The organism is Paraburkholderia sp. JPY419 (genome assembly GCF_050435705.1).
Classification (GTDB): Bacteria; Pseudomonadota; Gammaproteobacteria; order Burkholderiales; family Burkholderiaceae; genus Paraburkholderia; species Paraburkholderia youngii.
In genome coordinates this window covers 1,835,315-1,892,985 of sequence record NZ_JBNDKV010000002.1, presented here as the reverse complement: position 1 = coordinate 1,892,985, position 57,671 = coordinate 1,835,315, and the positions used below count along the sequence as shown (strand labels likewise).

The following is a 57,671-nucleotide window of genomic DNA, read 5'->3' as shown; positions in this document are numbered from 1 at the left end:
CGGGACTGATGTGCTGAACACCAGCACCGACCTGAAGTCCGGTTAGTTGAGCTTGGCCATGAGGCGAACGCAGGTACATGAGTAAGACTTCGGGCGACAGATTTTTGTCACCTAAACAGGGATTTAAGCGTAGTGCGAGACAACTCTGCGACAGAATGATTGGTTGGCGCTGCGCAGACGTCCCCATCAACGCAACCCGTCCGACTGAACCCTTGATGGTAATGACAATGTCTCCGGGCTGTACCAAAGCCGACGTTTTCGGCGCCGCTTTCAGATAGACGGTTTTCTCAATATCGTGATTGACTGGCCGCCATTGGCGCATATCAGGCAATCCGACCTCTGCGACTTCATAAGGGGTAGTTTCTTTCGCTGATGCAGGTGGTCTGACTGCTTCGCAGATGTCGCCAAGTTTGACGGCAGCATCCCTTAAATCTGCGATACGCTGTAAATAGCGTGACGGCGCGAAACTGAATTCGTTCTCTTCAATTTCATCGTAGCCTACGTGGCGAGCCTTATCCGATTCGAGCAAGCCAAGTGCAATTTCCCGGCCGGCCGACACAATGTCACCGGCCTCAACAAGTGCGCGTCGACCATGCCCGAGGTCGGCCATGTAAACAGTGTCTGGAGCGGCATCGTTGCTCATCACAGTAATAGCGCCTGCGATACCACTAGACCCAAACACGCCCGGCGGCAGTGTGACAACCGCTTTTACCCGACTGCCTTTTCCATCCCGGTGAAGTAGAGTTTCTCGCAAACGTTGCTCTTGACCTTTGTTAAACAAGACACCCTGAGGGGTGAGGAAAACAGCTCGCTTGTCGATTCGGTTAGCAAACTCGGACAACGCCCAAGACTCGCTGCGTGCATATTGCTCATGGGTACGTGTTTTCATGATGTCCCATGTCAACACATGTTGGTCCCTAATCCGCATACCGACTGGCGGTACGATAAGCGCATAGTCTGCTCGCAGCACCGGTCGGCCAACCTCATCTCGGTCGACTTCGGTACGGACGCGCGAAGGGCGGCACTGACCGGTTTCAATCATCAGCAAAAGCTGTCGGCTAACTTGCGAGACGGTTAGCGGAGAGGCTGAAAGCACGCGCCACCCACGACGTAATGTCTCTACGGTCAGCTGTCCCTTACCGTCGAATGGAATCCAGACCTCACTGTCTGCCGGCGCATCAACCATATCCATTAATAACGCAGCCAGTTCCGGCACTACAGTCCCATCTGCGGCATCTCTGCGGCTACCCGCGTCAGTAATGCATGGCAAAATGTCCCAAGGATGTTGACCCAGCTCCATCGCCAATTCAGAGACGATAGCTGCCGCAGCATCCCGCCGTCCTCCATTATGAGCAACGGCCTGCGACTGTTGCGTCGCAATTGCGTCGTACAGTTCCTTCGGGAAGTCCGCGCTCAATAACAAGCGCCATGCATTCGGCTCAGCAAGCTGGTCAATCGTTGAGATGCCATTGACTTGTTCTGTAACGACCATCCGGCCGGCGGCGAGCCAGGTCAGCGCAAAGAGCTGCGCATCGTAAATTCCGCCAAGTCGCGCCAGGTTGGTCAGTTTCCAGTATGCCCGGGCGGCGGGTGATTCGATTTGTTCCATGGCGTCTTCTTAATTGTGACGATGCCCCACCGTGATGACTGTCTGGTCGTCAGCGCTAACGACGACGTAGACTCCGGCGAGAGCTTCTACCTGTTTCGTGCGACCCACCGCCCGGCGCAGAGAGTCAAGCGCATCCGCAGTCATGAGATAGCGGATGCCTCCGCGCCCGTCGAACTCGCGCTGGCCATACGCCAGTAGTAGCGGTAGCGCGACCTTGTCGATTCCTCGCTGTTGTGCGCGCTTGTCTGCGTGTCGAGACATCGCTGCACGACGGTCACGTGCAGATTCAAACCCAAGATTGTTATCGCTCATCACGACCTCATCTTTGCCATGGATTGAATCGTAGCACGCTACGAAACACATTGGAAGAACTTTCTTGCACTCGTTCCACGCGTAACTCGGGCAGGGAACGGGAGCACATTCCCGCATTCATTCGCCCAGCTTGAAAGTTCTTTCTCTCTTGACTACGGTAAACAGGCGTCGGTGCAATGCCGACGAGCAGTTTTGAGAATGGCCCTGCGAACGCAATGCCGACCCGCCAATGCGGATGCGCCCCTATTTATGAGAGGGTACGAAACGTCGGAGCGAGCGATGAGGCGGGTCACTTTCGATGGTGTGCGGCGGGACCTAGTCCTGCGGATGGTGAAGAAAAATGGTTGCATGCTCTTCACCATATTGGGTGTGCGTGAGATTGCCATCCTAGGTCGGGACACCGCCCCTGTGTCCTCGCACCACCAGGCGTTTTTCCCGCTGCGTGCGAGCCGAAAAGCATGCTTGGCGTACCTATGCCACGCCAAATCACACTACTCAACTCATTGTTTTAATTCAAATAAGTATTGGGTCTGTAACGTTTCCACTACAGACTTGTCACGTCGGCGTTACGGGCCTATAACGCCTGTCGCACAAGCCTGTAACGCGAAAAAAAATTTCGCGGGACTCTTCCTCGGCGGGGCAAGACTTTGCTCGTGTAACGTCTGTCGCGCCGGCCGTTTGGCCGATAAATTTCCCGAAAATCGTGTCGTTAGCACTGCAGTTACCCATTCGTTGAACTGCATCGTGTACGACCGAAATCACCTCTTCACATCCCCAGACCGGCTCCGCCTGGTCGGCATGGCTGCGCGCATCACCGCCCCGCGCACATCCTTGGCCACGCTGTTTCTGACGGCAGGAGGTGCGCGATGAGCCGCGTCGCCTACACTTACGGCCGCCGCGGACGTCTGAATTCCGCGAACAGCGGCATTCGAGAAACCGCACCGACGTACGGCAAGTCGCGCAACAGCTCCTTCAGTGAGAAGGCTGGCGGGCACTTCAAGGTCGAGCTCAATAACGAGCGACTGATTGCGCATTTGCTCATCATCGACCCACGTGTCGAAGCGTTTCAGCCACAGCCGTTCACTGTGGACCTCATTGAGCAACGCATGCTTTTCACGCGGGCTGCGGTTCAGGAAGCCTTGCACAAGCATCGTGAAATTCCTGGCCCGAAGTTCTACACGCCGGACTTCAGCGTCGACTGGACGGATGGCTTGCATCACGCCATTGAGGTCAAAGGCGAAGGCAATGAGGGTGACGACGTCTACTGGGACAAAATCGCACGTGCGCGCCCCATTCTGGCGGCCAATGGCTATCCGTTGCGCAGTGTTGTCGTGCCCAAAAACGGCAGGCATCCGCTCCGAATGAATCCCGGCGTACTCAAGCAGGCCATGCATCGGCTCGATGTCTGGCTGACCGATGAACTCGTTGCGCGCGTCACGCGCCGCTGCGAAAGCGGCCCCGTATCGGTCGGTGCATTGTGCGCGGAGGTCCAGCTTCTGCCGGGTGTGATTCCTGTGCTGCTCGTCGGCGGCGTCATCTCGGCCGACATCGCGCATCACCTCATCTGCGCAACGCTCGAAGTCAGCCTGGCATACGGCGACCTCTCGCACCTGTATCTCCTCGAAGAAATGGAAACCGCTCCGGGGATAAACGGATGATTACCACGTTACAGCTGCGCGACCGGCTCGCCCCATCGGGAAATCACGATGCCTTCCTGGAGGTCCTGGACCCGCATCCCCACGGCGGATGCATCAAAGTATTCGATTCCACAGAAAGACAGGACCGGTACATCCCAATCGCGGAAATTCATGACGAAATTTATCGCGGGAAGATAACTGTGCTGCGCGCAGGCAAGCCGCGTTACAGCCTTGCTGCGCAAGCTGATGATGCCGTGCTGCACGAGAGCAATCAGTTCGCCCGCAAAATCATGGGGAGAATCAAGGAGATTCAGAAACAGCGCGGCGTAAGCTTCCGGCATGCCTATCAGTTGATGGCCGATGAGTATCAGAAGAACGCCTCACAGGATTCACGCCCGCTGCCCAGGCAGGCAACGATGTACCGGTATCGCGAACGCGACCTGGCCGGCGAACCTATGCTGCGGGGTAAGGCGAATCAGGGAAACCGGTCGTTGCGGCACCCCATCGAAGTCGTCAACGCAATTTGCGCCGTTGCCGAGCAGTTCTACCTGGTCGCCCACTCGCGGTGGACCCTGGTGGAAGTTCTGAACGAAGTGAACATGCGGGTGCATGGCGAGCTTCACCCGAAAGTCGCACGCCCAGTCAGTCTCAAGTTTGTTCAGAAGACCATTCAGCGCTATTTGTCCGCCGACCCTGAGCACGACCGTATGCTTCCCGAGGACGCGATTGCGGGCAAATCCATCGCAGCGAAGCGTATCATCGCTGACCTGCCGTTCCAGCGCGTAGAACAGGATGCCGTGCATCTACCGTTCCATGTCGCGACGGGAAATGGGGTCACCAGCGACCTCTGGCTGATACATGCCATTGACTGTGCGACAAGCTACCCACTTGGCTGGCGCCTGGTTGTAGGGTCGCCGACCGAACGCGATTCGCTCGCATGCATCGAAATGTACATGGCACCGCTCAAGCTGAAGCAGCTCAAAGAGCTCGGTGTCGACCATGAGATGAACATCTGCGGGACACCCGGTCTCCTGGTTTTCGACAACGGTCCAGAAAACAAATCGGCGCGTATCGATAGCCTCGAGAAACTTGGAACGGAGATTCGATATTGCCGCGGCCGGGCTGGGCAGGAAAAGCCTTTCATTGAACGCCTGAATCTCTCGCTGAAGAAAGCCATCGGCAAGCTTATCGGCAGCACGAGATTTGACGATGAGGACGGGACGCGCGACCCGGTGAAGCTCGGGGACCACTTCAAGACGAAGGAAGAGCTCGAACGCTGGATTGTCCGCTGGTACTACGAGAAATGGATTCACAAGCCGCTCGAACGCCTGGAATGGGGTGTGGTGTTGTCTGAAACGCTCGAAGGCGATACGCCTTACGAGCGCTGGAAGCATTTTGAATCTTCCTGCTACGCGATTTCGTTACCGCCGTCGCGTGCCGAATGGCTCGCCGCACTTTATTCACACGCTGAACGCAGACTGAGTCGCAAGACCGGCATCACGATTGACGGGTTCCATTTCAAGGGCGAGAACCTGCCTGGTCTGATTGACAAGCATGGTGAACAGCGCCACCTGCATGTGCTCTACAACCGCGACGATTTCCGCCAGGTTTACATCTACGAAGGCGATGACGTTCCGCTCATCGAGCTCAAGAACGAGCTCGCGACAGCGGAGATGCCTGCGTACTCGTTTGCAGAGGCCAGGGACAAGCTCAAGAAGCACAGGGCAGGTTTTAAACCAGCTCCCCAGGCTGAAAAGTTCGACCGTGACCTTCACCAGGAGATTGTGTCGGACGCACTGGCACCGAAGCGCAAGCGACCGAGCCGGCGTGAGCAAAATCTGGAAACAAAGGCTCGCACCAGGGAAGCCGAAGCTGTCAAACGCGCAAGCAGACGGCCAACGCCGCCGCCTCATCCGTCAGCGTCTGCATCGCACACCGCGCCATCTGCAGCACCGTCGGCTACCGCGTCGTTTGCCGACATACCCCCACTTGCCATGCTGAACCGCAACAGCGGGGAGGAGTTGATTTGACACCCGCACAAAAACTGCTCGTCGCCATCGAGACGTGCGAGCTTCCGCATCCGCACTTCATGGAGCATTTTCAACCGCTGAAGCAGCGTATCGAAAATGCGCTGGCCGGCCGTGCAAGTCGCATCGAGCGAATCATGGGCCCTTCGCGAGTGGGCAAGAGCATGCTCATCAACGCGCTGGTGCGCGAATTTGGCGAAACGAAGATTGATGGGCGACGTCGAGTCCCGGTACTCGTCGTTCCAGTCCCCACTCCCGCAACAACGCTGGAGTTACCGAAGAGCGTGGTGGCTGCACTTGGCCTGCCTGTTCAACGCAATATCACGTCCGGTGCCATGGGCACCCGCATGCTCGAGCAGTTGAAGCTGGTCGGTACGCGGGTGATTATCTTCGAAGAGGCCAGCCACCTCGTAGAAGAAGGTTCGCGCTTTCCGGTACGAGCAGCCGCTGACTGGTTCAAGGCGTTGGCCGATTCCCCTAACCTGAATCCGACTCTGTTCCTGTTTGGTGTGCCGCGTCTAAAAATCCTGTTCGATAACAACGAACAGTTGCGTCTGCGCGCATCCGCCCCGCGTCTTCTTCTGCCTTACGACTCCCGTGTTGCCGATGACATGCGGGCATTTCACTCTTGCGTTGCCGCTTTCGCCAATCTCTTCGCTGAACATGGATTTCCCATTGCGTTATCAGCCGCCGCACTCACGTACCAGTGCTATTTGCTGAGCGGCGGGCTGATAGGCATCGTGAGTCGATTCATGCAGGAACTCGCAGACAGGATGGCTGCCGAGGCCCCGCACCCGCTGACGTTTGCTGATTGCCACGAGGCCCTCAAGGGAGTCACCGCAACCGGTTCTCCAAATTTTCCGGCATTCGAAAGTCCAGATACAGTTGAAAACGCAGTCGCTCCCGCGGCGCTGCACCAGGCATTTTTGCATGTGATGCGCGACAACGACCTTGCTGTGCCCATCATCAACAACCAACCGGAAACCGTGCAATGAGCCTCGCGGTCACCTACCCACCGAAAGACGACGAATCCGGACTCGGCTACTACCGCCGGCTCGTCGCGGACAATGTCCTGTCGAACTGGCGCGAACTTGCAGGGCTTGCTGGCGTACAACGCAATCGCAGTGCACTGCTCGGGCATGCCGATTTCGTTGCATCACGGCTCGGCCTCGAAAGCACGTGGACGCATTTCGCAAGCCATCAGGATGCCGCGTGCCGCAGCTGGGGACGCTTGCATCGTGCCCAGGCTGATGCGGTCTGCCCAGTCTGCTTGTCCGAAGGCCGCTACCTGCGGCACTACTGGGAGCACACGTACGTCACAGCTTGTCCAAGGCACGGAATCCAACTGGTCGACCAGTGCCACGAATGCGGGGAATACCTTTCGCCGCATCGTTACCACATCGACCAGTGCGACTGCGGCGCAGACTTGTGCCGGCTTCCGCGAGTTGCGTCGACGCCGGCCCAGCATTGGCTTTCGACGCTGATTGGTAGCTCCGGCGAACAGTCCGGCGGTGTTGCGCCTGGGGTGCATCACGTGGACATCGCCAGTCTGGCCAAGCTGGTTCGAACACTGTGCCTGTATGCAGACCCCACGGCTCCTGCGGCGCATCTCGGTGCGGCGCTTCCGAAATCCGTCACCGAAGCAATTGATTTCCTCGCGCCGTTGGAAACGCTTTTGCACGACTGGCCGGACGGATTCCAGAAACACGCGGAGCAACGCATCGCTGCTGGAAAGCAGGATGCCCGCACACTTAACTCGCTACTCGGCCCCTGGTACGCCAGCCTGCGCCTGCTTTGTGTAGACACTGCACTCGAGCCGTTTATTCAGGTGGTCGTTGAAGTCGCTGCGGAGAAGTTCGACGGTGTGCTTGGGATGGATGCGACGAGGTCAATTGCCGAAGATGCGACGGACTATGTCCGATTGCCGGATGCAGCCAGGGCTATCGGCGTCAGCGCATCTCGTCTGCGCAAGTCGATGGAAATCGGGGAGTGTAGTTTCCGCACTCGCCGACTCGGAACCCGAGGGCAGATTTACGAAATCCCTCGTGTGGAAGTTGCTCGTATTCAGCAGCGACGCGCGCAGTGGATTTCGAATGAGCACGCATGCGAACTGGCGGCCGTACCTCAGTCGGTACTTGCCCACATGATGGCAGCGAAGGTCATCCTGTCGGATGTGCGCTGGCGAGAAGACCTGTTCAAGGCTGGCCAGGTCGAGCGACAGTCCGTACTGGATTTGTGTGCGTGCGTGAGCCAGGCAGCGGAACCGGCAGCTATCGCGGAGGACGCGAAACTTTCGTGGTCAGAGCTGACGAGTCGGAGGATGGGCGACAAGCAGGCCATTCAGTCTCTGATGCAGGCCATCGCAGCGGGTCACGTGAAAGCTGTCGCGCGTGGCCGAGCATTGGGCGACATGGCATTCCGGCGTTCCGATGTTGCCGAATACTTTGGCACGCCGCTGCTCGAATCCGGGATGTCCATCCAGCAGCTGACCAAAGCCACGGGTTGGAAATGGGAAAGCATCGCGCACTGGATTGGCGAAGGCCTGCTCGAGTCCGAGTCGATTCTGCTTCGCGGGCAGCCGTGCCGTGTCGTATTGCCGAATCAACTACTCGCGTTTCGGCAAACCTACGTGCCACTGGCTGACCTCGCTCGCGCGATGGGCACGAAGTCATCCGCGTTGTCGCGGCTGCTGCCTGGCATTGAATTGGTCGGAGCGCAGCGCCTACCTGACGGCGCCGCTCGAGGCGGGCTGGTTCGTATTGCTGACCTCGGCCGACTCGCCGTGCTTGGCGCGAGGGCGGGTCGGGACCTGTTCGTGCCTGCCGCGTAACTTCTTTGCATCGGAGGCCATGATGTCCATCTGGAGTCCACGCCCCACGTCGGAGTTGCCGAGAATCCCGCTATCGCAGTGGCACATTTTCGAGCTGCCAGACGGAAGCCGACACTTTGTCGGCGTGGATATGTTTGACCGCTCGGGCCGCGTCAGTTCGCCGATAGTTGCGTTCGACGCGGCGACGATGCAGGGGACGACTCATACGGGGCGTATCTATGAGCTGGTCGGCCAACAAGGCTGGTCGATTCAAGCGGAGTACGTCTGGAAAAGGTGGTGCGACCTATACGATGTGACATCGTATACAGACGTCACTGAACGGTTTGTTCGGGGAAGCTGACGATGACAAAGGACCATGAAATTCCCGCCGATTACCTATGCGGGCTTGGCAGGACAATTTGCCGGCCGGCCAGTCGCCGAGCGAGACTGAACCGGATAACCAGTAGTTTCGTGGCAAGGTCGCCTGCTGGCACGGAGTTCGAGTTCGCTGACGGAACGATGAAACGTTTAACTTCGGTATGCAGGACCTCAGCGCCGCTCAAATGAAGGCGGTCTATACCATCCCGAGTCGGGTGAACTCACAGATAACTACGAGGACTGGGTCTTCCCGACCTTCATACCATCCTCTTTGGCGAAGGAAATCCAGGCAAATGAGCGAAATCAAGCATGTGGTGCCGAACGAGGATTCAGCCATGACAGACCGGGCACCTCCGGTGGCAGCTTGCACGAAGTGAGCAGGTTTTAGTACTGTACTTCTCGCACGAGTCTCTGCTTTGCACCGCGACCGAACGCGACCGTCTTCAACTTGAACCCGAGATAACGATGGCAGCTCCGACCTATCTGCTTGAAAAGATTGCCCGGCATGGCGCCGCCGCGCAACGTTTGCGACAAGAACTCGACAGCGGCTCGGGAGAATTCAGTCAGTCCGACGAAGCGCATGCCATTGCATTCGATGCTGCCGATTTTGTTTGGACCTATCTATCGCTCTACGCCGGCGACGAAGCGCAGGACTCGCGCTTCGTGAGAAACCAGGTCGCCGAACGCATTCTGGACGTCTTACAGGCGCTGCCGTGGTTGCAAGATTCAACCCGTGCGTGAATTTCGTGTCATCTGGCTGGGCGGCTGAACTTAAATTGGCGACAATAATGGCAATCGACAAACGATTCGCACTTCTGGCTGACAATGGCGATGTCCTGTATCCGTATCAGAAACGGCAACAGTCGACGGGCCGATATGGCTTTGCTGCGACGACGCCTGAGCACGGGCACGACCGGCACTCCGGCGGGCATTACACGACCGATATTCGCGAAGTGATTCGGGGAGTCCTCTTCCAAGGATGGGGCATTCGCGCCAAGTCCGAGGCTGCTGGGTCTCGGGCTCGTGATGGAACATTCAAGCTGGGCGAGCGGGCTGTGCCGGGGTATTGGATTGCTCCGGAATTCCGTCACCTTGCTGTCGGTGCGGCACTCCAACCGCGAGCGACACTAACGGAAATCAATGCGCCATCTGGCGGCCGCGCGCAGGAAAAGGCGTCCAGACGGGCCAGCGCTCTCACGGCTGAGGACTTTGTCGCGGCCTTCGAAGCGGTGTCGCCGCGTGCGACGGACCGTCAGTTGATGATGCTTTTCGGGCATGCAGCTGCGAAAGACGCAATGCTGTCAATGCTAGGCATCGCGACGCTAGGCGAATACGACGACTATTCGGCGGCGAACATTCAGTACGGCAAGTTGGGCCGGCTCTTTGCCGACCACTTGCACATCGGCGACCTGGACAATTTCACTGAGGTTCTCGCCGAACCCGGCAACCCGGATGCAAATGGACACTGGCAGTGGAAGCTCAGACCTGCGCTGGTGGCTGCACTCCATGAATTGGGTCATGTCGACAGTCCATGCACCGGACCCGGCTTAGCCGAAGCGATGGCGGAAGTGGCTGCCGACCCGCAGTCGCAGGGTATTTCCGAAACGACCCGCACGGCGTTGGTCAATGCCCGTATTGGCCAAGGCGGATACCGCAAGCGGCTCCTTCGGCTATGGGGCGGTCAATGCGCGGTCTCCGCCTGCTCCATCCCGTCGGTACTGGTCGCCTCGCACGCCAAATCTTGGGCATCGTCGTCAAACGCCGAGCGCCTCGACGTCTACAACGGACTTGTACTTGCGGCGTCGATTGACCGGCTTTTCGATGCTGGCCTGATTGCTTTTGGCGACGATGGCCAGCTACTTCACAAGGCTCTCCCTTGCCCGGAACTGCGGGCGGTTGGCCTCGGAGACGATTCGAGATTGAGGTTTATACACGAGCCGCATAAAGCTTACCTGTCGGCGCACCGGCGGCAACACGGATATGAGTGAACGTTGGCCGTCTGTCCGGGGCATCTGAACCGCGAGCGCATGGGCACTGCAATTCGCCTTCAATTGTCGGGGCCTCCCGCACCAAATAAATTGAATCCGATTATCGAAAAAGCCTAAACGGAGAAAATTTTGAGATTCATCCATGCGGCAGACATACACCTCGACAGTCCGCTCGTCGGCCTCAGCTCCTATCGGGACGCCCCAGCAGCCCTGCTGCGAGGCGCAACGCGCGCCGCGTTTACCAATCTGGTCAGTGAGGCCATTGAGCTACAAGTCGACTTCATGATTATTGCAGGCGACTTATACGATGGCCCGTGGAAAGACCACAACACAGGCATTTACTTTTCCAAGGAAATGGGACGCCTGAAAAAAGCGAACATTCCGGTGTATCTCCTCTTCGGCAATCACGACGCCGAAAGCGAGATGACCAAGCAACTGCAGCTACCGGACAACGTCTACGGATTCGGGACCAGGAAGTGTTCGACATTCCACATCGAGCATCTTAAGGTGGCGTTGCACGGTCGAAGCTTCAAAGACGCGGCGACGTATGAAAACCTGGTCACAACCTATCCGGCGCCCGAACGCGGCATGTTTAACATTGGGGTGCTGCATACGGCACTTGAAGGCAATGCAGCGCACGCCCCCTATGCTCCGTGCAGTTTGGACGAGTTGCATGCAACGGGCTACGACTACTGGGCCCTAGGTCACGTGCACGAGCATCGGGTCTGGGAGGGACCTTCGACTATCGTGTTTCCAGGCAATCTCCAGGGGCGGCACATTCGGGAAACAGGAGCCAAGGGCGCTGTTCTGGTGAGCGTGGATAGCACGGGCCAGCGAACGCTTGAACGCCTGTATGTTGACGTTTTACGGTGGCACGACCTGGTCGTGGAAGTCTCCGCATGCGAATCGCTGGTCGCGGCCATCCGAACTGTCGAACGCGAGCTGGCCCAATTTCTGGATAGCGCCAGCGGCAGCCTAACCTATGCCATGAGGGTGACGTTGGTTGGAAAATCGGCGGCGCACGGAGACCTGTTCGGGGAGGAGGCTCAACTACGCCAGGAAGTGCTGGCAGTCGCTGCATCGCTGGCACCCGAACGGTTGTGGATTGAAAAGGTGCGGGTTCGGACCGCCATGAAAGATGACGGGGAGACCATTAAGGCGCGACACGACGCATTGTCCGACCTCAGTGAATTGCTGGCGACAGCCGAGGGCGACGAAGATTTCTTGAAAGCGCTTCAGGCGGACCTGCTCGGCCTCGTGGCCAAGGCACCGTCTGAGCTGCAACAGACGATTGCTTACTTTCCCGAAATCAAATCAGGGAATCTGAGCGCACTGGTGAATGAGGCGCGTGCTGGTCTGCTGGCCCATCTTGAGAAGACGGAGTAACGGCTATGCGCTTCCAACGACTCGACCTGCTCAAGTTCGGCAAGTTCTCTGAACGGTCTCTTGAGTTCCGCGGCTCGGCGACTGACTTTCATCTTATCGTCGGTCCGAACGAGGCCGGCAAATCGACGCTGAGAGCAGCGATTCTCGACCTACTCTTTGGCATTCCAGTGCGCTCACCGCACGGGTTCTTACATCCGTTGAACGAACTCAAGTTGGGCGCTTCTGTTAGCAATGGCAAAACGTCACTGGACTTCGTCCGAATCAAGGCCCAACGGCAGACGCTCAGAACCCCAGCGGACGGTGTGCTGCCTGATTTGGCACTCGAGCCGTTTTTGGGCGGTATCGACAGAGACTTCTTTGACCGCATGTTCGGTCTGGACCACTTCAGACTGGTTCAGGGCGGCAATGACATCCTGAATGCTGAGAGTGACATCGGCCGAATCCTGTTCCAGTCTGCTGCGGGGGTGGCGAGCCTGGGAACAGTGCGAGACCAACTGGCCGCAGAAGCCGACAAGCTTTGGGCGCCCCGAAAATCGGCCGAGCGCACTTACTATGCGGCGGCTGACCAACTTGAGCAGGCGAACAGCGCTCTCAAGAAAGCCTCGGTTCGCACGAAGGTGTGGGCCGAAGCAAACAGCGCCGTCGAGACGTTACGAGAATCTCTGGAGGCAGCACGGACTCGTTGGCGCGAACTCGATATGCGTCGCGCGCGGCTCGAACGAGTGCGTCGACTGGCACCACTTATTGAGGCGCTTGGTCAAAACGATTCTGCCCTGGAACTCCTTAAAGAAGCGACCGACCTGCCGGAAGATGCGGCTCGAGCGCTGAGCCAGGCAGAACGCGACATCGCTCGCGCGGAAGCCGTGCTGAAAATCCGCAAGGGCGAGGTGACCGCCGCCAGGGAATCGCTGTCGGCGATTTCCGTGGATGAATTCCTGCTGAGCGCCGAGCAGCGCATTGCCGCACTGGAGGCGCGACGTGTCCGGTACGAGCCATACGCAAGGGACATCGAGCGACGAAAAAGCGAAATTCAGGCGCTTCAGGGGCAGCTCCGCCGTGCCTGTCTCCAATTGAAATGGGCCTACGAATCCGAAGAAGCCTTGCTGCTCAAGCTGCCGTCGTTGTTGATTCGTCGCAAGCTAGGAGACCTTGCGAGGAAAGCTAGCGGGATTGAACAATCCCTCAAGGCGGCAGACTCTTCTGAGCGTACAAAGAAGGCCGATATTGAGTCGCTTGAAGCCCAGTTGGACGGTTTGGCCGAGGTCAAGGTAACAGCTGGCCTACGGGCGGCTTTGCGCAGGGCGCAATCCTTGGGCGACCCCGCGCAGGTTCGGGAAAAGCAACGTGTCCAAGTCGAAAAAGCTGAGACCGGGCTTGAGACGGCCTTGCGAGCGCTGGGCGTTTGGCGCATGGACATCGAGGGCCTGTCAAAGCTTCAGTTCCCATCCGGAGAGGCTATCGCACACCGACTACGTGAACGGCAGAATCTCGACGTTCAGGTCAAGTCGCTTTCCGAGGACCTGTCCGCACAAATTTCTGCTGTCGGAGAAGCAGAGCTTCGGGTCAGTCAATTCACGGAACTGAGACATCCGACCACCTATGCGATGGTGGAACAAGCGCGCGCTGAGCGCGATGAGAAATGGGGGACCGTCAAACAACGGACAGACAATTTTGAGATTGATGTCGAACAGTTCGAATCGGCGATGCATGATGCAGATGCGCTGGCGGACACGCATTTGAGTAATGTCGAAGATGTAACGGAGCTTCAATCGCATAAAGATGAGCTCGAAAGACAGCAACACGCCCAAACCCGCCTTGAGCACCAGTTAGAAGCAGCCAGAGGACAGCTGGACACTTTCTCTTCCGAATGGGGTGCGCTAACTGCGGCAGCGGGCCTCGGCGGTCTGGCGCTCGATGATGCTTTAGACTGGATTCGCAAGAAGGACGTCGCGCTCGAGCGCGGCCAAGCGCTTCTCGAAGCCCAGAAGGAGTCTCAGTCCACGTTGAATGCCCTGGCGGACGCGACTCAGGAGCTGCTCACGGTCCTTGAGGAGAACGGGGTTGCTCCGGTGAGCGCGGAGAACTTGAACGCGCTGTGCATCCAAGCCGAGCATCTTATTTCCGAAGCGGATGGCGTCAAAGGGCGTCGGGACGCGTTGAATGGTCAATTGGCCACGGCCCGCCAAATCTACCTGGCGCTCCAAGATGACTTGGTCGCGGCCAGAAAGGAGGCGGCCTCGTGGGCTGACGATTGGGCGTCCACGCTGTCGAATGCTGGACTGGACGCTGCCTACGATACCGGGACTGTCGAAGGCGCTCTGGAACTGATTGGCGAAATCGAGGAAAAGGCACGCAAGGTTTGCCAGATTCAGGCAGAGCGCATCGATACGATGAAGGCCGACCTCGCGTTGTTTGCCGAGGATGTTGAAGCGTTGTGCGGCGCTATTGCCGTGCCCCTGGACGGCCAGGAGCCTGCGGAGGCGGTGCAACAACTTGTCATCAAGGTGCGGCAGGCCAATGAAGTGCGAGGTGAACGAGAGCGGCTAACCGCTGCGCTGAGAGCGGCGGAGCAGCACGTCGCCGAGTTGGAAACCGCCAAGCAAGAGGCAGAGGCCGTTATTGAGCCTTTGAAGGCGCGGGCCGGCGTATCTACGCGCGAGGCGTTGGCTGAATGCATCGCTCAATCCGATGAAAAGCGTCGATTGCTGGAGGAAGCTTCCCGACTAAGGCGCGACCTGATGGCGGGCGGAGATGGCCAATCGAGACAAGACGTTGAGGCTGAGATTGCAGCGGCCAACTTGCCGGAGATTGCCACGGAGATTGCCGCGCTGTCCGGCGACCTCAAGACTATCGTCGAGCGCCAGGGAGTGCTATCGGCAGAACTGGCGACCGCAGAGTCCACATTGACGGCGATTGGCGGCTCGGACGCGGCGGCGGAGGCAGAGGGTCAGCGGCAAGAAGCCTTGTCGAAGATGGCCGATGCGGCCGAGCGCTACGTGAAGGTGTTCACTGCTGCCCGGTTGTTGCGCTGGTCCATTGACCGCTATCGTCAGGATAAGCAAGGCCCGATGCTGGCCAAGGCCAGCACAATATTTGCAGAACTGACCCAGGGTTCCTTTGAGCGCTTGGTCGTGGACTTCGACAAGCAACCCATGGTGCTGGAGGGGCGCCGTCCCGACGGCAAGCATGTCGGTATCTCGGGCATGAGCGACGGCACCCGAGACCAGCTATTCCTGGCACTACGCTTGGCCGCTTTAGAAATTCGCCTGGAACAGGCGTCCAAGCTGCCCTTCATAGCAGACGACCTGTTCATCAACTATGACGATGCGCGGTCGGCTGCGGGCCTACGGTCATTGGCGTCCCTTGCCAAACAGACCCAGGTGATTTTTTTGACCCACCACCATCACATGGAAGCGCTCGCTCGAGACACATTGGGCGATGCCATCAATGTCGTACACCTGTAATCAACGAACTATCATCGGCCAACGGAACCAGCGGACCTTGCAATGTCGAAAATCACATTGGATGAACAGCGTTCGCAAATCATCGCTGCTGCAGAAAAGTGGCAACACGTTAGTTATGCAAACTATGGTTAAATTCCCGCAGTGACGGCATATACCGTAAGCTTGGATTTCCAGTCGTTCGTGAAATTGCTGGCGCACAGTAAGCCGACCGCCCTGTATTCAAGACATCCCCTCGATTTCCCAGTGTGGTGACGGTCGGCACCTCGTCAACGCCTGTCGCAACAATGCCACCGCCGAAGCTCAACAATTGATGGGGCGGCCCAATGTTCCGGCCAGACACGCGCATGTCATGACGTAAAAAATGGTGCCCGCAAACCTGCGATGCACATACGAAACCGTGCTAACACAATCGATTCAAGAAGGAGCGGCGAAGCTCAGGCTAGCGCTCAACAAAGGCCTTCGCGGCCTTTTTGACATCGTCCACCATCCCTTCGGCGAGCGCTTCGAGCGGCGTGCGCGGCCCGAGCGACCCCTTGGGCTGAGTGAAGAATTGCCACTTGCTCCAGCCCGGCAGAGTCCCAAGTGCCTGCGTCACCTTCTGAAGCTCCTTCCGGTCGACTTCCAGGTCGAGATAGAACGCCGGGTAGTACGTCGCAGGCCCGACATCCAGACTGAACATCCGCCCAGACTTGACCGCTTTGCTCAGCGCCTGCTTGGTAACACCTAGGCCCCGGAGGAAAGTGGCCGGCTTCATCAGACGTCCCTCACGCACTAACGCCTCTCGTCTCCGGAGGACTTCGTCCGAGTCGACGATTGCTTCGAAGCCCGGTCGGCCCTGGTTGTCCTTGTGCGAGGCAGCCTGCATCAGACAAGACTTGAAGTGATGCTCGAGTTCATCATCGGACAACATGCTCAATGCATTGGCTTCGTCCTCATCCAGCCTGTGGACGAGCACGGCGAGACGGCTGAGCGCCGCTTCGCGCGCAGTGACAACAGTGGGTACAGGGTCGGCGAATTTCGGTTTGGCGCCAGTCATGAGTGACTCCAATTGTGGTGCCATACCAGTCTAGCTCAAAGCTGGCGCAGGTCAACCGAGTCAACCGCAATTGGTAAGGGGTCGAATCCCGCGCTCCCGCGCCTCAGGCAGCCGTTAGCGAGCGACGGGCGACCTCAAACGAGGGGCGATTATCGAGCATGTTGGTCTCTCACCGTTAAAGCTCGTGCCCCATAGCCTCCAGCTTGCGAACGACAAGTGCGAAAATCGTAGAGGTCGACGCCTCGCGACATTCGCGACCGGTGTTCGGAACAGCAGGTATCACGAAGTATCATCGGTTTTGATACTTCTTGCAGGGCTACGCTGCAAACAGGAATGAGTCGTTCGCTACCGGTCCGCACACGCCGCAGGCTACGCGACTACCAGTGCCCATGCACCGGCAACTGATGCGCAGTCACGTGCGCCTGGCGCCAACATAGAGCCACACATCTGGGAGCACTGCAGTCATGGAATCAAGAATTAACGCAAGAGGTCAGACTACTGTCCCCGCCCAAGTTCGTAAGGCTTTCGGCGTCGGACCAGGCGCACGATTGACATGGGTGCTCACGCCCGACGGAGATGTCTTCGTGCGCGCGAAATCGAGGTCCATCCGTGAGTTCGCTGGCGTGCTAGAGGCCGACCGGCATGTCAGCATCGGAGACATGAATCCGTGGGAGGACTGATGACCGTATCTACGCGTCGGGTGCATCGTTGGCAGTGGCAGCCCATTCGGAGCGAACAACGTAAATCCTCTCGCCGTCTTTCGAAAAAAAGTACTTCGCTACGTGACAGCACGTTGGCGTCCTAGGGTCCTTGAGCTTTTCAAGCGCACGAATGAGGCTTGTCCGGAAATTGCGCATGTGAGACTCGTAGCCAGAAAGGCGGTACAGCGTCAAAATAGGCAACCACAGCGGACCGGCGTGTCCCGCGTAGAAGTTTGCCAGCCAGCCCTTCAACCCGTCATACCCCGCTACCTCGTTATCAACAGCGGTCCAGCTTCCCGGCCCGAATAGTTCCGCGATGGATGTCGTCACGCGCAGCAGAAGCACATCACTTCCCTTGAAATCCTCAGAAAGCCCGCCGTCCTCAAATGTCACGGACAAAAGCTTTGGTACTTCGATATTCAGCCGGTTGTAGCGCATTCGCATCTGCGCAAGACTCAGACGAAGCAGGCTGGCGCGGATGGCTCGATGTGCCTTGACGCTATATTCATTGCCGATGCGACGCACGAACTCATAAAAGGTCGTCCGCACGTGGCGTGTGCTCTCTTCGGGACACAGCGGCACCTCTCGGAAATAGTCCAGACACGTTGCGTAGACGATGCGGTCGAACTGACAGAGTTCGTACCCGGAAAAAACCAAGGTCATGTTCTTGAACGAGGCAATTTCCTTTCCGGCCACCAGGAGAGTCGGGTCGCCTGACAGCACCCCTGCGTTGTCGGCCTGCACAGTGCGACCGGCAGAGAACAAGGCTGAGCGAAGAAACGCATTCGGCAGCGCCCTGGCCATCGTGGACCAACTCGGGAGGTATACTTCCGTACCCCGACGTGCCGCCTGCCGGCGCCGCGCTTGCTGAACCTCTTCCACCGTCGCATTTGACGGCAGTTCAAGAACCGCTGGTCCAGTCAGCTCATTATTTGCGCGACGTTCGAGGCCGTCGGCGAAGCGACCAAGTTGCTCCGCCGCTTCCAGCACCGTCACTTGCTGACCCGGAGCGGCGGAAAGGGCGGCCTCCGCAGTGAGATTTGCGAGCGCGCGAAGCTCAGCGACCTTGTTCACGGCATTCGTTGACGTCTGCGAGCTCATCATGCTGATGCCCCGTGCGCAGGACGGCGCGATTCATCGCGATGGCATCGCAGGGTGACCGAAGCCTGCTGAAGTGAATCTCGAAAGCCGGCGCCATGAAGCGCTCTGATGGCTCGCGCGGAAAGCTGTGCGATGCCGGCAGCGCGGCGAGTCGACATTGGCGGTCTGGTCATTGCAAACACATGCAGGTGGAGATGTATCTGTATACGTGAGCAAGACGGGCATGAAATAAAAAATATTGCCTATCTGAAAAGTCGTAGCAAACGCAACAGATATTTAGCTTGGCAAATGACTGTTCCACTTGTACTCTGCATCGCTCCCGCTTGTACTCCGCATCGCCTTGACTTGTACGCTGCATCGCTTTAGCTTGTACTCTGCATCGCTCCTCCCAGTGACGCGGCGAATAATGACCTGCGGCGCGCGGATTTATTGCTGGTCGATGCGTTCCATAGTATTTGTAGACTCTGTAATCGGGATAGGCGAGCCAGCATGACCCAGAGCTGGCGAACCGCTCCGTAGTGTGAGCTTTGGGTCCCGGCGAGTTCGCCGATAACCGGCCACCGGGCTCCTTTGCATTTGGTCGTGAGACGGACAGACGACCATCGAAGAGCGTTGCGTGGCTCATTGCCGTGGAGATGTTGCGGCCGCAATCGTCGACCTTGGTCAGCGCGGTGGCTCGGCACTCGGAGATAGTACCGTCACCACCGAATTGCCCCGTCCTGGTGACGCGGGAGCGATGTCAGAAATAGCGTGGCGCCGTTTCAGGGTTGAATTCCGATTTCGCTCTGGATGACAGAGCGGCACGAAACACGAGTCCGATTTCGCTCCTTGCCTGGACGGTATGCATCGTTGCGAGCCCCTCGGTGTCGCACAAGGCGAAGGCAGCTTCGAACGGCCTCGGCACAAGTCACCGATGAGGCCGGCCAATTCCTTGACAAAGTGGACTAAGCGGATTAGCTAAAAAAAGCGGCTGGCCAGGACGAGAGTTGGCGGCGTGCTCGTCCGTCAGCTGCACTGGTCTCGCGCCGCACCGCCGGTCAGGCAAACTAAATGACCCGCCCACGGTCATCTCATCCTGGTTGCCCGCTATTCACGTCCTTTGTTTTGCGCCTTCGTTGCCCAAAACTCGGTCGACGACTACTTTCGCGAGCACGAGGCCATCAAGGTCGATGCCTCGACGCCCGGCTTGCCGGTCAAGTAGGTGTTTGAACGGTTATCGCCGAGAGACCATTGAGCATGAGCAGGCAGGTGCGCCCTCGGCCGATTGCAGCTCAAACGCCAGCCGATTGCATACGGAATATGTCCAGCCACTATGTCAGGAATCGGCTAGACGACCGCGCTGAATTGCTGCTGGTCGAGAGAAATCGTTGCGATGATGGACTCGAACTCCGCCATCAAGTCCGGATGGCGTTGGGCAACGTATTGTCGTGCGGATTCGTTTTCGAGAAGCTTGGCGAGATACCCTTTCGCAAGCACTAAATTCAGCACGTCCTGACCGTAGGTCTGCTCCACGAGCTTGTACTGTCCCTGCAGGTTGCTCATTTCCCGCTCCATTTTCGTCATTTGTTCCGGGCTAACGCCCGTCAATTTGCGTGGTTTCTTGCCCTCTACAAGCAGCGCTGCAGGCGTGGCCACCAACAATGCTTCGGCGTATGAGACTGTCACGTTGTTCGCGGCCACCATCAGCTCAACGCATTCCACCTGCCGCGTCGGCTTCATTTTACGAATTGCGCGAACAAGTTCCGGCGAGAACTGCCGGTCGCCGAGGAGTTCGGCTGCCTCTGGGCACACACCGTCGAGGAGCGACATCTTCTTTATAATCAGCGACACGTCCACGGAAAGCGCTTTCGCCAGTCGTTCAGGTGATACGCCTCTGTCGATTACGCGCCGTATCATATAGTGCTCCTGGATTGTCGAAAGGCGATTGACACGGTTGTTATACGTGTAGCTCTCGTCATCGGTCGCAACGAGACAGGCAACGGTCTCGTGCCTCAGGTCCTGGATGGCGAGTAAGCGCAGATGACCATCCAGCAGAACGTGTTGACCGGAGGTCTGGTCCACAGCTGTTACAGAGAGCGGTTCGATGAGACCGACCTCCTCAATGGAGGTCCTTATCTGCTTGTATTTCCGCGATTCGACCACGGGCGCCGGTATTCTGCGTGATGGCAAGATGTTGCCGACTGGCACCGACAGAGGCTCGGGGATGAATCCAAGGGTGACGCCAGTCATGTAACGCTCCCGCTTGGCCAGACGCGTTCGGCAAGATATTTCGGGAGGCTGGCCAGTCCTTCCGCACGCAGGAGGTTGACGAAGTTCTCATCGGCAAACAGTTGCCTCAATGCGCCGACGACGAACAGCAAACGCTGTTGTGTGAATTCGGCCTTCCTGACCATCGATTTCTGACGTTCCACTTCGCGCTCGTACGTGCGCACGAGACTCGAAGTCGTGACAGCAGCAGCCTTGCTGGTCATATTGCGAGCAGTGCTTCTTCCGAGCGCTTTTCTGCGTTCGATGACGCGGCGAGCGTTCATCAACTGTTTGCCCCGCAATTTGCCCGACTCGTAGGCTTCCTGAAGTGCAGCCTGAATTTCAGCGTCGTCTTCGCCGGCGCCCACAATGGTGAGGGCCGCATTCAAGGGAACGAGACCTTTCTCCACGGCAACGACGAGTCTCTCTTCTCCCTGATGCAGCAGCGTGAGGATACCGTGGACGTAGGTCTGCGTCAGACCCGTCTTTTCGGCAATGACTTTCGGCGTATATCCCTGCTCCTGCAATTGCCGGATGCCGGCAAGCCGTTCGATGGGACGACACTGTCTGCGCGCGATGTTTTCGGTGAGACTCATGACGAACGCGTCCTCATCACTGACGCTAACCACGAGCGCGGGAATAGTCGCTTCACCGAGCGTGCGAAACGCCTTCAGTCGCCCCTCGCCGCACACGAGCAGATATTTTTCCACGCCGCTAGCCGTCGCTCGCGGCGTGACCACGATAGGCTTTTTGAGACCGATGGCCTTGATGTTGTCGACGATTTCCTTGAAGACCCGACCATTCCGTTCTCGCGGATTGATAACTTCAATCTGTGACACAGGGACCATCCGGATTTCTCCGGGGTGCTGGCGCGTATTCACGCTACTCTCCTGAGACGGGCGCGTTCGGCCATGCCATAGAGATAGTCCAGCGTGTCGAAGCGATAGCTCTCAAACTCGATGGAATTCTGGTCTGCGAGATGAATGCGGGGTTGGCAAAAATCCAGGCGTGGCAACAGGTAGTAGTCCAGCGTCGATTCATTCGTCTGGTCGAGCCGTACGGCAACCGTGATGTCCGGCAGAAGGCTGGTATCAAAGCGCACCTTCCAGTGATTGCGGCCATTGTCATGCGCCTGACAGCGCGCGAGCACGATGCACGCGGTGAACTCGTCGTTGACTGTCAGCAGGTCGGTTGCCGGGTCGCGCATCACCGTGCCACCCAAATCCGCGATTTTCGTCTCCGTTTGCGCGACGATTTCTGGATGCAGTTGCCGCAAGAAGCGGTTTGTTTCGATGTAACGATAGTCCCGGCCAGGTGTGAAGCCGACTGTCTGGTACGCGCGAATCAAACTGCCAAACCGGTACACGTAGACTGACGTCGAAGGCATGCCGTCGGTTTCATCAATCACTACACCGGACAGAAAGCCGCGACTGCGATACAGATTGCGCAGGCGCTCGATGAGCTCCTCATTTGAATAGCGACGCGCTCGCGCTCTCATGATGCCTTGAGCGGTATAGAACGTCTCGCTCGGCACGATGGCCTGAAATGCGCCCTCCTTTCGAATCCACATGTCGGGCGTGTTGGTCACCCGCATTTTCTTCAGCTTGAACGACACACGGTTGTACACGTTGTTGCCGATGTATTTCTCGTTGGTCAATACTTCCCTGACTGTGGCTCGAGTCCATTCCCGGTCAAGGTCGGTCCGCACGCGCATGCCGTTCAGACGCGCGGCAATTTCGTATTCATCGAGTGACCCGTCGATAAACCAGTCGTAGATGAGGTTGACCGTTCGCACTTCGCTTTCCGGTCCTGGCATGAGAATTACCCGGTCTGTCTGCAGACTTTTATGTTCACCGCGGCGCAATTCTGCCTTCATGAGACCGTGGTCGTCGACCAGCACGCGGCGCAGTCCGTAGCCAGCCGGCCCTCCTTGCCGGAAGCCCATCTCAATCAAACGGCACTGGCCGGCGAACACCTTCGTCGACAGCTCCCGGCTGTATTCGCCGGCCATGGCCCGCTTTACCCCTTTGACAATAGTCGAGACAGGTGACCCATCGTTCTCGAACTGCTCGGCGCAGTACGCAACCTGAATACCAGCGCGGCGGCAGATGTACTCGTAATACGCGCTCTCGTCGGCGTCCTGGAATCGCCCCCATCGACTCACGTCATAGACGAGGATGACGCAGAAGTCGGCATTGCCGTTGACGACATCGGAAATGAGATTTTGAAGTGCCTGCCGGCCGTCAATTCGAAGACCGCTTTTACCCTCATCGGCATATGTGCGGACGATTTGGAATCCGCGGCGGGCAGCGTAGTCTCGAATCCGGTCGCGCTGATTCTCGGTCGAATACTGCTGATGTTCGGTCGACATGCGGACGTACTCCGCTGCGCGCCCGGCAGATGAACTGGCGACGACCGGTGCATCCGCGTTATTGAATGACATGCTCCACCCCGCAACTCAGACACGGACACGCGGCAGGCACCGGGCGCAAGTGAGCGTCGGATGCGAGCGTCGCGGCTTCATATCAGAAGGTCACGTTCGAAAGCGAACGGTGACAAGGCAAAGGTAGCAGGCCCGACACCAATGCGTATCAGGTCATCTCTTTGCAATCACGTCGGCGGCGCTGTCGGCGCAGACAGCACGGCTATGTGAACGGTCCACGCGTTCATTTTTGCAACGCCGGCACCATCCGCGTGAGACAGCAGGTAGAAGCCAGAGCACAACGGCCGGGGGAGGCTGATGACATCCATTTTTGCAATTGGCCTGGAGCTCCGTCGCGCATTGCGCAACCGCTGCATACTGCGGTTGCGCTCGCGATACGCCGGATGAGCAGCTCGATATTCGCGCCAGTAGCTCGAGTGGCTTGCGCGCCATTTCGCCTGCGCCCGGGCCTGATTGTCGCGATAGTCGCTGTCGACACGGAGCCGGTCCCGCTGCCAATCGCGTCGACGGGCGCGCTGGCACGCCTCCGAGGAGCAATATCGCTGACGGGGAACATGCAGCAGCGGCACGAACGCATTGCCGCAGGCAGGACAAAGGCGGGTCGATTTCATGGGCCCCTCCGTGTCGGGTCGAGACGGGCGCCCGCGACCGGCTGACCCACCAGCGAAATCGCTGGCCTGAGAGGGGTAGTGAAGGGTCGTCGGCGCACATCCAGCAGATTCCCATCACCCGCGAAAATCGCTAGAATTTCCTTACTTCAAGCGCAGTTTTTCGAAAACGGCGCGCGTGCGCGACCGCCGTCCGCTGACGGGAGAGCTCTTTTCTGGGGCTTCGACCGCGCCGCATTTGACGTGGCCCTGGTCGGAAATTCTCGGCTTATGCGTCCGTTTTTCTCAGGTTATGCATCCGCCCCGGCTGGGGAGCCTTATCTGGCAAGGGTCAGTTTCTCGGGATATGCGACCGTCTACATGGACGATTGGCCGGGCCGATGATTTAACCGGCGATCGGTGGTTGTCCGGGCCTGCAAGTTGGAAGACTTGCAGGCCCTTTCTTTTTTGCCGCTATCGCATGCCTAAGGGAGAGGCGCTACTCGTCAACCCGTTCGGCTTCTACACCGCCTCGTCCGGGTCGACGGAAGACGGTGCTCATGATGAGCAGGTGATCGAACAGTGGTTCGGACTGGAAGATGAGCACGGAAAGCCGGCGAACGGGTGCAAATACGACCTGCTCCAAGACGGCGTCGCTACAAAAAATGACGTTGGGTTAACCTCCAACTTATCCACATCGCCCACTGGACAACTCTTGTAAAAGCCGCCGAACACGTTGTGGGCGAAATCTTGATAAAGCCTCAGCGTTTACGGGTCGATAAAAAATTTTCCCTGGCTCCGTTAACCTGTCCGCGCGCGCTCCCAAGGGTTATCGGTTCCGCAGCGCGTTGATCCGTAAACGAACTTCCAGGTTATCCAGTCGAGCCTGATCAATTCGGAGAGCCTTGCGTGGCAGAGCTTTGAGGCCGAATTGGTGTTGTGAGATTTGCAGGATCCTGGCACATTAACGTGAGAATCCTGCATTTTTCGACGAGGTGCGAATGGGTCCGAAGACGCCTGTGACGGAGGGAGATTTTTTCCGCCAGCCGCTGCGCGAACAGATCAACCTGAAGCATCCGTTGATACGTTTGGCCGACCTGATCAACTGGGAGCGACTGGGCGCATCAATGAGCGAAAGCTTTGTATCGCGCAAGGGACGACCGGCGACATCGCCGAGGCTGATCGCCGGGTTGCTGTATTTGCAGCACGCGTTCGACCTGTCCGACGAAGAGGTCGTCTGGCAATGGGTAGAGAACCCGTACTGGCAGGTGTTCACCGGCGAGACCTACTTGCAGACCGAACCTCCGATCGACCCATCGAGCCTGACGCGTTGGCGCAAGCGAATGGGCGAAGCCGGCGTTGAAGAGTTGCTGGCCGAAACGATCGAAGCAGCAAAACGCGCTGGCGTGATCAAGGCTTCGAGCGTCAAGCGCGTGATTGTTGATACGACCGTCATGGAGAAGGCGATCGCCCACCCAACCGATTCGCGCCTGCTCGAACGGTGTCGCGAACATCTGGTGAAAGCCGCGGCACGGCACGGTCTGAAACTGAGGCAGAACTACAACCGCGAGGCGCCGCATCTGGCGCTGCAGATTGGCCGCTACGCTCACGCGAAACAGTACAAACGCATGAGGAAAGCGCTGCGCACGCTGCGCTCGCGCGTTGGACGGGTGATGCGCGATGTGGAGCGGCAGGTCAACCAGGTGGCCGACCTAGGCTGCGCTGAATTAACGGAACTGATCGCCCGCACGAGACGCATTCTGGCGCAGAAGCCGAAGGACAAGAACAAGCTTTATGCGCTGCATGCACCGGAAGTCGAGTGCCTGGCCAAGGGCAAGGCGCGCAAGCCGTACGAGTTCGGGGTGAAAGTTTCGATCGCGACGACCCACAAGGAAGGACTGGTGGTTGGCATGCGCTCGATGCCAGGCAATCCGTACGACGGGCACACCCTGGCTGAAGCGCTGGAGCAGGCGGCAATCCTGTGCGACGCCACGCCGGAGGTCGCCATCGTCGACCGTGGCTACAAGGGTGTCGCCGTCGATGGTGTGAAGATCTACCACCCGGGCTTGCGGCGGGGCATTACACGCGGACTACGCGCGATGATCAGACGGCGCAGCGCAATCGAGCCAGCAATCGGTCACATGAAGACAGACGGAAAACTCGATCGCAACTGGCTCAAGGGTGCGCTCGGCGACGCGATGCACGCGGTGATGTGCGGCGCAGGACACAATCTACGGATGATCCTCAGGAAGCTGCGGCTTCTTTGCGCCTTCATTCTGACCGCCTTGTTCAACCACCGACTTGCTCGGCTTCAATCCCCGTAACTACGGTGCTCGGCAAAACGAATTGTTCAGGACGGACTATCCACAGCCGAACGCATCATTTGTTAACTATTACTACGTATACATATACAAACTCTATAAAACAGAGAAGCAAGCCGGAATCCGCGCACCGTATGCGCACACAACGGCAGCAACATCCCAGCCACGCGCCCCTCACGCCAACGGCAAACAAATCTCCGTAACCAACTCCGCCGGCGCCGTCTCCTTGGGACTATTCAAATACTCCTCAAACACCGGCGCATCTGCTGCCTCTCGTCCAGACTGCACGAGCCAGGTCCCATATATCCACTCATAAGCCGCCCGCATATCGCTATACGGCCCAACATGCCGCAACACCGCATACTCCCCACCGCGTATACGCGTGACAGAAACCGCCCCACCCATCCCAACAGCCGGTGCCGCCTCAGCCATCACCGGCCCCGGCAACAACACCCCCGCCTTCGACCGCAAGGCAGCTTCCTCGACCACCCCCGGATCATCGAAGTAAACTCCGATCATCCGCATCTGCCCCGCAAGCAGATTATGTTTCCCAAGCCACCCAAACAACGCATCAAAAGCCTTGCCGATCTGCATATAAGGCCCGACATGATCGACCGACAGAATCTCCATCGGCTCCACATAACGAATCACGACCTCACGAATCGTCGTCATCTGATCGTCTCCTGAAAGCGCCGGCCGAAACCGGCTATGAGTGCCTTCCCTTCGATACTCCGCCGGCGGCACGCCAAACACCGCGCGAAACGTCCGCGTAAACGATTGCAAACTGCTATACCCCGCACGCTCGGCGATCTGAGCAATCGGCATGGAACTATTCGCAAGAAACCCCGCTGCGTGCTGCAACCGTAAGCGCCGCACGGTGGTCGCGACCGTCTCGCCATACATCGCCTGATAGATCCGGTGCCAGTGATATGGCGACAAACAGGCAATCTCCGCCAGCCGTCCGATATCGAGCGGTTCGTCGAGGTGATCGTAGATATGGTCGAGTACGCGTGCGAGTCGCGTTTCGTATCGAGCCCGATGATCTGATTCATGCATGACTGACTGGACCGCAGAAAATTGGCGCGAGAGGATGCGACCAAGGTACCACGCTGGCGCATGCCAGCCGTTTACCAAAACCTGCGGATTTAACGTAATCCGCGACAAGCGATTAAGCGCCTGTTGACCGCGCGATCCGCGCGCACAAACGGGAGTGCCCGCCGCAGACCCCGGTAGGCAGCCAACCCCGGCAACGTGACGCTGCCCCAATTTGGCGCTATCGTGTAGTGCGCACCACCAGCAGCAAGCAACCCGCAGCATCAAACCGCCGTTCCCATTCCTACCCGCGCTCGCGCGAAGCAATGGAGCCGCAACCATGAGCTACACCGAATCGATCGGCAGTCGCACATACCGCTTCGCCGATCTGAAAACCGTGCTCGCAAAAGCGAGCCCGCAACGCTCGGGCGACCAGCTCGCAAGCATCGCGGCAGCGAGCGAAGAAGAGCGTGTCGCCGCCAAAATGGCGCTCGCACAAGTACCGCTGCGCACCTTCCTGAACGACCCGCTGATCCCCTACGAAACCGACGAAGTCACCCGCCTGATCATCGACGATCACTCTCCCCAAGCGTTCGCCGAAATCTCCCATCTTACGGTAGGCGACTTCCGCAACTGGCTGCTCAGCACCGCCACCGACACCGACGCACTCACTCGCATCACCCAGGGCCTCACACCAGAAATGGTCGCCGCGGTCTCGAAGCTGATGCGCAACCAGGACCTGATCACCGCCGCCCGTAAACGCCCGGTCATCACCCGCTTTCGCAACACGGTCGGCTTACCCGGCCGCATGTCCGTCCGCCTGCAACCGAACCACCCAACCGACGACGTCAAAGGCATCGCCGCCTCGATGCTCGACGGCCTGATGTACGGCTGCGGCGACGCCCTGATCGGCATCAACCCCGCCAGCGACAATCTCACCGCGATCACAAAACTGCTGCAGATGATCGACGACTTCCGCCAGCGCTATCAGGTCCCGACGCAATCATGCGTGCTGACGCACGTAACCAGCACGATCGCCGCGATCGAAAAAGGCGCGCCGGTCGATCTCGTGTTCCAGTCGATCGCGGGCACGGAGAAAGCGAACGCGAGCTTCGGCATTTCGCTCGCGCTGTTGCAGGAAGCGTACGAGGCGGGGCTGTCGCTCAAACGCGGCACTGTCGGCAACAATCTGATGTACTTCGAAACGGGGCAGGGCAGCGCGTTGTCGGCGGATGCGCATTTCGGCGTCGATCAGCAGACCTGCGAGGCGCGCGCATACGCGGTCGCGCGCACGTTCAAGCCGTTTCTGGTGAACACGGTGGTCGGTTTCATCGGCCCCGAGTATCTGTACGACGGCAAGCAGATCACGCGCGCGGGTCTGGAGGATCACTTCTGCGGCAAACTGCTCGGCGTGCCGATGGGTTGCGACATCTGCTACACGAATCACGCGGAAGCGGATCAGGACGACATGGACAATCTGCTGACGCTGCTCGGGGTCGCGGGCATCAACTTCATCATGGGCGTGCCGGGCGCGGACGACGTGATGCTCAACTATCAGAGCACGTCGTTTCACGATGCGCTGTACGTGCGCGACGTGCTCGGTTTGCGGCGCGCGCCTGAATTCGAGGAATGGCTGGAGTCGATGCAGATCATCGACGAACGCGGCGCGTTGATCGGCGCATCGGCGCGGCAACCGCTGCTCGAAGGCGCGCGCGACTGGATGGGGATCGCATGAGCGAGAACGACGCACTCGACAAGGACCCGTGGAACGCGCTGCGTCGGTTTACCCAGGCACGCATCGCGTTGGGCCGCGCGGGCAACAGCCTGCCGACCGCGCCGCTGCTCGCATTCAATCTCGCACATGCGCAGGCACGCGACGCTGTGCATCATCCGCTCGATGCGGACGCGCTTCACGCACAATTGCAAGAACAAGGTTTCAACACGCTCGACGTGCATAGCGCCGCGCCGGATCGCGAGCATTATTTGAGGCGACCTGATCTTGGGCGGCGTCTGTCGGATGAGAGTCGCACCACGCTTGCGCGTCTGCCAACGCAATCAAACGATGTGCTGTTCGTGATCGGTGATGGCCTATCGGCGTTTGCCGCATCGAAGCAGGCTGTACCGTTGCTGCAAGCGATACATCCAAAGCTGGCGGATTGGACCATCGGTCCCGTAGTGGTCGCGCGTCAGGCACGCGTCGCGCTTGGCGACGAGATCGGAGAATTGCTCGACGCGAAAATCGTCGTGATGCTGATCGGCGAGCGGCCGGGTTTGAGTTCGCCCGATAGCCTCGGCATCTACATCACGTACGCGCCGAAAGCGGGTTGCAGCGATGCGCAGCGCAACTGCATTTCCAACGTGCGCCCCGAAGGGCTCGACTATCCGCGGGCCGCGCACAAACTGCACTATCTGCTCACGCAGGCGAGGACGCTGAGACTCACGGGAGTGGGTTTGAAAGACGACAGCGATGATCTGCTGGCAAACGCGCCGACGCACCCAGCCGTGAGCGACGGTTCAACGTAGGACGCAATGAGCGTAGACCTCGGACCCACTCACTTCCGCAACAACCTCAACCCATTTCCCACCACCAGCAAGCTCGCACCGACATCGGCGAACACCGCCATCCACATTGTGCCGAAGCCCATCAACGTCAGCACGAGAAACACGCTTTTGATGCCCAGCGCGAGCGAGATGTTCTGCACCAGCACCGCGTACGTCGCTTTCGACAGCCGGATGAACGCCGGAATCTTGCGCAGATCGTCGTCCATCAGCGCGACGTCGGCGGTCTCGATCGCCGTGTCGGTTCCCATCGCACCCATCGCGAAGCCGATATCGGCGCGCGCGAGCGCGGGCGCATCGTTGATGCCATCGCCGACCATGCCGACCGTCGCGCCATCGCTGGACCATTGCGCGATCGCGCCGAGTTTGTCCTCGGGCAACTGATCGCCGCGCGCTTCATCGACGCCGACCTGCTTCGCGATCGCTTCGGCGGTGTGTCGGTTGTCGCCGGTCAGCATCGCGGTGCCGACGCCGAGCCGCCGCAATTCGGCGACGGCGGCGCGGCTCGTGTGCTTCACCGTGTCGGCCACCGCGAACAACGCGAGCACGCGCTGCGCGTCGGCGAGCATCACGACGGTTCTGCCCTGCCGTTCGAGCGGATCCAGACGCGCTTCGAGTTGCGCCGAGCAGCGGCCCAGTTCTTCGATCAAGTGATGATTGCCGAGCCAGTACCCGATACCGTCGATATCACCGCGCACGCCGCGTCCAGCGATCGCTTCGAACGCATCGACGTGCAGGTGTTCGACGCCGTCGTCATTCGCGGCAGCAGCAATCGCCATCGAAACAGGATGATCGGAGCGGCCCGCAAGGCTTGCCGCAAGCGTGCGGTATCGCAACGTTTCACCCGCATCGCCAACCACCTCGAACTCGGTCTGCACCGGCTTGCCATACGTAATGGTCCCGGTCTTATCGAGCGCGAGCCGGGTCAGCTTGCGCCCCTGTTCGAGGTAAACGCCGCCCTTGATCAGAATCCCCTTGCGCGCGGCAGCCGCGAGCCCGCTGACGATCGTCACCGGCGTCGAAATCACGAGCGCGCACGGACATGCGATCGCGAGCAGCACCAGTGCCTTGTACACCCACGCGTGCCAAGCCCCACCGAACACGATCGGCGGTATCAGCGCGACGGCGAGCGCAATCGCGAACACGATCGGCGTATAGACGCGCGCAAATTCATCGACGAAGCGCTGCGTCGGCGCTTTCGTGCCCTGCGCCTCCTCGACCGCATGGATGATCCGCGCGAGCGTCGTGTTGCCAGCCGCAGCCGTCACACGGTAGTCGAACGAGCCCGCCTGGTTGATCGTGCCGGCGAACACATCGTCGCCGACGGCTTTGTCGACCGGCAGGCTCTCACCGGTGATCGGCGCCTGATCGACGCTCGAGCGGCCCGCGACGATTTCGCCATCGAGCGCGATCCGCTCGCCCGGCTTCACGCGCACCAGCGCGCCGGGCGCGATCGAGTCGACGCGCACGAGCTGCCACGCGCCGTCGGGCTGCTGCACGCTCGCCTCGGCGGGCGTGAGCCGCATGAGCCCTTCGATCGCGTTGCGCGCGTGGTCGAGCGAGCGCGCCTCGATCAGCTCGGCAATCTCGAACAGCACCATCACCATCGCGGCTTCGGGCCATTGGCCGAGCAGCGCCGCGCCGGTCACGGCGATGCTCATCAGCGCATTGATGTTCATGTTGCCGTTGCGCAGTGCGACCCAGCCCTTACGATACGTCGTGAGCCCGCAGGAGGCGATCGCGACGACTGCGAGTCCCGCCACTACCCACACAGGCGCACCAAGCCAACTAGCGGCTTCTGAGGTCGCCGCGATCACGCCGGAGAGGATCAACGGCCACCACGGCTTCTGTACGGCGCCAGAAGCCGCAATGGACGCCGCGCTGGCATTGCCAGCGCCGGCATCGCTCGCCAGTTCGGGCGTGAAGTCGAGCGAGCGCAGCGCGGCGAGAACCCGTTCGAGCGCATCCGACGCGTGGACGACGGTCAGCACGCGCTGCATCAGGTTGAAGTCCATGCTGCGCACGTCCGGCATGCGAGCGAGTTTCTTGCGGATCAGCGCTTCTTCGGTCGGGCAGTCCATCTGCAGGATGCGGATCGCGGTGCGCAGGTCGTCGCCGACGGCCTCGGACGCCGGCAGGCGCAGCTGCGTCGGCGTGAACGCGGTGGAGGCGCAGCAGGCGCCGTGAGAGTGACCGTGGTCATGGTCATGGCCATCGTCATGATCGTGTCCTTCATGCTGATGACCACTACCCGCGTCGGCACCATGAACGTGCTCATGCCCATGCAAATGCCCGCATTCCCCATCCGTATCCCTGCCATGAGCATGGTCGTGCCGTGCATCAACCTCCCCGCAAGCCCCGTGGCTACAGGCTTCGCCCACTTCTGGACGTTCGGTGACAAAAGGGTTGACTTCAGGCATTGGTGGCTTCCTCGTGCGATTTGTGGTCTAGTAAACACCTTGAAGCCACTACAAGGTCAAGGCCGCGTGGAGGAAAGGTCCATGAAAATCGGCGAACTGGCGAAAATCGCTCATTGCACGACGGAAACCATCCGTTTTTACGAAAAAGAGCGCCTGCTGCCCGAGGCGGAGCGCACCGAAGCCAACTACCGCAGTTACACGGCGAAGCACGTCGAGCGCTTGCGTTTCATCCGCAATTGCCGCGCGCTCGACATGACCCACGACGAAATCCGCGCATTGCTGCGTCTGACCGACGCGCCGGCGAACGGCTGCGGCGGCATGCATACGCTGGTCGAGGAGCACATTGCGCATGTCGACACGCGTATCGAAGAACTGCATCAATTGAAGGCGCAACTGACTACACTGCGCGACCAATGCCACGGCGAGCATCCGGTCGAAGACTGCGGGATCGTGCACGGCCTGACCGACATGGATGTGGCCGTGCCGCGTCCGCGGCATACGCATCTCGGCTGACGCTATGCCGGCCGTCGTCGTGCGCTTCGAAGGCACGACGCGGCGCCGGCGCAACAACCCCATACACGGCAAGGCCGCGCGAGCGACCTTGCCGATTGATCATCGAATCCAGTTGGAGAATCAACGTGTTCACCTGTAGAAACCAGTCCTGCGGCGCGCCGTGGGAGCAATCCGACGTCGTCATCAAGAACGAAGGCCAGGGGCTCCTGTTCCGCTGTCCGCTGTGCGGCGCGCGCAACTACGTCGAGCGTTTCGACGGCGACGACGGCGAGGTGCTGTACGAGCAGCTGCCGGGCCGCCCCGATCATGGCCCGATGGCCGAGTAATCGCGATTTCTACAGACGACCCTATGAATAGTCCCACCCCCGCCGGCGCCGCATTCAGCGAACTGCCGCTCCCGCCCGCGACGCTCGCGAACCTGACGCAGCTCGGCTACCTCGAGATGACGCCGATCCAGGCCGCGAGCCTGCCGATCGCGCTCGCTGGCCATGATCTGATCGCTCAGGCGAAAACCGGTAGCGGCAAGACCGCGGCGTTTTCGCTGGCGCTGCTTGCGCGCCTCGACGCGCGCAAGTTCGACACGCAGGCGATGGTTCTCTGCCCGACGCGCGAACTCGCCGATCAGGTCACGCAGGAAATCCGCCGTCTCGCGCGCGCGGAAGAAAACATCAAGGTGCTGACCTTGTGCGGCGGCACGCCGATGCGTCCGCAGACGGCGAGCCTCGAACACGGCGCGCACGTCGTGGTCGGCACGCCGGGCCGCATCATGGATCACCTCGAACGCGGCACGCTCGTGCTGCAAGCGCTGAACACGCTCGTGCTCGACGAAGCCGACCGCATGCTCGACATGGGTTTCTTCGACGACATCGCGAAGGTCGTGCGGCAATGCCCGAAAGAGCGGCAAACGCTGCTGTTTTCGGCGACGTACCCGGAGGGCATCGCCAAGCTGAGCCAGCAATTCTTGCGAAACCCGAAGGAAGTGAAACTCGCCGAGCGGCACGACGACAGCAAGATCCGTCAGCGTTTCTACGAAGTGACCGAAGACGAGCGTCTGCACGCGGTCGGCCTGCTGTTGAATCACTACCGTCCGGTCAGCACGATCGCGTTCTGCAACACGAAGCAGCAGTGCCGCGATCTGCTCGACGTACTGCGCGCGCAAGGCTTTCATGCGCTCGCGCTGCACGGCGAACTCGATCAACGCGAGCGCGATCAGGTGCTGATCCAGTTCGCGAACCGCAGCTGCTCGGTGCTGGTCGCGACCGACGTCGCCGCGCGCGGCCTCGACATCGCGCAACTCGAAGCGGTGATCAACGTCGACGTGACGCCGGACCCGGAAGTGCACACGCACCGCATCGGCCGCACGGGCCGGGCCGACCAGGAAGGCTGGGCGCTGAGTCTCGCGAGCATGGACGAGATGGGGCGTGTCGGCGGGATCGAGCAGGCGCACAAGCGCGACGTCGAATGGCACAAGCTGGCCGAGTTGAAGGCGGCCAGCAACGACCCGCTGCTGCCGCCGATGGAAACGCTGCAGATTCTCGGCGGCCGCAAGGACAAGATCCGTCCCGGCGACGTGCTCGGTGCGCTGACCGGCGACGCCGGTTTCGCGGGCTCGCAGATCGGCAAGATCAACGTGACCGACATGTCGACTTATGTCGCGGTGGAGCGCAGCATCGCGCGCGAGGCGGTGCGCCGGCTCAGCGCGGGCAAGCTGAAGGGGCGCAAGGTCAAGGTCCGTTTGATGGACGAAGCGTGATTCACGCGAAGCGCCAGCTTTCCTTGAAAGTCCGATAACTCGAAAACGGCCGCGTCTGCGGCCGTTTTCGTAGGCAAACCGCTCAGCATCACATTCCTTCATACCTACGCGGGTTCCCGCATTCGCCACCGCCTCCCCACAAACCATGATCCCGCAGGCTTGCCCCGGCGCGCAGCGGCCTACCGCGAGCCATGACGAAAACGCATGCCGCGCATGACAAAGTTTCGATTGTGAGCGTTCTTTGGCTGATGCCTAATCACCCCACTGGAAGGAACGCCCCGCCGCCGCCGTTTCGTGCGGCCGCCAGCGGCTGAAGAAAGGGAGAAAGTCTTATGCAGAGCGCCATGCAAGCCCGCTCGAAACTGCCGGACGTCGGCACCACCATTTTTACCGTGATCGGCCAGCTGGCCGCGCAACATGATGCGTTGAACCTGTCGCAGGGCGCACCGAATTTCGCGCCGGACCCGAAGCTCGTCGACGGCGTCGCGCAGGCGATGCGCGCCGGTCACAACCAGTACGCGCCGATGGCCGGCATCCTCGCGCTGCGTGAAGCGCTCGCCGACAAGGTGGAAACGCTGTACGGCGTGCGCTACGACCCGGCCAGCGAAGTGACGGTGCTCGCGAGCGCGAGCGAAGGGCTCTACTCGACGATCAGCGCGCTCGTGCATCCGGGTGACGAAGTGATTTACTTCGAGCCGTCGTTCGACAGCTATGGCCCGATCGTGCGCCTGCAGGGCGCGAAGCCGGTTGCGATCAAGCTGTCGCTCGATCACTTCCGCGTGAACTGGGACGAGGTCGCCGCGGCGATCACGCTGAAGACGCGCATGATCATCGTCAACACGCCGCACAATCCGACCGCGACGATCTTTAGCGACGCCGATATCGAGCGGCTGAAGGCGCTCACGCGTAACACCGACATCGTGATTCTGTCCGACGAGGTCTATGAGCACGTCGTGTTCGACGGCACGAAGCATCAGAGCATGGCGCGCCATCGTGAACTCGCGGAGCGCAGCGTGATCGTGTCGTCGTTCGGCAAGTCGTATCACGTGACGGGCTGGCGCGTCGGCTATTGCCTCGCACCCGCCGCGCTGATGGACGAAATCCGCAAGGTCCACCAGTTCATGGTGTTCTCCGCCGATACGCCGATGCAACACGCGTTCGTCGACGCGCTCGCCAATCGCGACAGCTATCTCGGCCTGTCCGACTTCTATCAGAAGAAGCGCGATCTGCTCGCGCATGCGCTGCGCGAATCGCGCTTCGAGTTGTTGCCGAGCGAAGGCAGCTTCTTTATGCTCGCCCGGTTCCGCGGCTTCTCCGATGAAAGCGACAGCGATTTCGTGCTGCGCCTGATCCGCGATGCGCGCGTCGCGACGATTCCGTTGTCGGCGTTCTACACCGACGGCACGGATTCGGGACTGATTCGCCTGAGTTTCTCGAAGGACGACGCGACGCTGCTCGAAGGCGCGCGGCGTTTGTGTGAAATCTGAGCGCGCGAGAGCACACTCCACGTATCGAAGTGATCAAGGTATTCGAAGAAAGAAGGGGGACGTTATGAAGATTCTTAAGTGCTTGTTGGCGCTGGCCTGTGCCGGCGCGTCGCTCGCCGCATGGTCGGCCGCCAACGCCGCCGATACCGCGACGCTGCGTTTCGGCCTCGAAGCGCAGTACCCGCCGTTCGAATCGAAAGGGCCGAACGGCGAGTTGCAGGGGCTCGATATCGACGTGGGCAACGCGGTCTGCGCGGCCGCGCATATGACGTGCAAGTGGGTCGAAACCTCGTTCGACGGCCTGATTCCGGCACTGCAGGGCCGCAAGTTCGACGCGATCAATTCGGCGATGAACGCGACCGAACAACGCCGCCAGGCGATCGATTTCACGACCGTCGTCTATCGCGTGCCATCGCAGCTGATCGCGCGCAGCGACAGCGGTTTGCAGCCGACGCCCGAGTCGCTGAAGGGCAAGCGCATCGGCGTGCTGCAAGGCTCGATTCAGGAGACCTTCGCAAAGGTGCATTGGGAACCGGCCGGCGTGACCGTGCTGCCGTATCAGGATCAGAACCAGGTCTATACCGATCTGACCGCTGGCCGTCTCGACGGTACGCTGGTGCTCGCGCCGGCCGGACAAACGGGCTTTCTGTCGAAGCCCGAAGGCAAGGGCTATGCGTTCGTCGGTCAGCCGGTGCGTGACGACAAGATTCTCGGCAGCGGCATCGCATACGGCATTCGCAAGGGCGATACCGCGTTGCGCGATCAGTTGAACGCTGCGATTGCGAAAGTGCAAGCCGATGGCACGGTAAAGACGCTCGCCGCGAAATATCTCGGCAATATCGACGTCAGCGAGAAGTAATCGCGTCGCGTTCGGCCGGCGGCGCCGTTTGTGGGCGGCGCCGCGCGTTCGCTTGTTGGTCGGGCGTTTGACGGCTACGATACGGAGGCTTCGCGAAGTCGCAGACAACGGCGAAGTAGGCGGATCAACCGGAGAGCGCGCATGAGCGAGACGATCGAAGAGGCGAGCGCTGCAAACACCGCGCGCGCCAAAGGCGCGGACGCGCCGCGCTTCTGGCGTAGCGACGCGCTACCGTTCATCGAAGCACGATCGATCGACGATGGCCGCAAGGTCTGCTACGCCAAGCATTCGCACGAAACGTTTTCGATCGGCGCGGTGACGGGCGGCCGCAGCGTGTATCTGAACCGCCACGCGCGAGAGTGGATCGGCGCGGGCGCCGTCGTGATGATGAACCCCGACGATGTGCACGCGTGCAACCCGGTTGCCGGCGAGCGCTGGTCGTACCGGATGCTGCATGTCGACGTCGCCTGGTTCACGAAACTTCAGCACGAGCTGGGCTTCAACGAGAATCATGCGTTCCGCGCGTTTTCGCAGATCATGACGCTCGACGCCGCGTTGTTCGATGGCCTGAACCGGCTGTGCGCGATTCTCGCCAGCAACGATGGCGACATCGACACGCTGCGCAAGGAAAGCGCGGCCATCACTTTCTTCTCGAACGTGCAGCAAACACTCAATCCGGCGAGCCTCCCCGAGCGTGCCGCCAGCGGCCAGCTCGCGCGTGCCGCGGAGTACATCGCCGAAAACTGCACGCGCGCGCTGAAACTCGACGACGTATGCGCAGCCGCCGGGCTGTCCGCTTCACATCTGATACGCGCGTTCAAGCTGCGCTACGGCATGACGCCGCACGCGTATCTGATCAACCGACGCATCCAGTACAGTCGTGCGCAACTGCGGCGCGGCGCGCTGATCGCCGATGTCGCGCTCGATGCAGGCTTCGCCGACCAGGCGCACTTGCAGCGCACCTTCAAGCGGCTGGTCGCGGCAACGCCGGGGCAATATCGCAGCTGAGCATGACGCGGCGTGGTGAAGCCTCATCGGCAAGCAGGCGCGACTCAGGTCACTCCACGAGCAGATACATCGCACTGAGCGCGAGCAGCGCCGCCATCACGCGATTGAACACCCGGACTCGCTTCGCCTCACGCAGATGCCTGCGCAAAAACGTGCCGGCATAGGCCCAGCTCGCGATCGACAGATAGCAGAGCACGAAGTACAGCGCCGCGAATTGCCAGACGAGCCCGCCGTCGCCGCCTGCCGCATATGCGCCCATGCCGGCCAGCGATGCGAGCCACGCCTTCGGATTGAGCCATTGCATCGCCGCGCCGTGCGCGAACGACGGCCCGCGCGTCGGCTTGCCCGCGCCGAGCTGGCCGTTATCGATGGTGAGCTTGTAGGCCATATAGAGCAGAAAGCCAACGCCCGCCCATTTGACGATCTCGATCAGATTGGGAAAGCGCGCGAGCAATTCGTGCAAGCCAAGGCCGATCAACAGAAGCAGCAACGTGAAACCGACCGTCGCGCCAGTGACGTGCCGCAGACTCGCGGCGAGCCCGTGCTGCGCGCCGGCGCTCAGCGCGACGACGTTGACCGGGCCGGGAGAAATGGAACTGGCGAGCGCGAACGCGGCCATCGAAAGTAATGCGGTCATCGGATGCCTCGAAACGTGAGTGTGCGAATGAATTGCGACGCTCAACGGTAACGAGACGGCGAGGGCATGTATTGAAGGAAATTACCCAATCGAAACCCAAACATAATCCGACGACGCGGTGATTCGATAACAAACATGCGTTTGAATTCAGAGCTAATTACGCGCAAACGTTACCCAAAAAATTAATTTCTGAATTATCAGGCAAATTGTACCGATCGATCGCTATGATATGTCCCTATGCAGCGCGCAAGTATTCGGCTCGATAAACAGGCCGAGACCTCGAAAAACCAGCGATACAGGGCTTAACGACTTACTCGCACGAAGTTAAATGCATCGAGCGCGGCGAATGCTTTGCATCAGTATCAATAGGTCGGACGTTTCTACTGGAAACGACCGGTCGAATGCATAAAAGGGAGTGCATGTGGGTCCCCATGTGAGCAGGCAGAAAATTGCGGACGAATTGAACGAGCTGTGTCTCGCGTTATTCGACGGTTGGTGCGAGCGCAGGTGCGTGATTCCGCTCGCGTATCTGCTGCACGTTTGGCCGATCGTCGATGCGACGCAGCGCTCGTTCAAGCGACCACGCGACAACCTGCGGGATCTCGAATGCTGGCACCTGAACGACCTGTCCGACGAAGATAGCGGGAGGATTCGCTATCTGCTGAGTGTTCTGTCCCAACAAACCGGAAGCGTAGTGAGCACTTCGACAAACTGACTCCCGCCGTTGGAAACGCAGAGCACATGATCTATCGAAGAAAGGGCCGGTTTCGCCTGCTGATCGCATGGGGGCGCGGATGGCGGGTGCCGCGCGATGGCGTTATCTACGCCGGATGCGGCGTGGTGCTGGCAATGCTCGCGCTGTGCGGCTACACGCTGTATCAGAGCCGCGAAGATGCGATCGGGCGTGCACTGGATTCGACGCGCGATGTCGCGACGATCACCCAGCGCGACATCGCGCGCAATTTCGAGTTGTACTCGCTGTCGCTGCAGGCAGTCGCCGAGGGTCTCGGCCGTCCGGGTGTGCTCGATTCGCCGCGGTTGTGGCGCGAGATCCTGTTCGATCGCGCGGCGACCGGGCAATACGTCGGCGCGATGGTGGTGCTCGACGCAGTGGGCAACGTGGTGATCGATTCGGAAAACGACGTGCCGCGCCGGGGAAACCTCTCCGACCGCCAGTACTTCAGGATTCATCGCGAAGATCCGAATTTCGGGCTCTATGTCAGCTCGCCGTATAACTCGAGACTCAGACCCGGTTCGCGCAGCATCGCGCTGAGCCGGCGACTGTCGCGGCCGGATGGATCCTTTGCGGGAATCGTCGCGCTCGGTATCGATCAGGAGTATTTCGCCAGCCTGTTCGCGGATCTGAGGATAGGGCAGCACGGCTCGGTGTCGATCGTCAGAACGGACGGCACGATCATCGTGCGACGGCCCGACGATCGAAACGTAACCGGCACCGATATCAGCAAGACGGAGCTCTTCCAGCGGCTGCTTGCGAAAGACGAGCGCAGCTTTATCGCGTCTTCGCCGCTCGACGGCGTCGAGCGCCTTTACTCGTTCAGACGGATTCCACAATTGCCGCTGATCGTGCTGGTCGCCGATTCGACTGCCGATATCTACGCGGGCTGGTGGAAGCGCGCGCTGACGATCGGTTCGCTGATGCTAATCCTGGGGATCGGCGTGATCGTGCTGGCGGCGTGGCTCGGCGCCGAGTTGCGGCGACGACAGCAGGTGGAGCACGAACTCGAACGGCTCGCCGGTACGGACGGGCTCACCGGCTTGCCCAATCGCCGCGCACTGTGCGAAACGCTTGATCGCGAATGGCTGCGCGCGCGCCGCACCGACAGCGTGTTGTCGCTGCTATTCGTCGATATCGATCACTTCAAAGCCTACAACGATACGTATGGTCACCAAGCCGGCGACGTCGCACTGACCGCGGTCGCGCGCTGCATCCGCGGAGTGATCCAGCGGCCGGGCGATTGCGTCGGCAGATACGGCGGCGAGGAGTTCGTCGTGGTGCTGCCAGATACCGACGTGAGCGGCGCCGGGGTGGTCGGCGAGAAAATCCGCGCGGCGATCGGCGAACTGGGCATCGCGCACGAGGGCTGCGAGTTTGGGCGAGTGACGGTCAGCATCGGCGCGACCACGTCTCGTCCGGATCGGGCGACGGATGTCGGAGCCGTCGTTCGGGCTGCCGATGAGGCGTTGTATGCGGCAAAGGCCGGTGGCCGGAATACGGTCGCGCAGACGGGAGTTGGGTGACCGGTCGCTCGTGATGGTTCTGCGCCGGAAGTGAAAAAGGGTTGAGACGCTTTCGCGTGCAACCCTTTTTATATTTTCGCGTCGTGTTAACTGACGCTAGCGGTCGAGGCTTAGAACGGGCCAGCGATCACGCGCACCAGCCTACTACGCAGCGGCGGCACGGCTTCGGCGAACTCGAGATTCACTTTGTTGGCGACGCTCGGATACGAGTCTGATACGTTCTGCCGCACGCTGGCCAATCATTTGAATTTATTTCTTTGTTGATACTCGTCTTTCCATTCATGTGAGGAAAGGAAAGGCATATGAATGTCGGCTGCTGTTCGAGAAACTTGAGGGAAATTAGAGAAATTATGCGAAATGAGTGGAGAATGGTCGATATAACCGCGCCCGGAACGCAAAAAGCCCGGTCGCAGTGACCGGGCTTTTTGCTTGAATCTGGTGGTGGGGCGTGAGTGACTCGAACACTCGACCTACGGATTAAGAGTCCGCTGCTCTACCAACTGAGCTAACGCCCCAACAGAAGCGAAATTATGCAGGATCTTTTCGAGATTGCCAAGCCCTATTCGCCGTTTTATTAAAAAAATCGCATCGCCCGTACTTGAGCGTTCCCTCGACAAAGCCGCCGTCCAGAAAACATCGTCGCGTCCAACGCGGCCGGTATCATGTCGCGGACACTACGCTGCGTGCAGCATCGCGGCTTTCGACCGGGATTGCCATGGATGACAAAGAGATTACCCAGTTGCTCGACCGAGTCCTCGCGCCATGGGTCCGGGCGCTCACGCTGACGCCGATCAAGGTCGACGAGGAAAGCGCCACACTGCGTTTGCCATTCTCTGGCGAGTGGCGTCACTCGGGCGGCATGATCAGTGGCCAGGTGTTCATGGCGGCCGCGGATACGGCGATGGTCGTCGCCATCACCGCCGCGCTCGGCGGCTTCAAGCCGATGAGCACGGTGTCGCTGAACATTAACTTCATGCGCGCGGTCCGCAAGGGCGATGTGCTGATCAAGGCGCGTGTGCTGCGCATGGGCCGCAATCTCGTGTTCGGCGAAGTCGAACTGTTCGACGAAGGCGGCAACATGGCCGTTCATGCCACCACGACCTACGCGTTGCTCGAGTGAACGCCCGACGGACCCGAGCCGGCCACACAATCCACCGTAGCAAGAGCAAAGCAAAGCAAGGAAAAGCAGCATGTTCGATCAGGTCGTTTTCGCCGGTGGAGGCAACCGCTGCTGGTGGCAGGCGGGTTTCTGGGACGTCGTGCAGCCGCGGCTCAACATCCGTCCGCGCGTGATCACCGGCATTTCGGCCGGCGCCGCAACCGCCTGCATGATTTACACGCGCGGTGATTCCGACTGGGTCATGCGTTATTACGAGGACGCGCTGCGCCACAACACGCGCAACGCCTACTGGGGCAACCTGCTGCGCGGCGAGTCGGTGTTCCCACATTACCGGATCTACCGGCAAGCGCTGCTCGATATCTATGGCGACAAGTTTTCGAGGCTCGCACAGGCGCCGGAAATCCGCATCGGCGTGTCGCATCTGCCGCGCTGGCTCGGCGCGCGAAGCGCGGTCGCGGCGGGGCTGGTCGCGTACAACATCGAAAAATACCTGCGCAAGACGCTGCATCCGACGCTTGGTCGGACACTCGGCTTTCATCCTGAATTCGTGCGCGCGCAGGATTGCGCGAGCGTCGACGAGTTGGCAGACCTGATCCTGCAATCGTCGAGTACACCGCCGTTCACGCCGGTTCTGCGGCGCAACGGCCGGCCGGTGCTGGACGGCGGCATGGTCGATAACGTGCCGGTCGGCGCACTAGATGCCGACACGCCCGGCAACGTGCTCGTGATGGTCACGCGTCTTTATCCGCGGCCGCAGATGTTCGTCGTGCCGCACGGCGTGCAGCAACGGCTTTACGTGCAGCCGTCGCGCAAGGTGCCGATTTCGAGTTGGGATTACACGAGTCCATCGCAGATGGTGCACGCCTATAACCTTGGCCGTGCCGACGGCGAGGTCTTTCTTGAACGCATCCCCGCATTGATGGAGGCGGGAGCGCACGAAGCGCGGTAAGCAAATGCGGCAGGGCAGGGCTGGACACACCTAACCCGCCGGCCACTTCGCCCACCCATCACCGCCGACGCCCGCCCTGCAGTGCCTCCGGATTTGCGACACTGGCGGTATCGCCGGCATCGAAAGCGAGGATGTTCTTGAACGCCGCCGAAAAATACAGCTCGTAGCTCTCGCGCTCCACGTAGCCGATGTGCGGCGTGCAGATCACGTTTTCCATGCGCAGCAGGCTATAGCCCTGCAGGATCGGCTCGCTTTCGTAGACGTCGATCGCGACCATCCCCGGACGGTTGTGCGATAGCGCGTTGACCAGCGCGTTCTCTTCGAGCAGCTCGGCGCGGCTCGTGTTCACGAGCAGCGCGGTCGGCTTCATGCGCATCAGATCGTCCTGCTTGACGATGCCGCGCGTGTCGTCGTGCAGACGCAGATGCAGCGACAACACATCGCTGGTCTCGAACAGTTCCTCACGACTCGCCGCGACGCCGTAGCCATCGGCGCGAGCGGCTTCGCGCGAATGCTCGCGGCCCCAGATCAGCACGTTCATGCCGAACGCCTTGCCGTAGCCGGCGACCAGCCGGCCGATCTTGCCGTAGCCCCAAATCCCCAGCGTCTGGCCGCGCAGCACTTGCCCCAAACCGAAGTTCGGCGGCAGCGCCGACGTCTTCAGCCCCGACTGCTGCCAGGCGCCCTGCTTAAGGTTTGCCACGTATTGCGGAATACGACGTTGGGCGGCCATGATGAGTGCCCACGTCAGTTCAGCCGGCGCGACCGGCGAACCGGTGCCTTCGAGCACGGCAATGCCGCGCTCGGTACAGGCAGCCAGATCGATGTGGCTCGCCACTTTGCCGGTCTGACTGATCATCCGCAAACGCGGCAGCTTATCGAGCAGTTGCGACGTGATGCGAGTACGTTCGCGGATCAGGACGAGGGCGTCGACTTCCGCAAGACGGCTCGCAAGTTGTCCGAGACCGCGCACGGTATTGTTGAATACTTTGACTTCCTGGTCGGCCAGCAATTGAAAGCAGTCGAGCTTGCGAACGGCGTCCTGGTAATCGTCGAGGATGGCAATCTTCATGGTATGTAATTTGCGGCGCACCCGCGTGGTGCGAACCGAATGTTATGCTGACTGTCCCAGCATGTGACTTAGGTCACACGCTGGTCTGGCTAGATGCCCTACCGTAGAAGTTGCCGCACCAAAAAAAGAACGGCAGCGCTACGTGAAGGCGAATTGAGAACGTTTTTAGCAGTTTGTTGCGTGCTGAGGCAAGCCGCTTTACACAAGGTTGCAGAAGCCTTGTAGACGCGGGCCTCCGCCTGACAAGCTGTGTGGCCCAGGACGATTTGCGCAATCATGCGCCGGCAGTCGGAAATTGGCACGTCGGCGTGATGAATTCAATGCCTCTCGCATGCAGCGTCCCAGGGCTTGTACCGTTTTTTTTTTGCTTCAAACGGAGACAAGTCGATGAATCTTCCCTCGTTCGAAGGGCCGCCCACTATCGAGGCGCCCACATGGGTCAAACACCGAAAGCTGATCGACTGGGTCCAGCGCGTCGCAGCGCTGACCAAGCCCGCACAAGTGGTCTGGTGCGACGGCTCGCAGGAAGAATATGACCGCCTGTGCGCGCAGATGGTCGAAGCAGGAACCCTGAAGAAACTCAACCCCGCCAAGCGTCCCAATTCCTATCTCGCGTGGTCCGATCCGTCCGACGTCGCGCGCGTGGAAGATCGTACTTTCATCTGCTCGCAGCGCGCCGAGGACGCCGGCCCGACCAACAACTGGATCGCTCCGGCCGAAATGCGCGCGACGCTCGACGGCCTGTTCGACGGCGCGATGCGCGGCCGCACGATGTACGTGGTGCCTTTCTCGATGGGCCCGCTCGGCTCGCCGATCGCGCACATCGGCGTCGAGTTGAGCGACAGCCCATACGTCGTGACCAACATGCGCATCATGACGCGCATGGGCCGCAAGGTGTACGACGTGCTCGGCGAGGACGGCCCGTTCGTGCCATGCGTGCATTCGGTCGGCGCGCCGCTTGCGGAGGGCGAGCAGGACGTGTCTTGGCCTTGCAACAAGACCAAGTACATCGTGCATTTCCCCGAATCGCGCGAAATCTGGAGCTTTGGCTCGGGCTATGGCGGCAACGCGCTGCTCGGCAAGAAGTGCTTCGCGCTGCGCATTGCATCGACGATGGGCCGGGACGAGGGCTGGCTCGCCGAACACATGCTGATTCTCGGCGTCACTTCGCCGGAAGGGCGCAAGCATCACGTGGCTGCGGCGTTCCCGTCGGCGTGCGGCAAGACCAACTTTGCGATGCTGATTCCGCCGGCCGGCCTGAACGGCTGGAAAATCTCGACGATCGGCGACGATATCGCGTGGATCAAGCCGGGCAAGGACGGCCGCCTGTACGCGATCAATCCGGAAGCCGGCTACTTCGGCGTTGCGCCGGGCACGAGTGAAAAGACCAACTTCAACGCGCTCGCCACCTTGAAGGAAAACGTGATCTTCACAAACGTCGCGCTGACCGACGACGGCGACGTGTGGTGGGAAGGCATGACCGACGAGCCGCCGGCGCACCTGATCGACTGGCAGGGCAAGGACTGGACGCCGGCCGACGCAAAGGAAACCGGCCGCAAGGCGGCGCATCCGAACGCACGCTTCACGGCGCCGGCTTCGCAGTGCCCGTCGATCGATGCGGACTGGGAAAACCCGGCCGGCGTCGCCATCGACGCGTTCATCTTCGGCGGTCGTCGCTCGACCACCGTGCCGCTCGTGACCGAAGCGCGCAACTGGGTCGAGGGCGTCTACATGGCAGCGACGATGGGCTCCGAAACCACCGCCGCGGCCGCTGGCCAGCAGGGCGTGGTGCGCCGCGATCCGTTCGCGATGCTGCCGTTCTGCGGCTACAACATGAGCGACTATTTCAGCCATTGGCTGAAGACCGGCGAGCGTTTGCAGCAGCTTAGCGCGAAGCTGCCGAAAATCTTCTGCGTTAACTGGTTCCGCAAGGGTCCGGACGGCAAGTTCGTGTGGCCCGGCTTTGGCGAGAACATGCGCGTGCTGAGCTGGATGGTCGGTCGCATCGAAGGCACCGCGCAGGGCGAAGAGCATGCGTTCGGCATTTCGCCGCACTATGGGGACATCGACTGGAGCGGTCTGAACTTCACCCGCGAGCAGTTCGAGCAGGTGATTTCCGTCGACGCCGCTGCATGGCGCGACGAGCTCGCGTTGCACACGAAGCTGTTTGACACACTGCAACACGGTCTGCCGCCGGCGCTATCGGAAGCTAAGCGGGCGCTCGAGGAAAAACTCACAGCTTGACTATGTGAGTGCCCACTTAGCCTGAAAAGCCGCCCTCGGGCGGCTTTTTCTTTGGGGCCGGATTGGTGCCCATCCTTCGACTTCCGCAACACCGGGGCAACCGTTGCATCTGTTCGAACAAAAAAGACAGTGCAAGCTGCAGCGCGGCAGATTGTTTTCGATTTGGGAACAATCGTTGGTCGGACCCGGTTTTATCGACATGGTCGTACCAAAATCGACAATATTTCCTGTTTTGCGGGCAACTTCTGCACGATATTGCGAGTCGTAGGAGAATTCCAAGTTCGCTTCACTGGTTTTCACCTATTGTCAGGAAGCAGTAACAAGGCAGGGAGTTGTCCTATGGATCATTTGCAGTCGATGCGAGTTTTCGTCAAGGTGGCGGATCTCGGCAGTTTTGCCCGCGCCGCGGGCGCGATGGATATTTCCAATGCGGTTGCCACCCGTCATGTTGCCGACCTCGAAGGCCGTCTTGGTACGCGGCTGCTCAATCGCACGACACGCAGCTTGTCGCTGACCGAATCCGGTCAGGTCTATCTCGAGCGCGCCCGTCAAATTCTCGACGAACTGGAAGACGTCGAACAGATGGTGGTCGCTCGCAATCACGAACCCGTCGGCACCCTGCGCATCGTCGCGCCCGTCGTGTTCGGGCTGCATAACCTCGCGCCCGTGCTGCAAACGTATGCGGAGCGCTATCCGAAAGTCATTCCCGACGTCACGCTGGTCGATCGTCAGGTCGATCTGGTCGAGGAAGGTTTCGACGTCGGCGTCGTGATCGCGCGGCAAATGCGCAGCGCGAGCATCGTCACGCGGCGTTTGACCACCGGCTGTATGACCGTCTGCGCGACGCCGGCTTATCTGGAAAAGCATGGCACGCCGACGCGTCCCGAGCATCTGCTCGAACATCCGTGCCTGAGCTTGCCGTCCGAATACTGGGGCGATGAACGCGTGTTCACGGGGCCGGAAGGCGAAGTGCGCGTGCGGCCGTCGAACGTGATCGTCGCCAACAACACTGAGATGCTGCGGCAGTTTGCGCTGCTGGGCATGGGCATCGCGATTCTGCCGAGCTATCTGATCGGTCGCGACATGACGCGTGGCCGGCTCGTGCGTTTGCTCGGCGATTACCGTTTGCCGCAGGTCGAGATCAACATTGCGTACCCGAGCCGCCGTCACCTGCCGGCCAAGGTGCGCACGTTCATCGATCATCTGGTCGAGCACTTCAGCCAGACGCCGAACAGCGTGCTCGGCGAACAGTGGATCAAGGACGGTTTGGAGCGCCCGGCGACGTCGGCCGCGTTCGAAACTGCCGAGTCCCGCGCCCCCGAAGCGTTCGATGGTGCGGAGCCGCTGTCGCGGCTCCTCGATAGCGAGCTGTCGCCTGCCGTACCGAAGCCGATGACGAAGTCGTCCAACCGCAGCAGCCGTCCGACGGCGTTGTCGCCGCTCTAAATCGCTGAATGTCTAAGCCCGCAGCGATGCGGGCGGACAGTAAAAAGGCGCAGTCACCTGAAGTGACTGCGCCTTTTTCTATGGGCAGATGCGGATGCAGAGCAAAGCGCGGGCTATGCACGGATCGCCGATCGCGGCGGCGGAATGTAGCCATTCCTTCTACCCCGCGAGCCGCCGATCCGAATCCCGCCTAATTAGCCGATTTTTCGCGCCGCGGTCTTTTTCGCCGGTGCCTTCTTGGCCGCCGCGGTCTTGGCGGCGGGCGCCTTCTTCGCCGCCACCTTCTTTTCCGCCGGCTCGGCCTTCACTGCCACCGCGGTATCGCCTTCGTCCGCTTCCGGCATCGCCTTCGCCGCCGAACGAGCACCTGAAGTCTTCGCTGCCGCGGTCTTCGCCGCCGCCGGCTCCTTCTTCTCGAATTCAAAGCCGATCTTGCCGTCGTTCTGCTTGACGAGGAACGCCTTGAAGTTTCGGCCGGTACGCGACGACTTGAAGTTCGTCAGCAGATCGGTGCGCCCTTCCTCGAGCAGCTTGGCCATCTGCTCGCGGGTGATTTCCTGCTGCAGGATCACCTTGCCGGAGCGGAAGTCGCACGACTTCGGACTCGCCACCGAGTTTTCGCAGACGTAGCTCATGCCGTGCTCGAACACGCGGCCCTGACACTTCGGACACGCGCCGACCGGCTGCTGATCGGAGAAGTCGGGCGGTTCGCCGTCTTCGCCGGCAGCGTCCTGGCCGAAGTCGAACTCGAGCTTGTAATTCTTGATCTCGTCGTCGAGCGACAGTTTCAGGATCGCCGAGAACGGCCGACCCATCTTGCTGCGGAAGCCAGACAGCGGTCCGATCGTCCTGTTCTGCAGCAGTTCTTCGACTTCGGCGATCTCGAACTGACGGCCACCCGGGATCTTCGAGATCGAGAATTCGCACTTCGAGCACGCGAAGCGCCGGTAATTTTCCTTCACCTGGCCACCGCAATTCGGGCAAGGTGTCTGCAACGTCGCGTAATCGCCCGGGATCGTATCCGAATCGTATTCCTTCGCGCGTTTGACGATGGTTTGCGTCATGCGCGCGATTTCCTGCATGAACGCGTCGCGCGGCAGGTTGCCACGCTCCATCTGCGATAGCTTGTATTCCCATTCCCCGGTCAGTTCGGGTGCGGTCAGCTCCTTCACGCCGAGGCCGCGCAGCAGCGTCATCAGCTGGAAGGCCTTGGCGGCCGGAATCAGATCGCGGCCTTCGCGGATCAGGTACTTTTCGGTCAGCAGACCTTCGATGATTGCCGCGCGCGTCGCCGGCGTGCCGAGCCCCTTGGCCGCCATCGCCTCGCGCAATTCGTCGTCTTCGACCAGCTTGCCCGCGCCTTCCATCGCCGACAGCAGCGTCGCTTCGTTGTAGCGTGCGGGCGGTTTGGTGACCAGTTGCTGCGCGGCGATCTTGTCGGTCTTGACCTTTTCGTCTTTCTGCACCGGCACGAGGTTCGCGTCTTCGCCGCTGGTTTCGCGGCCGTAGACCTGCAGCCAGCCCGGCTCGACGAGCACCTTGCCCTCGGTCTTGAAGTAATGGCCGACCACCTCGGTGATGCGCGTCGTCACACGGTATTCGGCGGCCGGGAAGAACACCGCGAGGAAGCGTTTGACGACGAGGTCGTAGAGCTTCTGTTCCGGCTCAGACAGATTCTTCGGCGCCTGCAGCGTGGGGATGATGGCGAAGTGGTCGCTGATCTTCGAATTGTCGAAGATGCGCTTGTTCGGCTTCACCCAGCCCTTGTCGAGCACCTGTTTCGCGAACGGCAGGTAGTTGTTGCTCTCCTTGAGCATGCCGAGCGTCTGCTTGACCGTGTCCAGATAGTCTTCCGGCAGCGCGCGCGCGTCGGTTCGCGGATAGGTCAGCACCTTGTGCTTTTCGTACAGCGCCTGAGCGAGGCCCAGCGTATTCTTCGCCGAAAAGCCGAAGCGGCCGTTGGCTTCACGCTGCAGGCTGGTCAGGTCGAAGAGGGCCGGCGACAGCTGGGTCGATGGTTTCGACTCCTCGGTCACCACGCCCATCTGGCCACGGCAGGCCGCGACGATCGTCTCTGCCGCGGGCAGCGACCAGAGGCGCGAATCGCGCTTTTCCGGATCGAACTCGTCGCGCTTGAATTTCGGGTCGAACCAGCGGCCTTCATAAAAGCCGGCCGCGCAGACGAACTCGGCCTTCACTTCCCAGTAGTCGCGCGGCACGAAGCGACGAATCTTCTCTTCGCGTTCGACGACGATCGACAGCGTCGGCGTCTGCACCCGGCCAACCGTGGTCAGAAAAAAGCCGCCGCCCTTGCTGTTGAACGCGGTCATCGCGCGCGTGCCGTTGATGCCGACGAGCCAGTCGGCTTCCGAGCGGCAGCGCGCCGCGTCGGCGAGCGGCTGCATCTCTTCGTCGCTGCGCAGGCGTGCGAAACCCTCGCGGATCGAGCCGGCCGTCATCGACTGCAGCCACAGCCGTTGCACCGGCTGTTTGGCTTTCGCGTGCTGAGCGATCAGGCGGAAAATCAGCTCGCCCTCGCGCCCCGCGTCGCATGCGTTGATCAGACGGTCGATATCCTTGCGCTTCATCAGCTTGGTCAGCACCTTCAGGCGCGACTCGCTCTTCGCGATCGGATTCAGATCGAAATGCGGAGGAATGACGGGTAGGTTGGCAAAGCTCCACTTGCCGCGCTTGACTTCGTATTCGTCGGGTGCGGCGATTTCCAGCAGATGGCCCACTGCCGACGAAAGAACGTAGTCGTCGCTTTCGTAGTACTCGTCATGCTTGGTAAAGCCGCCCAAAGCGCGCGCGATGTCGTTCGCGACAGAAGGCTTTTCGGCGATGATCAGTGCTTTGGACATGACTCGATGTGAGGTTGGTAGATCCGGGTTGGTGGCCTTGAGCGCCAACATGGCGCGCGACGCTCGCTTGAGACCTCTTTCGACCCAATAACGACCGCTTTATAGCACAAGGCGCGAACCCAACGGGTCAAGTGCGATAAAAGCGCGCCATCATAATTGCGCGTCCGGCGGTTGATCAACTGCGGCAAACGCCGCGTGCGGACAGCGATGCCAGCGGCGATGCTGTCCCAGAAATGGTCGGCGACGGCCCGTGCCGCAAGCCGCGCTTCGCGAGGCTTTCCGTTTGGCCGTGCGGCGCGCGAAGCCGCCTTCAGGCGACCGCCAGCGCAGGCCGCAGCTTCGGCGCACCGGTCACGCCGGGCAGTGCGGTCAGATCCGATAGCATCCGCTCGACGATCGACACCTGTGGCAAAACCGTACCGAAAAACCGTGTCGTCACCGAGTCTTCGATCAGGACGGTCGGGAAATTCTCGACGTCCAGATCGTCGAACCGATCTGCATGAGTTTCGATGTCGATCCATGCGAAACAGACTTCCGGGTGCCGCTCGGCCAGTTGGTTGAAGGCGTCCCGGTACTCGCGACACGTTCCGCACCACTCCGCGCACAGGCATGCAACGAACAGAGTGTCGGGGTCGTTGACGCGCTCGGCGATCCGGTCCTGGTCGGTGTCGAGGTTCAGCGCGGGCATGAGGTGATTTCCTTGTGTGCTTTGTCGGGTGCTTTGGCGCGAATGTAGCATGGCCGGTCGCGAAGAGTTGCCAGTCTGTGTTGATCCCGGTCAGTCTCGGCTCAGTCATGATGGGCTCGCATGAAGCGGCCGCCGGGCAGCAGCGTGACCTCGCCGGCGAGTTCGAGCCGGAGCAGGGCGGCGTGCAGGGCCGCGTCCTGCATCTCGGTGCGAGCGGCGAGAATTTCAAGCGTGGTCGGTGAGTGGCCGAGCGCGGCGAGCAGACGTTGGGAGTCGGGGAGCGCCGGCTGTGGGGCCGGCCCGATCGGCCGTGTATCGGCGAAGGCGGCGCTCGCAGCTCGCAAAGCGGTCCCGCCCGACGAAACGCGCAAACGCGCCTGATCCAGCGGAGCGGCCTGTTTCGCTGCGCGTCCCGCGTGGTTCGCCGTCCGTCGGACAAAGCCCAGCTCTTCCAGCACCTCGTCTGGTGTTTCCACGAGCCGCGCGCCCTGCTTGATCATCCGATGACAGCCGCGCGACAACGGCGCGTAAATCGATCCTGGCAACGCGAACACGTCGCGCCCCATCTCGTTGGCGAGCCGCGCGGTAATCAGCGAACCGGAGCGCATAGCCGCCTCGACGATCACGACTCCGCCGACCAGCCCGGCGATCAGGCGGTTGCGCTGTGGGAAATTGGCGGCGCGCGCGGGCGTGCCTAGCGGCCACTCCGACAGAATTGCGCCCTGCGCTCCGATCTGCCGCGCGAGCGCCTGATGCGCGGCCGGATATACGAGGTCCGCGCCAGTGCCGATCACCGCGACCGTCCCGCCGACACCTTCGAGCCCGCCCCGATGCGCGGCGCCGTCGATGCCGAGCGCGAGCCCCGAGACGACCGTCACGCCCGCCGCCGACAGCGCTCGCGCGAACCGCCGCGCATCCTCGATGCCCTGCGGCGTCGCGCTGCGGCTGCCCACCAGCGCGACCGCGCGCGTATGCAGCAGATCGAGCCGGCCCTTTATATATAGAAGCGGCGGCGGATCGGGCATCGTCAGCAGCGCGGGCGGGTAGGCGGGGTCGTCGAGCGTGACGATCTGGTTGCCCGGCTGCTCGCGCCATGCGAGCACCGCCTCGAGCTGGCCGTCGAACGCCGGACCCGGCGGCGCCAGCACCGCGCGCGCAGCGGTCTCACCGGCGACCTCGGCGAGCGCATCCGGCGACTGCGCAAACAGCGCTTCCGGCAGTCCGAATGCGGCTAGCAACAGGCGCAACGCCGCGGGTCTGAGGCCCGGTGCAAGCGACAACCGCAGCCAGGCGGCCAGTTCGATACGAGTTGCGGGCAAGGTGTGCATGTGGGTCGCTCCTCTGGCGGGGCCTGCGGGCAGGCGGGCGCCATGCTAAAATTTTCATGATCCGAAATAAAGCCGTGCAATAGAACGGCAATGAGCCGCGAATACCGCGGCGCCGCGCGTGAGCGCGCGGGTTCGTCGTCGGGCGCGCGAGGCGCGTTGAATCGAACTGGTTCGACACCATCTATCCTCTGCGTATTACGACGGGCTCACAACCTGGCCGAATGGCCAACGCGAGCCTCCAATGGTTAGCGGCGTCTGAAATCACACTCGAAATCATGGCTTTACTGAATATCCTCAATTACCCCGACAAACGGCTGCACAAGGTGGCGAAGCCAGTCGAGGAGGTCAACGATCGTATCCGCCGCCTCGTCGCCGACATGTCCGAAACGATGTACGCGGCGCCCGGCGTCGGCCTCGCCGCCACCCAGGTGGACGTGCACGAACGCGTGATCGTGATCGACGTGTCGGAAACGCACGACGAATTGCTCGCGTTCATCAACCCGGAAATCATCTGGTCGAGCGATGAGAGGAAGTTGTCGGAAGAGGGCTGCCTGTCGGTGCCCGGGATCTACGACAACGTCGAGCGTGCCGAGAAAGTGCGCGTGCGTGCGCTCAACGAGAAGGGCGAAACGTTCGAGCTCGATTGCGAGGGCCTCCTCGCCGTGTGCATCCAGCACGAGATGGATCACCTGATGGGCCGCGTGTTCGTCGAATATTTGTCGCCGCTGAAGCAAACGCGCATCAAGAGCAAGATGAAGAAGCTCGCCCACGCGATGTAACGCGCTTTCAACTTGCCCGCCGCTCGTTCATGACTCATTCGTTGCGCGTCATCTTTGCCGGTACGCCGGAATTCGCCGCGGCCGCGCTGGCCGCGATTCATCGCGCCGGGTTTGCCCTGCCGCTCGTCTTGACACAGCCGGACCGGCCCGCGGGACGCGGCATGAAGCTGCAGGCGAGCCCCGTCAAGCGCTACGCACAGGAGCATGGCCTCGCGGTTGCGCAGCCCACGTCGCTGCGCCGCGCCGGCAAGTACCCCGAGGAAGCCGTCGCCGGCATCGAGCAACTGCGCGCGACGCCGCACGACGTGATGGTGGTCGCCGCCTACGGGCTGATCCTGCCGCAGGAAGTGCTCGACATTCCGCGCTTCGGCTGCATCAACATTCACGCGTCGCTGCTGCCGCGCTGGCGCGGCGCGGCGCCGATTCATCGCGCAATCGAAGCGGGCGACGCGCAAACCGGCATCACGCTGATGCAGATGGACGCCGGCCTCGACACCGGCGCGATGATCTCCGAAGTCCGCACCCCGATCTCCGCCGACGACACCACCGCCACGCTGCACGACCGCCTCGCCGAGCACGGCGCGCAACTGATCGTCGATGCCCTGACCGAGCTCGAGCGCAGCGGCAAGCTGGCCTCGACCCCGCAACCGGCCGACGGCGTGACCTACGCCGAGAAAATCGCCAAGCACGAAGCGGCGCTCGACTGGCGCCGCCCGGCCGAGGCGCTCGCGCGCCAGGTGCGCGCGTTCGATCCGTTCCCCGGCGGCGCCGGCACGCTCGCCGACGGCAGCACCGTCAAGATCTGGGCCGCCACCGCCGTGGCCTCGCCGACCTCCGGCAACGACAAGGCGCCAGGCACTATCACCGAGGTTTCTCCCGACGGCGTGCTGGTCGCTTGCGGCGAAGGCGCACTGCGTCTGACGCAATTGCAGAAGCCCGGTGGCAAGCGCCTGCCGGTGCGCGAATTCCTTACCGGTTCGCCGCTCGCCGCAGGCCAGCGCTTCGAGCTTCCCGAGGCGCAATAGGCGCGGCGCGCACCCCGGAGCATCGTTGATTCCGCCGGCGTTCCCTGCGCCCGCCGCGAGCCCGCCGCGCGTTAGAATCCTCCATGCAGCAGACCATGGTTTTCGAGGGTTCATCACATGTTCGGCATCGTCCATTTCGAGTTTTTCATCGTCGCGGTTTTTCTCCTGAACATCACGCCGGGGCCGGATACCGCTTATATCGTCGGGCGCAGCGTCGCCCAGGGCCGCGGCGCGGGGCTGATGTCGGCGCTCGGCATTTCGGCGGGCTGCTGCATTCACTCGCTGGCCTGCGCGTTCGGGCTGACCGCGCTGCTGGCCGCGTCGGCCACCGCGTTCACCATCGTCAAATTCGTCGGCGCGATTTATCTGATCTATCTGGGTGTGCGCCTGATCTTCACGAAGCCGGCCGCGGTTGCACCTGCCGGCGACGCGCGTGCGCCGTCCACGCCGAAGTCGCTGCGGCAGTTGTTCCTGCAAGGCTTCTGGACCAATGTGCTGAACCCGAAGGTCGTGCTGTTCTTCGTGTCGTTCTTCCCGCAGTTCGTGGCGACGGGCAGCGAACACAAGACCTTCGCGTTTCTGGCGCTCGGCGCGGTCTTCGTGCTGATGAGCATGGTCTGGAACAGCTTCGTCGCGTGGATCGCGGGCAGCGTCACGCAGCGTTTCTCGGGCAAGCCGACGGTCAAGCGTTGGCTCGATCGCGGCGTCGGCAGCGCGTTCGTGGGCCTCGGCATCAAACTCGCGACCGCCTCGCGATGATTGAATTTTCCCGCATCGCCCATATCTAACGTTTCGCTTACAATCTGGCGCCGCAATCGCGCGGCACGGAGACGAAGGCCACGCTCGGGGCAAGGAGTTGCAGACATGTTCAATTGGGTTGAAAACCGCGATGTTGATGGCCGCGATTACGGCCCTTTTCATCGTGATCGGCGGGATGATCGGCGGGTCGCGCGGCATGATGCTCGCGCTCGTGATCGCCCTTGGGATGAATTTCTTTTCGTACTGGTTCTCCGACAAGATGGTCCTGCGCATGTACAACGCGCAGGAAGTCGACGAAAACAGTGCGCCGCAGTTCTATCGGATGGTGCGCGATCTCGCCACGCGCGCGAACCTGCCGATGCCGCGCGTCTACCTGATCAACGAAGACGCGCCGAACGCATTCGCCACCGGCCGCAATCCGGAGCACGCGGCGGTCGCGGCGACCACCGGCATTCTGCGCGTGCTGTCCGAGCGCGAAATGCGCGGCGTGATGGCGCACGAGCTTTCGCACGTGAAGCACCGCGACATTCTGATCTCGACGATTTCTGCGACCATGGCCGGCGCGATTTCCGCGTTGGCGAACTTCGCGATGTTCTTCGGCGGCCGCGACGAAAACGGGCGTCCCGCGAACCCGATCGCGAGCATCGCGGTTGCGCTGCTCGCGCCGATTGCGGGCGCGCTGATCCAGATGGCGATTTCGCGTGCGCGCGAATTCGAAGCCGACCGTGGCGGCGCGCAAATTTCGGGCGACCCGCAGGCCTTGGCGTCGGCGCTCGACAAGATCCATCGCTATGCGAGCGGCATTCCGTTCCCGACGGCCGAGGCGCATCCGGCCACCGCGCAGATGATGATCATGAATCCGCTCTCGGGCGGAGGTATTGCGAACCTGTTCTCGACACACCCTGCGACCGAAGAACGCATCGCGCGTCTGATGGAAATGGCGCGCACCGGGCGCTTTGACTGAGCCGCCGCGTCGTTCGGCGCGTCGATCCTGAAGTACTGAAGAGCGGGCCCGCGAGGCTCGCTTTTTTTTTCGCACCGTTCGTCGCCACCGCGCGACAGCGTCTGCCGCCGCCCCCGCACGGCTGCGCCCCACCGGCGCCACGCTACAATGTGCGCTGATTGCGCCGCGCGCACCGTGCGGCTGGCCCTTGCTCCCTTCATGACTTCAAAGCCTTCTTCGCGTTCTGCTTCCTCGTCGGCGCGCTCGCGCGAATCCCCTTTGTCGGCGCTGCATCTGTCACCCGAATCGCTCGGGTTCGCGCTCGACTGCGCGGCTCAGGCCGTCGGCGCCGTGCGTCTAGGCGCGGCCTTGCCCGCGGCGCTGCAAAGCGTGTTCGTGTCGATGCCCGAGGGCAACGCCGCAGCGGCGCGCGGCGCGGTGCAGGACATCGCCTATCGCACGATGCGCCGTCTCGCGACCGCCGAGTGGCTGATTGCGAAGCTCGTGAAGAAAGCGCCACCGCCGCACGTCGCGCATGTGCTTGCGTGCGCGCTCGCACTGCTCGTCGACGACGAAGCGAGCGCCGCTTACACGCCGTTTACGGTCGTCGACCAGGCGGTCAGGGCGATCGGCGCGCGCCGCGAGTTCGGGTTCGCGAAGGGGCTCGTCAACGCGGTGCTGCGTAACTTCTTGCGCGAGCGCGACACGTTGCTCGCCGCCGTGCAAGCCGACGAAGCCGCGCGCTGGAACTATCCGGCCTGGTGGATCGACGCGGTGAAGCGCGCATGGCCCGAGGCGTGGCAATCGGTGCTGGCCGTCGGCAACACGCAAGGTCCGCTGACGTTGCGCGTGAACGCGCGCCATTCGACGGTCGACGCCTATCTGCAAGAGTTGCAACGCCAGCAGATCGCCGCAAGCAAGGCCGGCGAGCACGCGGTCACGCTCGCCACGCCGATGCCGGTCGAGCGCATTCCGGGCTTCAGCGAAGGGGTCGTGTCTGTACAGGACGCAGGCGCGCAACTCGCCGCGCAATTGCTCGGCGTGCGTGACGGCATGCGCGTGCTCGACGCATGCGCGGCCCCTGGCGGCAAGACCGGCCATCTGCTCGAACTCGCCAACATTCAACTCGTTGCGCTCGAAAGCGATGCGTCGCGCGCGCGCCGCATCGGCGAAAATCTGCGGCGTCTGAAGCTCGAAGCGGAAGTGCGCATCGGCGACGCGGGCAACCCCGCGCAGTGGCACGACGATCTTGACCAACCGTTCGACCGCATCCTCGCCGACGTGCCATGCTCTGCGTCGGGCATCGTGCGGCGTCATCCGGATATCCGCTGGCTGCGTCGCCAGTCGGATATCGCCGCGCTCGTCGCCGAACAGCGCCGCATTCTCGACGCGCTGTGGCCGCTCGTGAAACCCGGCGGCGAGTTGCTTTACGTTACCTGTTCGGTCTTCCCCGAAGAAGGCGAGTTGCAGGCTCAGTGGTTTGGAAACCAGCATCAGGATGCGGTACGATTGGACGCGCCGGGGCAGCTTTTACCCTCAGTTGCTCGCGCGCCCGCCGACTCATCGGCCGGTTCTCATGCTGGACGACCCGCTGAATTCAGCGCCGGCACGAACTCAGACCACGACGGATTTTTCTACGCGCGCTTTCAGAAACGGTGACCATAAAACGCTTCTTCCCGCTTCGGCTCGCTGCCGTGCTCTGGATCGCGCTGGCCGTCTGGCTTGCAGCGCCGGGCGCGGCGCACGCTGACTCGATCGCGGTGCAGCGGGCGTCGCTGCAGGCGGACAACGGCGGTTGGAGTCTCGATGCGCATTTCGAATTCGAGCTGAACAGCAATCTCGAAGACGCGGTCAACAAAGGCATTCCGCTTTATTTCACGACCG

The 57,671-nt window shown here is 60.9% G+C and carries 44 protein-coding genes, 1 tRNA gene and 1 pseudogene (2 of these 46 running past the window's edge); 30 read left to right on the top strand and 16 right to left on the bottom strand.

All coding sequences use genetic code 11. The annotated features are described in order from the left end of the window. Both QFZ91_RS14765 and QFZ91_RS14760 read right to left on the bottom strand, forming a co-directional pair. Window positions 1–1,609 carry the 5' portion of an N-6 DNA methylase gene (locus tag QFZ91_RS14765; protein ID WP_429567653.1) on the bottom strand. Its footprint begins 191 nt before the window's first position, so the window shows 1,609 of its 1,800 coding nt (coding positions 1–1,609); its start codon is at window positions 1,607–1,609; its stop codon lies beyond the left edge, outside the window. 9 nt (window positions 1,610–1,618) lie between these two features. After that, window positions 1,619–1,921: a hypothetical protein gene (locus QFZ91_RS14760; RefSeq protein WP_156954269.1), complete on the bottom strand. Its 303-nt coding sequence runs from the start codon at window positions 1,919–1,921 to the stop codon at window positions 1,619–1,621. An 866-nt stretch (window positions 1,922–2,787) separates the two neighbouring features. Between QFZ91_RS14760 and QFZ91_RS14755 the strand changes: the two genes are divergently transcribed. The 8 genes from QFZ91_RS14755 to QFZ91_RS14720 all read left to right on the top strand — a co-directional run bounded on the left by QFZ91_RS14755 (window position 2,788) and on the right by QFZ91_RS14720 (window position 15,610). Further along, a complete protein-coding gene (locus QFZ91_RS14755) occupies window positions 2,788–3,579 on the top strand; it encodes a hypothetical protein (protein ID WP_429567652.1) in 792 nt (263 codons plus the stop codon). Then, window positions 3,576–5,588, top strand: a complete 2,013-nt coding sequence (locus QFZ91_RS14750) for a Mu transposase C-terminal domain-containing protein (RefSeq protein WP_429567651.1) — start codon at window positions 3,576–3,578, stop codon at window positions 5,586–5,588. The genes QFZ91_RS14755 and QFZ91_RS14750 overlap by 4 nt, the downstream gene beginning before the upstream one ends. Then, window positions 5,585–6,580 (top strand): ATP-binding protein, encoded by a 996-nt coding sequence (locus tag QFZ91_RS14745; RefSeq protein ID WP_429567650.1) that lies wholly within the window; start codon window positions 5,585–5,587, stop codon window positions 6,578–6,580. Before QFZ91_RS14750 ends, QFZ91_RS14745 begins: the two co-directional genes overlap by 4 nt. After that, entirely contained in the window at window positions 6,577–8,415 is a 1,839-nt protein-coding gene (locus QFZ91_RS14740) for a TniQ family protein (RefSeq protein ID WP_429567649.1), read from the top strand. Before QFZ91_RS14745 ends, QFZ91_RS14740 begins: the two co-directional genes overlap by 4 nt. 822 nt (window positions 8,416–9,237) lie before the next feature. Beyond that, on the top strand, window positions 9,238–9,513 hold the full coding sequence (locus QFZ91_RS14735) for a hypothetical protein (RefSeq protein ID WP_429567648.1): 276 nt from the start codon (window positions 9,238–9,240) through the stop codon (window positions 9,511–9,513). 47 nt (window positions 9,514–9,560) lie between these two features. Beyond that, window positions 9,561–10,760: an HNH endonuclease gene (locus QFZ91_RS14730; RefSeq protein ID WP_429567647.1), complete on the top strand. Its 1,200-nt coding sequence runs from the start codon at window positions 9,561–9,563 to the stop codon at window positions 10,758–10,760. Between the two features lie 129 nt (window positions 10,761–10,889). Next, a complete protein-coding gene (locus tag QFZ91_RS14725) occupies window positions 10,890–12,146 on the top strand; it encodes a metallophosphoesterase family protein (RefSeq protein ID WP_429567646.1) in 1,257 nt (418 codons plus the stop codon). Between the two features lie 5 nt (window positions 12,147–12,151). Next, on the top strand, window positions 12,152–15,610 hold the full coding sequence (locus tag QFZ91_RS14720; RefSeq protein WP_429567645.1) for an AAA family ATPase: 3,459 nt from the start codon (window positions 12,152–12,154) through the stop codon (window positions 15,608–15,610). A gap of 439 nt (window positions 15,611–16,049) precedes the next feature. On the opposite strand, the gene QFZ91_RS14715 is transcribed toward QFZ91_RS14720, so the two are convergent. After that, window positions 16,050–16,646 carry a hypothetical protein gene (locus tag QFZ91_RS14715; protein ID WP_429567644.1) on the bottom strand — a complete coding sequence of 199 codons (597 nt, stop codon included), beginning with the start codon at window positions 16,644–16,646 and terminating at the stop codon, window positions 16,050–16,052. 464 nt (window positions 16,647–17,110) lie between these two features. Between QFZ91_RS14715 and QFZ91_RS14710 the strand changes: the two genes are divergently transcribed. Continuing rightward, window positions 17,111–17,326: an AbrB/MazE/SpoVT family DNA-binding domain-containing protein gene (locus QFZ91_RS14710; protein WP_084168122.1), complete on the top strand. Its 216-nt coding sequence runs from the start codon at window positions 17,111–17,113 to the stop codon at window positions 17,324–17,326. 9 nt (window positions 17,327–17,335) lie between these two features. On the opposite strand, the gene QFZ91_RS14705 is transcribed toward QFZ91_RS14710, so the two are convergent. From QFZ91_RS14705 to QFZ91_RS14685, 5 genes are all read right to left on the bottom strand, one after another. Next, entirely contained in the window at window positions 17,336–18,421 is a 1,086-nt protein-coding gene (locus tag QFZ91_RS14705; RefSeq protein ID WP_429567643.1) for a plasmid replication initiator TrfA, read from the bottom strand. A 1,353-nt stretch (window positions 18,422–19,774) separates the two neighbouring features. Further along, window positions 19,775–20,677: a plasmid partitioning protein RepB C-terminal domain-containing protein gene (locus QFZ91_RS14700; RefSeq protein WP_429567642.1), complete on the bottom strand. Its 903-nt coding sequence runs from the start codon at window positions 20,675–20,677 to the stop codon at window positions 19,775–19,777. Further along, window positions 20,674–21,543, bottom strand: a complete 870-nt coding sequence (locus tag QFZ91_RS14695; protein WP_429438148.1) for a plasmid partitioning protein RepB C-terminal domain-containing protein — start codon at window positions 21,541–21,543, stop codon at window positions 20,674–20,676. The genes QFZ91_RS14700 and QFZ91_RS14695 overlap by 4 nt, the downstream gene beginning before the upstream one ends. A 29-nt stretch (window positions 21,544–21,572) precedes the next feature. Then, entirely contained in the window at window positions 21,573–23,138 is a 1,566-nt protein-coding gene (locus QFZ91_RS14690; protein WP_429567641.1) for a recombinase family protein, read from the bottom strand. Between the two features lie 167 nt (window positions 23,139–23,305). After that, window positions 23,306–23,749 (bottom strand): hypothetical protein, encoded by a 444-nt coding sequence (locus QFZ91_RS14685; RefSeq protein WP_429567640.1) that lies wholly within the window; start codon window positions 23,747–23,749, stop codon window positions 23,306–23,308. Window positions 23,750–24,726: 977 nt separating this feature from the next. Between QFZ91_RS14685 and QFZ91_RS14680 the strand changes: the two genes are divergently transcribed. Then, the gene (locus QFZ91_RS14680; protein WP_429522490.1) at window positions 24,727–26,049 is read left to right on the top strand and encodes an IS5 family transposase; all 1,323 of its coding nucleotides are present in this window, start codon (window positions 24,727–24,729) and stop codon (window positions 26,047–26,049) included. A 171-nt stretch (window positions 26,050–26,220) separates the two neighbouring features. Here QFZ91_RS14680 and QFZ91_RS14675 read toward each other — a convergent pair whose 3' ends face one another. Beyond that, window positions 26,221–27,102, bottom strand: a complete 882-nt coding sequence (locus tag QFZ91_RS14675; protein WP_429568647.1) for an AraC family transcriptional regulator — start codon at window positions 27,100–27,102, stop codon at window positions 26,221–26,223. A 316-nt stretch (window positions 27,103–27,418) separates the two neighbouring features. On the opposite strand from QFZ91_RS14675, the gene QFZ91_RS14670 reads away from it, so the two are divergent. After that, on the top strand, window positions 27,419–28,813 hold the full coding sequence (locus tag QFZ91_RS14670) for an ethanolamine ammonia-lyase subunit EutB (protein ID WP_429567639.1): 1,395 nt from the start codon (window positions 27,419–27,421) through the stop codon (window positions 28,811–28,813). Beyond that, entirely contained in the window at window positions 28,810–29,601 is a 792-nt protein-coding gene (gene eutC / locus QFZ91_RS14665) for an ethanolamine ammonia-lyase subunit EutC (protein WP_429567638.1), read from the top strand. The genes QFZ91_RS14670 and eutC overlap by 4 nt, the downstream gene beginning before the upstream one ends. Window positions 29,602–29,630: 29 nt before the next feature. Here the strand turns inward: eutC and QFZ91_RS14660 are convergent, their stop codons facing one another. Further along, window positions 29,631–32,057, bottom strand: a complete 2,427-nt coding sequence (locus QFZ91_RS14660) for a heavy metal translocating P-type ATPase (RefSeq protein WP_429567637.1) — start codon at window positions 32,055–32,057, stop codon at window positions 29,631–29,633. A gap of 81 nt (window positions 32,058–32,138) precedes the next feature. Here QFZ91_RS14660 and cadR point away from each other — a divergent pair, with 81 nt between their 5' ends. The 6 genes from cadR (at window position 32,139) to QFZ91_RS14630 (ending at window position 37,677) form a co-directional block, all read left to right on the top strand. Beyond that, window positions 32,139–32,570 carry a Cd(II)/Pb(II)-responsive transcriptional regulator gene (cadR, locus tag QFZ91_RS14655; protein ID WP_176109857.1) on the top strand — a complete coding sequence of 144 codons (432 nt, stop codon included), beginning with the start codon at window positions 32,139–32,141 and terminating at the stop codon, window positions 32,568–32,570. A gap of 125 nt (window positions 32,571–32,695) precedes the next feature. Then, complete coding sequence (locus tag QFZ91_RS14650) at window positions 32,696–32,896, top strand: hypothetical protein (RefSeq protein WP_429567636.1); 201 nt, start codon at window positions 32,696–32,698, stop codon at window positions 32,894–32,896. A 23-nt stretch (window positions 32,897–32,919) separates the two neighbouring features. Then, entirely contained in the window at window positions 32,920–34,323 is a 1,404-nt protein-coding gene (dbpA, locus tag QFZ91_RS14645) for an ATP-dependent RNA helicase DbpA (protein WP_368622958.1), read from the top strand. 332 nt (window positions 34,324–34,655) lie between these two features. Further along, complete coding sequence (locus QFZ91_RS14640) at window positions 34,656–35,810, top strand: pyridoxal phosphate-dependent aminotransferase (protein ID WP_429567635.1); 1,155 nt, start codon at window positions 34,656–34,658, stop codon at window positions 35,808–35,810. A gap of 64 nt (window positions 35,811–35,874) precedes the next feature. Further along, window positions 35,875–36,669 (top strand): ABC transporter substrate-binding protein, encoded by a 795-nt coding sequence (locus QFZ91_RS14635; protein ID WP_429567634.1) that lies wholly within the window; start codon window positions 35,875–35,877, stop codon window positions 36,667–36,669. Window positions 36,670–36,810: 141 nt separating this feature from the next. After that, on the top strand, window positions 36,811–37,677 hold the full coding sequence (locus QFZ91_RS14630) for an AraC family transcriptional regulator (RefSeq protein ID WP_429558727.1): 867 nt from the start codon (window positions 36,811–36,813) through the stop codon (window positions 37,675–37,677). 49 nt (window positions 37,678–37,726) lie between these two features. Here QFZ91_RS14630 and QFZ91_RS14625 read toward each other — a convergent pair whose 3' ends face one another. After that, the gene (locus tag QFZ91_RS14625) at window positions 37,727–38,314 is read right to left on the bottom strand and encodes a LysE family translocator (RefSeq protein WP_429567633.1); all 588 of its coding nucleotides are present in this window, start codon (window positions 38,312–38,314) and stop codon (window positions 37,727–37,729) included. 421 nt (window positions 38,315–38,735) lie between these two features. Between QFZ91_RS14625 and QFZ91_RS14620 the strand changes: the two genes are divergently transcribed. Together QFZ91_RS14620 and QFZ91_RS14615 are read left to right on the top strand one after the other, a co-directional pair. Then, window positions 38,736–39,029 carry a hypothetical protein gene (locus tag QFZ91_RS14620; protein ID WP_429567632.1) on the top strand — a complete coding sequence of 98 codons (294 nt, stop codon included), beginning with the start codon at window positions 38,736–38,738 and terminating at the stop codon, window positions 39,027–39,029. A gap of 26 nt (window positions 39,030–39,055) precedes the next feature. After that, window positions 39,056–40,573 carry a sensor domain-containing diguanylate cyclase gene (locus QFZ91_RS14615; RefSeq protein WP_429567631.1) on the top strand — a complete coding sequence of 506 codons (1,518 nt, stop codon included), beginning with the start codon at window positions 39,056–39,058 and terminating at the stop codon, window positions 40,571–40,573. 439 nt (window positions 40,574–41,012) lie between these two features. Here the strand turns inward: QFZ91_RS14615 and QFZ91_RS14610 are convergent. Beyond that, window positions 41,013–41,088: transfer RNA gene (locus QFZ91_RS14610), tRNA-Lys, on the bottom strand. A 200-nt stretch (window positions 41,089–41,288) separates the two neighbouring features. Between QFZ91_RS14610 and QFZ91_RS14605 the strand changes: the two genes are divergently transcribed. Continuing rightward, window positions 41,289–41,693: a PaaI family thioesterase gene (locus QFZ91_RS14605; protein ID WP_176109847.1), complete on the top strand. Its 405-nt coding sequence runs from the start codon at window positions 41,289–41,291 to the stop codon at window positions 41,691–41,693. Between the two features lie 70 nt (window positions 41,694–41,763). After that, on the top strand, window positions 41,764–42,642 hold the full coding sequence (locus QFZ91_RS14600; protein ID WP_429567630.1) for a patatin-like phospholipase family protein: 879 nt from the start codon (window positions 41,764–41,766) through the stop codon (window positions 42,640–42,642). A gap of 58 nt (window positions 42,643–42,700) precedes the next feature. Here the strand turns inward: QFZ91_RS14600 and QFZ91_RS14595 are convergent, their stop codons facing one another. Further along, window positions 42,701–43,714 (bottom strand): D-2-hydroxyacid dehydrogenase family protein, encoded by a 1,014-nt coding sequence (locus tag QFZ91_RS14595; RefSeq protein ID WP_429567629.1) that lies wholly within the window; start codon window positions 43,712–43,714, stop codon window positions 42,701–42,703. A gap of 387 nt (window positions 43,715–44,101) precedes the next feature. On the opposite strand from QFZ91_RS14595, the gene QFZ91_RS14590 reads away from it, so the two are divergent. After that, window positions 44,102–45,958, top strand: a complete 1,857-nt coding sequence (locus tag QFZ91_RS14590) for a phosphoenolpyruvate carboxykinase (GTP) (protein ID WP_429567628.1) — start codon at window positions 44,102–44,104, stop codon at window positions 45,956–45,958. Window positions 45,959–46,297: 339 nt separating this feature from the next. Then, window positions 46,298–47,404 carry a LysR family transcriptional regulator gene (locus tag QFZ91_RS14585; RefSeq protein ID WP_176380641.1) on the top strand — a complete coding sequence of 369 codons (1,107 nt, stop codon included), beginning with the start codon at window positions 46,298–46,300 and terminating at the stop codon, window positions 47,402–47,404. A 194-nt stretch (window positions 47,405–47,598) separates the two neighbouring features. Here the strand turns inward: QFZ91_RS14585 and QFZ91_RS14580 are convergent, their stop codons facing one another. The 3 genes from QFZ91_RS14580 to dprA form a co-directional block, all read right to left on the bottom strand. Beyond that, a complete protein-coding gene (locus QFZ91_RS14580) occupies window positions 47,599–50,265 on the bottom strand; it encodes a DNA topoisomerase III (protein ID WP_429567627.1) in 2,667 nt (888 codons plus the stop codon). Between the two features lie 310 nt (window positions 50,266–50,575). Then, the gene (locus QFZ91_RS14575) at window positions 50,576–50,953 is read right to left on the bottom strand and encodes a thioredoxin family protein (protein WP_176380643.1); all 378 of its coding nucleotides are present in this window, start codon (window positions 50,951–50,953) and stop codon (window positions 50,576–50,578) included. Window positions 50,954–51,054: 101 nt separating this feature from the next. Beyond that, a complete protein-coding gene (dprA, locus tag QFZ91_RS14570; protein WP_429567626.1) occupies window positions 51,055–52,281 on the bottom strand; it encodes a DNA-processing protein DprA in 1,227 nt (408 codons plus the stop codon). 275 nt (window positions 52,282–52,556) lie between these two features. Here dprA and def point away from each other — a divergent pair, with 275 nt between their 5' ends. The 6 genes and pseudogenes from def to QFZ91_RS14540 all read left to right on the top strand — a co-directional run. After that, entirely contained in the window at window positions 52,557–53,060 is a 504-nt protein-coding gene (gene def, locus QFZ91_RS14565) for a peptide deformylase (RefSeq protein ID WP_429567625.1), read from the top strand. Between the two features lie 29 nt (window positions 53,061–53,089). Further along, window positions 53,090–54,085, top strand: coding sequence for a methionyl-tRNA formyltransferase (fmt, locus tag QFZ91_RS14560; protein WP_429567624.1), 996 nt, complete (start codon window positions 53,090–53,092; stop codon window positions 54,083–54,085). A gap of 117 nt (window positions 54,086–54,202) precedes the next feature. Then, on the top strand, window positions 54,203–54,844 hold the full coding sequence (locus QFZ91_RS14555) for a LysE family translocator (RefSeq protein ID WP_176367364.1): 642 nt from the start codon (window positions 54,203–54,205) through the stop codon (window positions 54,842–54,844). Window positions 54,845–54,949: 105 nt separating this feature from the next. Further along, window positions 54,950–55,808, top strand: a pseudogene (gene htpX / locus QFZ91_RS14550) (zinc metalloprotease HtpX). A 198-nt stretch (window positions 55,809–56,006) separates the two neighbouring features. Continuing rightward, entirely contained in the window at window positions 56,007–57,446 is a 1,440-nt protein-coding gene (gene rsmB, locus QFZ91_RS14545; RefSeq protein WP_429567623.1) for a 16S rRNA (cytosine(967)-C(5))-methyltransferase RsmB, read from the top strand. Beyond that, window positions 57,443–57,671, top strand: the start of a protein-coding gene (locus QFZ91_RS14540) for a DUF4390 domain-containing protein (RefSeq protein WP_176109835.1). 371 nt of this gene lie beyond the right edge of the window; the window shows 229 of its 600 coding nt (coding positions 1–229); it begins with the start codon at window positions 57,443–57,445; its stop codon lies beyond the right edge, outside the window. The genes rsmB and QFZ91_RS14540 overlap by 4 nt, the downstream gene beginning before the upstream one ends.

Coding starts and splice junctions, on each gene's coding strand:
- QFZ91_RS14715 (WP_429567644.1), bottom strand. CDS start 16,646: ATGACTGGCGCCAAACCGAAATTCGCCGACCCTGTACCCACTGTTGTC.
- QFZ91_RS14760 (WP_156954269.1), bottom strand. CDS start 1,921: ATGAGCGATAACAATCTTGGGTTTGAATCTGCACGTGACCGTCGTGCA.
- QFZ91_RS14675 (WP_429568647.1), bottom strand. CDS start 27,102: ATGCATGAATCAGATCATCGGGCTCGATACGAAACGCGACTCGCACGC.
- QFZ91_RS14750 (WP_429567651.1), top strand. CDS start 3,576: ATGATTACCACGTTACAGCTGCGCGACCGGCTCGCCCCATCGGGAAAT.
- QFZ91_RS14710 (WP_084168122.1), top strand. CDS start 17,111: ATGGAATCAAGAATTAACGCAAGAGGTCAGACTACTGTCCCCGCCCAA.
- QFZ91_RS14755 (WP_429567652.1), top strand. CDS start 2,788: ATGAGCCGCGTCGCCTACACTTACGGCCGCCGCGGACGTCTGAATTCC.
- QFZ91_RS14740 (WP_429567649.1), top strand. CDS start 6,577: ATGAGCCTCGCGGTCACCTACCCACCGAAAGACGACGAATCCGGACTC.
- QFZ91_RS14695 (WP_429438148.1), bottom strand. CDS start 21,543: ATGGTCCCTGTGTCACAGATTGAAGTTATCAATCCGCGAGAACGGAAT.
- QFZ91_RS14580 (WP_429567627.1), bottom strand. CDS start 50,265: ATGTCCAAAGCACTGATCATCGCCGAAAAGCCTTCTGTCGCGAACGAC.
- QFZ91_RS14615 (WP_429567631.1), top strand. CDS start 39,056: ATGATCTATCGAAGAAAGGGCCGGTTTCGCCTGCTGATCGCATGGGGG.
- QFZ91_RS14730 (WP_429567647.1), top strand. CDS start 9,561: ATGGCAATCGACAAACGATTCGCACTTCTGGCTGACAATGGCGATGTC.
- dbpA (WP_368622958.1), top strand. CDS start 32,920: ATGAATAGTCCCACCCCCGCCGGCGCCGCATTCAGCGAACTGCCGCTC.
- QFZ91_RS14575 (WP_176380643.1), bottom strand. CDS start 50,953: ATGCCCGCGCTGAACCTCGACACCGACCAGGACCGGATCGCCGAGCGC.
- def (WP_429567625.1), top strand. CDS start 52,557: ATGGCTTTACTGAATATCCTCAATTACCCCGACAAACGGCTGCACAAG.
- QFZ91_RS14735 (WP_429567648.1), top strand. CDS start 9,238: ATGGCAGCTCCGACCTATCTGCTTGAAAAGATTGCCCGGCATGGCGCC.
- QFZ91_RS14555 (WP_176367364.1), top strand. CDS start 54,203: ATGTTCGGCATCGTCCATTTCGAGTTTTTCATCGTCGCGGTTTTTCTC.
- QFZ91_RS14605 (WP_176109847.1), top strand. CDS start 41,289: ATGGATGACAAAGAGATTACCCAGTTGCTCGACCGAGTCCTCGCGCCA.
- QFZ91_RS14590 (WP_429567628.1), top strand. CDS start 44,102: ATGAATCTTCCCTCGTTCGAAGGGCCGCCCACTATCGAGGCGCCCACA.
- QFZ91_RS14660 (WP_429567637.1), bottom strand. CDS start 32,057: ATGCCTGAAGTCAACCCTTTTGTCACCGAACGTCCAGAAGTGGGCGAA.
- rsmB (WP_429567623.1), top strand. CDS start 56,007: ATGACTTCAAAGCCTTCTTCGCGTTCTGCTTCCTCGTCGGCGCGCTCG.
- QFZ91_RS14690 (WP_429567641.1), bottom strand. CDS start 23,138: ATGTCATTCAATAACGCGGATGCACCGGTCGTCGCCAGTTCATCTGCC.
- QFZ91_RS14630 (WP_429558727.1), top strand. CDS start 36,811: ATGAGCGAGACGATCGAAGAGGCGAGCGCTGCAAACACCGCGCGCGCC.
- QFZ91_RS14635 (WP_429567634.1), top strand. CDS start 35,875: ATGAAGATTCTTAAGTGCTTGTTGGCGCTGGCCTGTGCCGGCGCGTCG.
- QFZ91_RS14585 (WP_176380641.1), top strand. CDS start 46,298: ATGGATCATTTGCAGTCGATGCGAGTTTTCGTCAAGGTGGCGGATCTC.
- QFZ91_RS14670 (WP_429567639.1), top strand. CDS start 27,419: ATGAGCTACACCGAATCGATCGGCAGTCGCACATACCGCTTCGCCGAT.
- dprA (WP_429567626.1), bottom strand. CDS start 52,281: ATGCACACCTTGCCCGCAACTCGTATCGAACTGGCCGCCTGGCTGCGG.
- cadR (WP_176109857.1), top strand. CDS start 32,139: ATGAAAATCGGCGAACTGGCGAAAATCGCTCATTGCACGACGGAAACC.
- QFZ91_RS14600 (WP_429567630.1), top strand. CDS start 41,764: ATGTTCGATCAGGTCGTTTTCGCCGGTGGAGGCAACCGCTGCTGGTGG.
- QFZ91_RS14625 (WP_429567633.1), bottom strand. CDS start 38,314: ATGACCGCATTACTTTCGATGGCCGCGTTCGCGCTCGCCAGTTCCATT.
- eutC (WP_429567638.1), top strand. CDS start 28,810: ATGAGCGAGAACGACGCACTCGACAAGGACCCGTGGAACGCGCTGCGT.
- QFZ91_RS14680 (WP_429522490.1), top strand. CDS start 24,727: ATGGGTCCGAAGACGCCTGTGACGGAGGGAGATTTTTTCCGCCAGCCG.
- fmt (WP_429567624.1), top strand. CDS start 53,090: ATGACTCATTCGTTGCGCGTCATCTTTGCCGGTACGCCGGAATTCGCC.
- QFZ91_RS14720 (WP_429567645.1), top strand. CDS start 12,152: ATGCGCTTCCAACGACTCGACCTGCTCAAGTTCGGCAAGTTCTCTGAA.
- QFZ91_RS14640 (WP_429567635.1), top strand. CDS start 34,656: ATGCAGAGCGCCATGCAAGCCCGCTCGAAACTGCCGGACGTCGGCACC.
- QFZ91_RS14700 (WP_429567642.1), bottom strand. CDS start 20,677: ATGACTGGCGTCACCCTTGGATTCATCCCCGAGCCTCTGTCGGTGCCA.
- QFZ91_RS14685 (WP_429567640.1), bottom strand. CDS start 23,749: ATGAAATCGACCCGCCTTTGTCCTGCCTGCGGCAATGCGTTCGTGCCG.
- QFZ91_RS14595 (WP_429567629.1), bottom strand. CDS start 43,714: ATGAAGATTGCCATCCTCGACGATTACCAGGACGCCGTTCGCAAGCTC.